The sequence below is a fragment of the Salipaludibacillus sp. CUR1 genome (genome assembly GCF_021028955.1).
Classification (GTDB): domain Bacteria; phylum Bacillota; class Bacilli; order Bacillales; family Salisediminibacteriaceae; genus Salipaludibacillus.
Genome location: NZ_JAIWPE010000030.1, coordinates 1 through 48,819, shown reverse-complemented (window position 1 = coordinate 48,819; position 48,819 = coordinate 1). Strand labels below are relative to the sequence as shown.

Genomic DNA, 48,819 nt, shown 5'->3' with positions numbered 1-48,819 from the left:
TCCTTGGGTATCAATTAAGGGTCCTTTTCGCTGATCAGCTTTGGACACCTCGTATCATACCAAGGGGGCTCTTTTTTGTTCAAACCCCAAATTTCTTTCTTACAGGAATGCTCCTTTTAAAACTAGCAGAGAAAGTGTCATCATAATTAACATTCAAAGAACGACCACTGAGCACAGTCTCAGTCTCAGGTGCTTTCTATAGTTACACTATTAATTTGATTTTTAACCTCTTAATTTTCTTATAAAGGTTAATAGGTTAAAGTTTAACTAATTATTATCAAAATTCGGCATGAAATAAAAAAAGACTGTTAAAATGAATTATTAACAGTCTAAAAAAGTTATAGTTTGATATAAATATTTCTAACAAATATTAATTTATATACTTAAAATTAAAAAAGAGCTAATTGTTCATTCACAATTTTTTTCTTTTCGATATCTTTACTAAACCGCCCACGTTTTTGTCTTCTTGACTTTTTTTCAATATCTTCAGGTGACATTTGGTTAGCAATTTCAATCAAAGTTTTTTCAAGTTCAGGATTCATACGCAAACTCCGCTCATTTTTGCGTCTTATCATACCAAAACATCCTACAGGGGATATATATATTTGTTCTGGAGCATCAGCAGACACAATATCTTTAATGCTCGATATCGTTACATTTTCAGGGACTTGCGTACAATTCAATACAGTATTGTTATCTGTCTTCACAAGTCCTTCCCCCAAATCCCAAAAATCTACGCCGTCACTAAAAGAGGGCCTATTAAATAATTTTTTAATCTGTCTTTTTGGGTTCTCAGTCTTTAATCTTTTTCCAATCCAGCTTATTACTGGCACTGCCCATGAATTACCAATTGCCTGATAACGCGGGGTTCTTTTAGCTTTATCAGAGTAAGTATAATTATCCGGAAAACCCATTAAACGTTCACATTCTAAAGGGGAGAACCTTCGAATACGTCCATTTTGCACAACAAACAATGAGCCATTATAAGCTGCAGCATTTCCATTCCACTTAGTACCATAAGCAGAATAAAGACAATCAGTATATTCCCTAAAAATCTTAAAGTGACTTCCATTTTTTTCAAACTCTAAAGGTGATTCAGGATAATCTTTAATTTCCTTCTCATTTATTTCAAATAGTACATCTTCGGGATGAAAGTCTTTACCTCCAGCCAATAAATATACCCTTCTGCGTTGTTGAGGTAGTCCAAAGTATTTAGCATCTAAAACACGCCATGCCACATTCCTTTTAGGTCCACTTATAAACCCAGCATTTGGCCATTTCTTATGTTCAATTGCTTCATCCAACCCTGCTAATGAAGAAACCAAACAACCAAAAGCGTTTGTTTTATCCTTTAATACCCCCTCAACATTTTCCCAAAATACTACACTCGGAGACAACCCTTTCTTTTCCCGGAGCATATCGTTTGAGTTTACAGTCTCAACAAATTGTAATGTTAAATTTCCTCGCTCATCTTCAAGCCCATTTTTCCATCCAGCCAATGAAAAAGCTTGGCAAGGTGTTCCCCCACATAATAAATCAGGAGCTGAAATTTTTTCATCTAATAATAATTTAGGGATATTAATCATATCTCCAACATTTTGCGTATTAGGATATTTTTCTTTTAAAATCAAGGATGGAAAATCCGCTATTTCAGAAAACCATTGGAATTTAAATCCTAAGGGTGACCACGCAACAGAAGCTGCTTCAATACCCGAGCAAATACTGCCTACAGTTTTTATGTTCATTAATTTCCTCTCCCCCTTTTCAATGTTTTATATTCTATAATACGGATGAGAAGAAATCAATAAAAACCTACTTCTTTTTGTAGCTCTTCTTTCCACTTTTCTAAATCATACCAAGGACAGCCAACACACCCTTTTTCATCGTATTTTGATTGCCCTTCCCATTTCTTATTTCCTACATAAAACCAGTTAATACCTAAAAAGTCTCCTCTTATTCCTTCCTTTACACATCTTTGACAGATTCGTTCTTTTAGTAAATTTGATTGATTAGTTAGAAGTTGAAATTTTTCTTTAATTTGTAAATCTGACATATCATTAAAATTATCAGATTCACCACTTTGCCATCTAGCACTTGGAAATTTATGATCTATTACTAATTCTTTCATTTCTCTTTTGGCATTGAAAAAAGAGTCTTTTTTTTCTAAAACATCATAAATTCTTGTCCTGAGCTGAGAAGAAATTGATATTCTATTAACTACACCAGCAGACATTCTTGGTATTCTAATTAGAATATCAAAGTATGTACTCTTATTGCACACTTCACAAAATCGATTTTCTGTTATAATTACATAGCCACGTTCTTTTAAAGCTTTTATTCTTGCTGCAGATTGATCATTTACTTTTCCGGTTACGTGGGTACGACACTTCCAAGTTGATACACGGTTATCATCATTTAATACGTCAAACACTTCTTTTGTTCTAGTTTTTTTTTCTCCAAAAAACTTTTCCTGTTCCACTTTCCACTCTTCTATATTATCCGGGGCTAAATTTTTATAACATAGTTCTACCCAACTCTTTACTTGATCTTCCTCTGAAGAGTCTACACTATTACCATAATACCTATAATCTAATGGAATTACTCCATTCCATTCTAGGTCATTCCATATATATTTAACCTTGATATATGTATCAGATGTTTTCGAAATTCTATTTTCAGTACTATTATAAGATATATACTTATTAATCACTTTATCCATAAATATTTTACTCCTTCAATAATTCTGTTATATCAGTGTTGAGAGCATCCGCAATTTTTTCTAAATTATTAACTGTAGGGTTCTTTACCTTCCTTTCAATTTGGCTAATATAAGTTCTGTGTAACCCTGATAACTCCGCTAATTTTTCTTGGGATATATTTTTTTCAAGGCGTATTTTTTTTATATTTACAGCAATTCTATCTAATGCTCTCAAATAAAACACCTCCAATAAAAAGTTATTATTATTAATTCAATTAATCTACAGACTATTAATCTCGATAATTAGTTCTAAGCTTCACAAGGCCAGCAGCTAGTAGAAGTAGTTATTACTGGCTTTTTTTTAAGTAGATTGTTTTATAGGTATAATATTTTTATGAATGAATTTATGAGAAAAGAGAGGAACACTCTCACACCTCATATAAAGATTTTTCAAACAAATAGATTATTGAAGACTACCAATTAATTTTTGGGTAAAGTGACCATATATTATTTGAATTAGCTATCGTCTCTGGAGGCTCCCCTACCTTGGAAAGTAAAATCTAATTACTTGGAAACAATTAACTATAATTCTTTATTAAGAAAGGGCTAACATTTTAATTATAAAACTGTCTTAAAAATAAGTATTGATTACACATTTTGGACATAAAAAACAGAACGTTGGCCAGACAAGATGAGATGAAAAAGGGGTAAGCGAGAGGTTTTTTAAGAGGCTAATAGGTAAGTGTTTATATAGTGCAAAAAGAAAACCGCACATTAAAGGAAGATACTATTTTTAACTTTGCTCTGAATTTTTGCAAATCGCCTATCATTGTCAAACTAAATGTTAAAATTTTTATTATATATAAGTGAATGTTTTCTCTTAAATCTTGTTCATAGAACATCATTTTAGTAATTTAATAAAGGACATATCCCCAACTGAAACCGTATATTATAAAAAGAGGCTAATTTACATAAGCTCAACAAAATTTCTATTTTATACAATGTATTTAAACATTTGTCAAAAATTTAATCTTCTGTTCGTTTATTCAATGCTTCTTCAATTTAGTAACTGATGTTAACGCTAGAATAAAGTTGACAGTTTTCGCTTGATAAGATTTTACACTTTTGCTCTATCAATCTACTACTTTAGTTAAAACTAGTTAGTAAAAAATACTAATTAATGAGAAAAAGTACAAGAAGTATAAACTTCATTTAAACTTCTAACGGAGTTATTCAGTTATTCATTATCGTCCATATTTACAAATAAACTATCTTTACGTTTAACAACGAAATTATAACAAGTTAACAGTAATTCGTGCTCCTTAGGAGTAATCACTTTCATATGAGCCACTTCGTTACGAATAAAACGTAAATTGTCTAGAGAAGTTAATTCTTCCTTAGAAAAATAGCTTTGTAAGTATTTATCTTGCTTATATACACGGATAATATCTTGATAAAACATTTTATCAAAGGATTTGTGAGACTTTAAGTAGGGTTCCCAACTCAGACCATAAATACTAGAATAGGTTGATTGAATCCTATATTTAAGCGCAGTTTCGATTTTATATAACATTTTATAGGCTGATGTCATATACTCAGTATCATTTTCAAACATTTTGTTTCTCCTCTCAAGGTGTTTATATCACACCCTTTTTAAACTTGTGAAAAATCTTGAAATTAATTATTATTTATCCCTATACTATTTCAACTCTTAAATATAAACAGGGAGGCGGTTAACTAAAAAAATATAGGATTAGTATTATAGAATAATCCATACTTCTTAAAGAATAGTAGACCCAACCTTCTTCTCTAAACTCTGTTTCCTAGTCTATCAGCGACAGCATAGGAAGCACCATACCATCAGTTTCATAAGCTATAGCGTATACCGCACAAGTGCAGGTAGTAAGCCTCTGTTTATAGTGCGGTGATTGACTGGAAAAATTTTCTTAAATGGGTATATACTTATTTAAACCGCTTTTCGTTCACCAAAGCTGGATATACCTTAATAATAATTTTGTTATCTCCGGCCGCAGATTCATCAAATGAGTAAGTTTTTTCGTGCTCTTCCTCCCAGAAATTCTTATGCATAATTGCAGCTGTGGTCTTATTGACAGTTGATAAGGCTTGATGCACAAATAATCCTCTGATCAAATTTTATATCAGCACCGCGTTCAGCAGCACGCTTTAAAGCAGGAGCAAGCAGATTAACGCCTGTTTTCATAGAGAACGAGACGAGGATGTAAATGGTATTTGCGTGTTCTATTTTCTGGACAAGGTCTTTAATTAACTGACTCGTTATCAGTTTGACATCACTCATCTGCCGCTCCTCCTCCGTTTAATACTTCTGTTTTTCCGGAATGACCCCGCACACCCCGCCCCGGGGATCCTCCATGTCTCCTTTATATCTTGGAATTACATGCATATGGACATGGAAAATGGTTTGCCCCGCTGCTTCCCCGCAGTTGATCCCAATGTTGAAACCATCTGGGAATAGCTTTTCTTTCTGAATGGCACGTATCTGCTCCGCAAGTTCCTGCATCGCCCGTTTTTCCTCATCAGTGGTATCGAAATAATCAGCAACGTGGCGCTTAAGAATTACCAAAGCGTGGCCTTCTGCAACAGGATATTTGTCATAGATGACGAAGGCCAGGTCGTTTTGTATGACTTTTTCTTTTATTAAACAAAATTGGCATCGTTCACTATTCATTTCTTACCTCCATTGTTACTTTCGAACGCTACTCTTGCCTCTTCAGTTCATCCAAGGTCTTTCCAGCTTTATTTTTCCACTCTGTCCACCCATTCGCTCGTCTCGCAAGTACACATACAGCTGCGGCACTTGGTGAATTAAAGATATGATTCTCTTTAAATTTAAGTATATTACCCTCTTCAAATAAAATATTATTTTCTATTAATTCTTTTCGCGCATTAATAACCCAAGTACCTGCAGAGGCTGCTTCTTCAAGATTGCATACAGAATCTTTAAACACAACAAATCCTTCATCTGTATATTCTCCTCTAGCAAGGGCATCTTTTCCCTTACAATAAAGTAGTTCCTCTGATGTTTCATTTGCGACTCTTTCAAAAATAGGATATCCAAGGGCAGATAATAAAGTTTTCATTGTATCAAAATTATCCATCAGATCAGCTACCATTGGTTCTGATAATCGTGACTGAGTTGGAGTATTCCCATTTACCACATTATACCGGTCAACCTTCTTTGCCTCTTGATAACAGAATGATTCTAAAAATTTAACATGTGACTTGGTAAAACTACTTGTTTTGGTAACAGCAAGTATAGCAACGTTCCAAAAATCCTTATTAGAATCTCGGTTGTGCTGTTTTAATCTCTCAAAACAATTTTCGGCTTCGCCAATATAAACACTTGCTTTATTATCTGTTTCTCCTCTTCCAAATAAAAAATACACACCCACATTATTAACCTCTTCACGGTTTCCCATCTCAGTCAATTTATTTCTAGGTATCAAAATTAATTGGACAATTCTGGTTGTAATTTCAGCTATCTTATAACTTGTAGGTGAACCATCTGGCATAAAAATTTGAATTGTTTTTCCAAATGTTCGGGGCATTATATTTCACCTCTACTCTTTTAAAAACCATTATTCAGCATTAATTTTATAATATGGACTCAAATTAATAAACAACTCCTGAAGTTTGTCCTCGTCAATGTCATTCTCGATTATATATTCCAGGAGTTCTTCCTGCCTGGCTTGTCCGAGGCTGAGCCGGTACAGGGAGAGAATCTTTATCAACCGCTCATATTTAGCATTATCCTTACTTAATGGATAAGCAAGAAGAATTCTTTCTATATTTACTGCATTGCTTTTAGTGAGGGACCAGAATGGAACGAGTTCACAGATTCCGTCTTTTTTCTCATCCATTTGTGCTTGCTCAAACATTTCATCCCAGATATTTTCCTTAAATTTCATTTTCCCATATTCATGAGCAATATTCTGCCTTATTGCCAGACTTTTATAACGATTAATTCTGCCTTCTCTCTGCTCAATATCCACAGGGTTGGAAGGAAGATTCCAATGGGCAATCTTTCTGCAGTAATAATGAAAGTCGAGTCCTTCCTGGCCAATCGAAGTAGACGCCAGTACAAACGGTCTGAATGGTGAATTAAAGCTCTGCCTTATATTATCTTTTCGCTGAACGCTTCTACCTTCATTTTTAGTATCATAAAAACCCACAGCGTAGCTTGAACGCATTTTAATATACTTTTCATTCTCTTCTTTCTGCTTTTTGTTGCTTTTCTTCCTCTCATCCATTACCCGACCCTTAAAAGACTGAAAGGTGTCCACATTATAACTTGCGGTATGGGTTTTTAGGGTCGTTACCATAATTTCCAGTAAGCGTTCATTACGCGCGTGCTCTGTTTTATTGTTCAGATTATTTCCTTCAAGAAGCATGTGTGAATATTCATCAAGCATCGCCTGGATGTTTCCGTCAACACAATAGCTAAGTACGTTCTGCCAATGGGCATCCTTGTCTTCTTTCCCTCTCCCATAATTTAATTCTACAATTGCAATAGCTTCCTGGATATTGAAGCGATCGACAATCCCTTTTGCCAGCTGAACTGCATACTTTGGCGAAGCTGAATTACTAATCCCAAACATACGTAACGCGCAAATAGCCGGAGAACCAAGTGCCATGTTTACCAAAGTTTCTTTCAGGTCTTTAGGCTTTTTTCCGAGAGCTATCTTATCCTCTGAAAAATAAATCTTCTTTAACTCCTCGAAATGCTGCCGGTATGCCCCCGTATCTTCTTTGCTTTGATTAGTTCCCTCTCCGCTCGCAATTGGTGTTAAATCCAGATTTTCCAGCCATCCGCTTATTTCTTCGTCAGCTTTATCAAAAAGCAGAGGGGCAATATAATACCATCTTTCATCTTGGCGCAAGCTTTCCTTACGGTCAGAAATATGTTCCTTAATATCTTCCATGAGGTGGTCGATTTTTTCACCAATACTCTCTTTAACCTCATTTAAGGTCAGACTTTCGTTTAAGCACTTTACAGGGTCAAACAATCCAGCTAGTTTTCTGGAAGGGTAAAGCAAACAAAGTCTATTCATGTTAGAAGGCTTATTCTCCCGTAACCTAAATGTCAATCTGGGCGAAGGAAACCGATTTTTTGCAAAATAACTGCGGTTTTCTTTTTTCTGTTTCGGAGTTTTAGAAATTAGCTTCCCTACTGTACGCCGTTCCGATTCGTAAGAAATCAGAGCTCCTATCGCCCTCGGTACCATTTCCCACGCTGAAAACACAAGAACTTTTGAAAAGTTCCGCTGACCTTTAAAGCACCCGCCATAATCATAATAAGGCTTCGATGGAGGAATCCACATTAGATGCTCTGCCCCTTTTGGCAAAGTTATTTCTTTTAGTTTTTCCATCCGGGCATTTGTTTTAGGTAACTCTTTATATTTTGATATACTGTTCCGGTTGATCCATAACCGCTGCTTTTTTGCCAGGTTTATCCCCTGGGGATTTATTGCAAAATGATTGAAAATCCTCTCCTTAAGCTTGTAATGCTGCATAAAGGAAAAAATATAAGGTGCTGATTTTATGTAATCAACAGGTACCGTTTCCTTTGGATTAATTTCTTTAAGCAGCTGGTCTGCTTCCATATAAGAGAGAATATCATCCTCACTGACTGTAAGCTGATTTTGTGGAGAATAAATCTGGACTAATTGTTCTGCTTCTTTTACTGACAGGCGTTCTGTGCGGCATATACCTTTAAATAAATACTCCTCTGCTTTTTGCTTTTCTGCTGATATAATGGCAAAATTTTCGTGTGTAACTTCGTTCAATGCTAAAGAAAAGCTGTTCCACACATTTCTAAACTCTTTTTTCAGCTGCCTATTATCCGAAAACAGAAAATCAATCACCTGCATGAATTCTTTATAATGGTCGTCACTCTTGCTCTCGTTAATTTCCTCAAGGGTTGAATAGAGCTTGTATGGGGTAGCAGAAAGAAGCAAAATTTTTAACGGATTGACTGAAGTATCATTATTAAAAAACTTCTTTGCGAGCATAGCCGTTTCACTACCTGAATCAGTATTTATCAGATCAGGGAACCTCTGGAATTCATCCATGATCACTAAGTCCGCATTTAACAGCTCAACGCTTATCTTTGCCATCATTATCCTTAATTGGTGGATGACTTTATTGGAACCTTTTACTCGCTGATAGCCTGCTTTTCTAATGGAATGAAATGTCTCTTCCAGGTCATTGGTTAAGCTTTCCTGAAAGGAAAAATGTTTGCTTATATTATGAAGCATCACATTTATATACTCTCCACCTGACTGCCGGTTGCACTCCAGCACACGCCCTTCGTATTCTACGGCACAATTCGGCCAGGATTTTTCTGCCTGATCAGTTAACAACACTTCAAGTTCTTCCAGATAGGGAGCAAGAGTTTTATGTCGTTTTAATACAGCGAATATTAATGCCCGTTCACTGGCATTACCTGGGCCGCCAGTCATGGAAAAGGAAGTTGCGGGGGTTAAGGGAATTAACTGAATAAAGTTCTCCTGTATATTTTCATCGTACTGCTGTTCAAAGATTTTCAAATGCTGCATGGAAAGCCTTGTATCAGATAAACCTTCGACAGTGACTTTCTGGTCTATCTTCAGCTTGGCCAGGTTTTGTCCTGCAATGCTCTGATTGGAACATACATAAACTACCTTGAAAATGGGCTTATTGAGATTTTCTTTGCTATGATACGCCGTTTTAGCTATCACACCTCTCGCAACAAGAGTTTTACCCAGCCCCACTTCGTCTGCCACCAGCACCTTCGAATATCCACCCTTATATAACTGATCAACACGTTCTACAGTCGCCTGCTGAAAGTCTTTCAGACCAGAAAGAATTTCTTTTTCAACAGATGCTAGGTTAATCATCTTTTCACCTTCTTTACAGCCTTGAGGAATGTATTATAAAGCTCATAAAATTCTTCAGGGACAATCTCGTCATCTTGAATCATTTTGACAATACTTTCTATATCCTTTAACTTCTCAGGTGAACTTGAAGCCGCTTTTAACATAGTCTCGTAAAGAACAGGCATAAAAAAAGAAGATTGCTCCCATTTCCCAGCCCCTTTATGAATTTCTCCATGCTCCAAAGCAGCCATGAGAGCATTATCAGAAAGGAGGAACGCAACATACTTAAAAAAAGTATGCTTGTCTTTAATAATCCTTTTATAGATATCGTTATCCCTTTCTTCCGGCATGTTCTCTGTGTTAATTTTTATCACTCTTTTGACTTCAGCTTCTTCTTTAATAGCTTTAACTATATAAAATTCCCCCAGCTCACTCAAACTGAGATCATTTATTACAGTATAAGGAGTAACTCTCCTTTCTTTACCGCTAAGTAATGGCATGATTATAAGCTGAGCTTCTTTAGGGACAGAATCAAACCGAATTTCAAGATCGTAGCCGGCGTTTAATTCCCTTACCTTACCTTTAGGGTTTGTCCGGCATAATTTTTTGATTGTTTTTTGCAGCATTTCCATGATATCTGACTCAGTTTCTTCTTCCTCAGGGATTGCTTCGATTTTTTCAAAAGGATTCTCACTATCTTCCTCTCCAAAAAGATCCTTGAGAATATCTATAAGCTTGAATCCCCTTTTCACATAGTCAAACTTCAAAAGAAACTCTACATTTCCATTAAAAGCATTATGAGAACAGTTGGCTGAACCGATGTAAAACTCGTGTTTATTATATTTAGTTCTGGCGTACATTTTTGCATGAATATCCTGTTTGTAGTAGTCCTCAATTATTTCTCCACCCTCACTAAGGTTCTCTTCTCCATCTACTATAATATCCTTTAAAGCATATACGTTTATGTCTCCCAGCAGCTTCTCATCAAGTTTTGAAATTTCTGATTTTCTTGTTATTAGTGTTCTATCAGAATTAATCAGTGCTTTCTCATTCAGCTTTTCAACCATTTCCTTACTCAAAAAAGGAGAAATAACTAGCAAATTATGGTATGTATTAAATAACTCGGTCTTAGCAATATTATATTCCTGTAGCCCAAGTGGCAGAAAATCTACGTTTTTAAAATGTTTGTCTTTACTCTCAAAATGTACAAAAGCGAGATCTGAAATCATAGCATTAATTTCTTTTTTCTGCCTGTTGTTATTGACATAGGAGAGAAGGAAAGCAAAAAAATCAGCAATAGGCCGGTTTTTTGACGTCTTTTCCTTATTCATTTTGCCATCCAGAGCTATGGCCATATCCCAGCTTCGGTCAAAAGTAAGGTTCCTCGTCAACACAATAAGTCGGTATAGTATCTCATTGCTCTCATTCTTAAATTTGATGAGCCAAATCTTTGGATGGAATGACTTCTCACTTTTTAAAGCTATTTCATTTACACTTGTTTCCAGCAAGGAAAAAACTAGATTACTGTTCTGAGGGACTTTGGTCTGGCCAGCCTCTGAAAAGAGAATAAATTTATCTGCACTTCTGCGAAGCCCTTCCAGAACAGCAATTGGATTTTCAAGAAAGCTGCTTTCCATTTCTTCAGAAAGAAACATAGACATAGGAATACCTACTAATGCTTCCAGATCTAAAGAGTAGGTTGTACCTGCAGCAAACTCTACAGTATAGCCTTCAGGAGGGGTAAGCAAATGGCTGTAATTCAGTCTATCTTCTGCTGGTTTAAACATTGTCTCCCTTCAACCCCTTCACAATATCTTCAATAAGCCGACTCGTATTTTTAAAACGATACTGAAGCTTCCCGCCTAGCCATTCTTTTCCTTTCCAGTCATACACCTGGCTGTTATTCAGCTTCGCCCGCTCCTTTGATTTAAGCTCGATTTCCCTGGCGATAATTAAGCTGTCTATTTCATCGAGACTGCCGTTAAGAACAGCTTCGTACCAGTTTCGTAAAAAGCTGATTAACCTTAAATTTTTGAGTTCCAGCCGCTGGTTTACTTCCATATAATTAAAATCCTGAAAGTTGTTTCTCACAAAGTTACTGTTGTACCATTCTTCCCATGCTGACTCAGCCTCTCTATTTTCTCCTTTTGATAAAATGACGTTGTAACGTATGTTTGCTCCGTATATAAAATTACTGAATTTCCTTGCTAATTCATAATCTTCTTTTATAGTAAGCGGTAAATCAATAGTTTTCCCAATGGCATCAAAATCAGCAATTTCAATTACCTTATCAGCACAGTTTTTTAATACATACGAAAAGAGACTGTCCTTAGATAAAGGGGATTTGATTATCCGTTCTTTTAAATATTGTGCTTCATTATATGTAAGATCCATTGTGAGTGTATTTTTCCAGTTTTCTTCAGGCAGAAGACATCTCCAAAAGCTCCCTGTACCCGTACCCATTGTGACATCTGAGTCATCGCTATCCTTCTCACTATCTTGAAACCCACTGTTTATTAAGGAAAGTTCCTCTCGTTTCAACGTAGTAACAGCTTTTGCATAGCCTTCAATCGATAATGAAGGATGTTTAAATATACCGTACATTCGCAGACCGTTCCAATAAATACTGGAGGGTTTTCTTTTTAGCTTTTTGCCTGCCCGCTTCCCAATTACCCCATCCTTGCTCTGCTGTGCCAATACTTCTATAAGATCAATTTCAATATCTACCAGCTTGCTTAACAGTTTTTCAGGGTTAAGGTTTTTTTCTTTTTCCAATTCCATCAAAATATATGGCACAATGAAGAAATACTTTGCCCTCGTCTGGATCGTTGAAGTTCCGGGGAAAAGTATATTAGCAAAACCATCTCTGACTATCCCGATCCCCAGCTCGTCAACTGCTTCTGGTGCTGAGAGTGCATCAAGCACAGTTAAAACTTTCTTTTTATGCTCATTGGAATAATCAATCCAACCGAGTTGTATTCCCAGCGACTGAGGCATGATATTTCCTCCTTCAACTATCAATTAAACTGATTACTAAAACCCTCTATCCATCGTTCTGGCCACTGGCTGTGAACACCTGGTATCATTACCACTGCTCCTGTTTTATATTCCAGTAAATAATCTTCCTTGAAAAACTTCTACTCTTCGTTTCTTTTCTGCAGAGAGTCATTATATAGACTTATTTCACTGATTTTTCTCCTGTTTTGCAGCTGAGAATACTTACACGGTATTTATGGATTTCTCCTAAGGTAGTGGAAAGATTGGATGGCACCCAGTATTTGGGATCGAAAATGTTTAAGGAGTCTTCCCCTTCGATGACAAGGTCAAAACTCATGCGGTAGTATTTGAAAAAATCTGGATAGTTCACCTGCTTACCATACTAATCTAATCATCTCAGGGTATATATACCTAAATAATAACAGATACTGTGTCGTTTTTTCAGTATATTTGCAAATTTCCAGGGAAATATGTTGAAAGAAGGTACATGCCGGATAGTCCTGTAGTACCTTCTGTTTATTTAGCCAAGACTTCTATTTCGGGATGTTCTGATGGTTTCAGCTTTAATTTTGTTTAAAGTTCTTCTTAGGTCCTTGCTTTGGGCGAAGACGGCTTCTACGAGTTTCAATGTCTGGTAGGTGGCATCAACATCCAGTACTTCATCATCGGTGTGTTCGTTCTCATAGCCTGCCGAGAGGTTGACGCTCTGGATACCTTGTTCTACCCAGATGCGTGTATCACTGCTTCCTCCCGATACGGTCTGCCATCCTTCGAAACCGCTCTTCATAGCAATTTTTCGGATGAAATCGCCGTAAGCATTATGACAAAATGAAATAAATAGTCCGCACGATGTAACTATATCACGCGTATTACGGCGGTCGATGACGATGGCTGCATCAACATCCCACAGGAAATATTCGGCTACTCTTCACGCCCCCACGAGTCCCGCTTCTTCGCCGACAGTGAAGATAAACTTTACTCTGCCGCTGAAATCAGACTGCTCGAGGTAATTTGCAAGTTCCAAGACAACCGCTGTGCCTGCTCTGTCGTCCGCTCCAAGAATCCCTTCGCTACTGGACCAGTGAGATCCATCCTTTATAATTTTACGCTCCGGCGCGAAGCCCTCAACCGTATCGAGGTGGGCATTCAGAAGAATAACAGGGCCGTGGCCGGAGTTATATGTTTTCTGCGCTAGGACGTTTCCTGCATTATCGACTGTCATATGGTCAACATGCTGCCCGAGCTTCTCCATTACGTGACGGCGGACATGTTCTTCATTTCCGCTCGCCCCATCTATGTGTAGAAGCTGTTCAATTTTGTGAAAGAATAACTGTTTGCGGATAAATTCACTGTCCTGTGCTGTTCATTCCTGTTTTACGATTGAAAGATTTTCGGCAATATCGAGTAAATGGGTACGGTCAATTGTCCTGAAACTGATTCGTTTGGCTCTGATATCCAGCCTTGAGGCCCCTGCCCCTGTGAGCACTTTCTTCGCTAGAGGTATATCGCTTTCGTTCACGATCCTTATCGCCGGATTTCTGCGGCCGTGACCATCACAGCTCATCCCTGTTTGGAGACCGAGCCTGTTCAGATGGCGGACGATCCCACTGATATACACATCCAGTTTACAGAGCCTGACACCTCGGTAGTCTTCCCAGTTGAAAAGCTCCTCTGTCCGTGTGCACGCCATTCTCTCATAAGCTTCGATCCAGTCCTGCTCTGATACGGGTTCACTTTGAAACATGACAGTCATACAATCAGTTGTATAAACCACTTCAAGTTTTTCCAGTAGGTCAATTAAAAATTGCATATTCTCTAATGATTCGTGCATGCAAAATACCTCACTGCTGCCATGCTGCTCTGCTAGAAATCCGTTTCGAGTAAGTAACTGCCCCCATGTTTTCATAAGCATCAGCTCCCTTTCTTTGATACTTATATTATTCCATAATTTAGTTGACACCCCTGTCAACGCTATATATACCATGAAGTTGCGTGGTTAGGCGTTATCTTCTGCGACCCGCTCCATGATAATATAAGGCACTTGTCCATTGTAATAATAGCGTCTTCTCTGTCCATTATTACGTTCGGCACTGTCAATCAGCTTCGGTACCTCAATCTGGGAGAGTTTACGGTTTAAACGCCGCACACGTTGTGAATAGGTATCCTCCTTCATCTCATCCCCGGGTATGCCGGTCGGTGAGTCAAAAGCAGAGGCCTCCACCGGCCTGTCAACTGAACTCCCTAACAGAAATGTCTTTAAATCTTTTGCCTGGCTGATTGGAATCGTATCACTTTCGTCTGAAAACTTCACCTTGCATTCATGGTCCGATATATACAGAATAAGGGTCAGATCGTTATCAAAACTATCGAATGTTTTCTCACAGTGGTCCTTTGAACACGCTGTTTTGCCATCAGGGGTATGTTTTACAAATGCGTGTGCCTGCAGGTAGGCATCGTTATTGGCCACGAGATCGTATAGCTGCGACATCTTGTAGGCAGCCAGCGGTTCATAATCCATGGCTTCCTCGTCCGCTATCTTTATCATCTGTTTTCGTGCCGCTTCGGCTTGGAGAAGAAAGGCATTCACTAAGTACATATTAGTCTGGAAACGCTGCTGGCTGTTCAGGTTGTATTTCCCGAAATCGCCCGTCGATACGAGCGCTGTGTCAAAATGAAGGCTGGCGCGTTTGTAATTTTGTTGTTTATATGCCAGAAAACCGAGCCGGTAATGCGCCATTGGGTGAGATGGTTCATACTTCAGTACTTTCCTCAGCGTCCTTTCTGCATCTGTCTCCCTCTTTGTCGTGCTTTTTTCAAATAAGTCCCGTAATCGATCCACTCGGAAATAAGCTTCTTTTTAGAATATTGGACAATATTCTGATCTGTTTCATCTCCTGTCCGTTTAGCCTGCAAGACATATTTATTATGAAGTACTTCATGTATAAAAATGATATACCAGTATCCTGAATTTAAGTCCCCCGGCTCTTCTTCCCCCGCCTCATACAACATTGCCTCCAGTTCTTCTATTGTCTTATCTCTCAAACTCATTCTCCTCGTCCTCCCCTTCATTTATATCCTTATTTTACCATGAGGCATAACAGATATTATCACGGGTCTGGCTGTTTGGTTTTAAAAGGTAAGATAATTATCGGAACGTTTGTTATAGTCACAAACCTCCCTTTCTCATGTAGCATCGATTATTTATTTCAACTCATTGTAAGTCCTTTGTATGCTATAGCCTTTGATTCTAAAAAATGACGACCCTTTTACACCTGCTCGCTGAGCATAAGCAAAAGAAACCGTCATTACATAAGGAAAGAGCTATCTGCAGTCCAAGTCATTTCAACCTATATACATATAAAATTAAGAATATGAAAAAGCGGGAGCTTTCGGTGGTGGAGTAATAGTAAAAACTCTAAAGAAACGGAAAAGTGACGTTAAACCGGTACAGGTGTGATCACGTATAAACCACCAGCAAACTAATACCTGTAAGTGCCAGAGCAACGCCTGCGATTTGGAGGCGGTTCAGGCGTTCACTGATGAACAGTCTGGCGCAGATGAGAGTGAACAGTGGTGACAGGGCACCGGCAAGGGCCACGATGGACATGAGTCCGATACTGACTCCCAGAACGTACGTTACGGCACCGAATGTCTGCAGGAAACCGTTCCCCAGTATAAAGATCCAGGCTTTTTTGTTGATATCAAATATATTTGCTCTCCGGAAAATCAGTAAGGCCGCCACGGCTGTGAAAGCACCTGTCATCGTGAAAAATACCGTCCACATGCTCTCGTCGTTTGCCGGTATGTGAAGAAAGACGAAGAGCAGACCGATCAGGACGCCAGCCAGTGCCGCCTGTATGAGCACCGCTGAACCGGCTTGACTGGCCGATTGTTTTTCCGGTTCTTTTTTTGAAATCAGGATGATGGCCAGTGCAATTAAAACGACGGCGATGAGCGCCCCGGCTCCGGGACGTTCGCCTATAGCCAGACCCGTGGCGACCGGAACAAGGGCTGACAGAATCCCCGCAACGGAAGAGACGACCCCCATTTTTCCTCGTGACAAGGCGCTGAAATAAAATAGAAAGCCGATTCCGAGTGACAAGCCGCCCAGTGATCCCCACATGAACGCATCGACACTGGCCGCCTGGCCGCTCATTAACCCAACCGGCAGCATCATCATTACGCCGACGAGCTGGGCGTAAAGGACGACGAGCAGTGTAGGGACGCGTTTGGTCACCTGCCCTGCGAGAAAATCACCCACTCCGAATGCCATTGCTGTAACTAGTCCGTATACTAATGCCATGTTCATAACCTCCTGTGCAGCATCCGCCTGACAAATAAAAAACCGGGAGAACACTATGTGAAATAGTTTCTCCCGGGCTTTTGTCCCTCCGTGTCACAGCTTTGCTGCGGGTTTTCTCTCGGACCTGGCCGGCCCTATATGCCGCGGAACCCTAGAAAACCTTTAAGTAGTCGTTTCCCGTAAGTTTAATATACTTAAAATCGTGGTGTCAAAGGAAATGCCGGCCCCGTTGCGGTCAAACAGCGGGATCCGGCACGTTATGACTCTATTTTTCCCATAAAGGGTTAAGTATTTTACAGGTTGGCTACCGGAAGCAGTGTGACGAACCAGAAGCCTAGTACGACTAGTGATGAGACGCCGAACATAAAGAGCATCCATGTGACGCCTTTGCGGTCGAAGGCAGCGGGTGCGTTGCGGATCAGCTGGCGCAGTGACGGCAGGCTGCTTTTCTTGAGCATGATTAATTCGAGTGTAAAGAGGATCGTTGTTGCTCCAGCGGATACCATACAGAATGGGCAGATAGCTTCGATAACAAATAATTGCAGATAAACAAAGACTGCTGAAGCGATGACTCCGATCGCGGTCATTGGCGTTAATACTTTAAGGACTAATGGGTGGCGTGAGTGAAACCACATGGCTGACAGGACTAATACAGTCAGGTAATAAAATGCGCCGAATAGAGCTAATGGAATGCCGAGTACATAGGCGAATTCACTGGTCATGACGGCCCATGGTGTTCCTGCGACTTCGAAGCCTGCTGGTAGTGGCAGTACCCAGAAATGGACGCCGCTCAGGAATATGCTTACCAGCCAGCCGATGGCAGCCACGGCTGTGAATCCTGCGAACAGTTTAGGTACGGCGGCTCCGTACTCATAAGTTATTTCACTGGTTGTTTCTTCTTTGACTTCTTTTCCAAAAGGAAATGTTTTTTCTTGTAACATTTCATTCATCGTTACCCCTCCAAAAATGTTTGTGTTTTTATTTTTATATACCCTAATGGGTATAATGGAATTATAAAATACCATAAGGGGTATGTCAAGCAGATTTAAATAAATTTGTTGTTTGCTTGTTATTCGGGGAAATTTGAGATAAATGAGTAAATGAGGGCATGGAAAAAGACGGCTTCCTTTTAAGCCGTCTTAGGTTGTTGAGAAAATATTCTCAACAGCCTTTTTTAAAGAAAAGTAAGATATCTCACGATCTCATCACTACCGGCGGTCGCTTTCCCCCCTAAACGGGGACAAGCGCGGGGCTTGTCTTCAACTAATTCTGACTCAGCGAAGCATCGTCAGAATGGATTTTCAGACTGCGCTTATCCCATCGGAGTCGCCGCCTTTCGTTCTTCAATCAAATAAAAGGATGCGATAAAAACAGGTAAAAAAATTACTATTATCCCTTAGTAGGAAACGATGGATGTTCCAGGTTGAACCTTAGCAGGAGGGCAGCCCTGCCGGTACCCTTATTTAGCGTATTGCCCTTCTTGTAAGTCTTTAATGAAGGTAAGTAATTCGTCTCTGTTGCAGGTTGAGATGCGTTCGTTGCTATCGTTGTAGCATAAACAGACATCGTCCTGGTATAGCACATGCAAGGACGTGTTTGTCGTCCCTTTCCACTCATAATCGACGTCGATCGTTTCCCTTATACTCACGGCAATCACCTTCTTTTCTATCGCATTCATATTTAATTTCTATTTTACCATCAAAATAGTAAACTTGAATGTGTTAGCAGGTGTATCTGGGCCAGTGGAGTAAAGGATGAGAGGATTTATTTCTGATCAACAGAAAAACCCCGGTGCCGGGTTGTTTTAGCATCGGGGTCTCGTCCTGCATCAATTTAATTCTGTTTCGTGTTCTCCTTCAAAAAAGCCCGGATTTCCTCTGGTGAAAGTCCCATCTCCCGCGCACGATTAATTAACTGTACCCACTCTTCTTCAATTAAAGGTTCATTAACCTTCAGCATCCCAGCTTCCCCCTTTCAAACCTAACCCTGCCAGGCAGTCCGGCTGTCATCGAATTATTTCTTTAAAAAACAATTCATTAGACCCGTAACTTTGCGCCCCTGCTTTTCAGCAGGTTTGCCTTTATCGAGGAGGATAAAACGCGTCGTATATATTGTTTTTTTATAATGGCTGTTTTCTAAAGGACCGCTGCTGCGGCGGCTCTGTTAGAATTCATTTTGCTTCTCTGCCCCGAAGCTGACCTTGTGGAAGAGACATCCGTTTATATCGTTAAATCATCTGCAGAGTGAGTCTGGCAAATAACAGTCCCCCCTTCTTCTAAAATAACAACTTATGCAAAAAGAGCCTTTGTACTCTCTTTCAGCCAATTGCCAACTAACTATGGAAAATAATGACACTAAAATAAGTTTACAATAAAAGTACTACTATGTACAGACTGTTTACCCCATTTAGTAGTTATATAATCCTAATTCTTTAGGCTTAAATGATTTTTTTATGTATCGTTTTCTGCATTTAATAAAATATATTTAGCCGCATTAGATAAATGAGTGCCAGCCTAAATAGTCACCTCCCCCCCTGTTTCACCCTCGCTTTTATACCCCCGCCCCCATTAACCGGCTTTAAATAACTTCATTCTAAATTTTAAAAGGAGTGGAAGTGAAGAAAGTATCCTTCCACATCCGTGCATGCTTTAAAATAGACCGCCTTCCTGTTTTTGTATATAGTAGCGTTAGGACATATGACATTGAACATTAACTATATTTTTTATAAAAAGGCTTTAAAAAAGGGGGGCGCCTCCTGACGCTTTAAGCCTTAGTCACATAAAAGGAGCCAGCTTATGACGAACGAACAGCAGACATCACTTAAACCGTTTTTCTCTCTTATTTTATCGGCCAACATTCCGAAACTGGCGTTGGCGATCGGGCTTGTTGGGAGTCTCGTTACGACACTGGTGGGTCTGACGATCCCGCTTCTGACACGGGAGATGGTCGACGGGTTTTCGGTTGATGCGTTAAATCCGGTTCTTATTGCTATTATTATCGGAGTTTTTATTTTGCAGGCCGTCACTGACGGGATATCTACCTATGCGCTTGTTTACACCGGGCAAAAAATTGTCGCCAGCCTGCGTGAAAGAATGTGGTTCAAACTGCTGCGGCTGCCTGTCCATTTTTACGATAAACAGACGAGCGGCGAGACGGTCAGCCGTGTCGTGAATGATACGGGGATTGTTAAAAACTTAATTTCACAGCATTTCCCACAGTTCATCAGCGGGATTATTACGATTATCGGGGCTGTCACGATTCTCCTGGTGATGGACTGGAGAATGACGCTGTTAATGCTCATTTCAGTGCCCATTACTGTGCTGTTTATGATCCCTCTTGGCCGGCGGATGTCCAAAATCTCCCGCGGCCTGCAGGATGAAACAGCTAAGTTTACCGGAAGCGTACAGCAAACACTGAGTGAAATCCGCTTAATGAAAGCCTCCAACGCTGAAGAAGCGGAACAGGATAAAGGGTTATCCGGAATTGGCAGCCTGCTTTCCTACGGGTTAAGAGAAGGACGCATTTTTGCGTTGATTGCACCGCTCATGTATCTCGTGGTGATGGCCGTGATCGTCGTCATTATTGGGTACGGCGGGATACGGGTGGCCGAAGGCACGATGACGACCGGGTCGCTCGTCGCGTTTTTACTTTATCTGTTCCAAATCGTTTTTCCAATTACATCGTTTACGATGTTTTTCACGCAGCTTCAAAAGGCGAAAGGTGCCACGGAACGGATTATCAGCATCCTGGACGTGACAGAGGAACCCGGTCAGGAAGGCAAAGACATGGACATCTCAAACCAGCCTGTGCATGTGCGCGATGTGTCGTTTGGCTACAGTCATGAAGAGCCGGTGTTAAAGGATGTGACCTTTGATGTGGAGCCGGGAACGATGGTGGCCTTTGCGGGACCGAGCGGAGGCGGCAAAACAACGATGTTCGGCTTGCTCGAACGCTTTTATGAGCCGACTTCCGGCGAGATTTTTATCGGAAACACACCGATTAAAGACCTGTCGATCGCGTCGTGGCGAAAACAAATCGGCTACGTGTCGCAGGACAGTCCGATGATGGCAGGGACGATACGGGAAAACTTATGCTACGGGATGGAAGATGAGGCGATCGATGACGAGCGTCTGTGGGAAGTGGCGAGAATGGCTTATGCGGAACAATTTATTAAGTCCTTTCCGAAAGGCCTCGATACAGAGGTTGGTGAGCGCGGCGTCAAGCTTTCCGGAGGACAGAAGCAGCGGATCGCCATTGCCCGGGCCTTTCTGAGAGACCCGAAACTGCTCATGATGGACGAAGCGACAGCGAGCCTCGACAGCCAGTCGGAAGCCATCGTCCAGCAAGCCTTAACTCGGCTCATGGAAGGCCGAACCACCTTTGTTATTGCCCATCGGCTATCGACGATTGTGAATGCCGATAAGATTATGTTCATAGAGAAAGGGCGCATTACTGGAATGGGCTCTCACAAAGAACTCGTCCAGTCGCATGCGCTATACCGGGAATTCGCCGAACAGCAGTTGACGTGATGGGGGGGGGGGTTAACACAGGAGGACTAACCCCGCTGCCTTCTTCATTTGTATCTTTGATTACCTCTTTAACCATGTCTTAATTAAAAATTAAAAACCGTCATTCTGCATAGATAATCAGAATGACGGTTTTACGGTCTCCTCTAAAAATACTTCTAGGTGCTGAAACTGATATCCGCTGTTTTAATCATTACTTTTTAAAATTTTTTTGTTCCAAATCCTTTGGCATACCTTTAGCAATAGTATCATTAACTGGCTGAAACCCCTCTTGGTTAAAGTGTAAACTTTCTTTTGTCTCATATGTTTGACCTGTGTGCAGAGATTGAATAAAAGGCTTCACGTCGCTTTCAGACAGATCTTTGTACCAGGTGCCCTCGGGGTAAACAGTGACCACACAGGCATCTTGACAACGTCCATTACAATAGCTCTTTGTTGTGTGTATATCTGTATTTAGCTGGCGTCTGCTAATCTCTTCTCTTAGGGAATTGGTTAGTTCCTCTGCACCTTGCCGTTTACACGAGCCTCCATTACAAATTAGAATATGACTTTTTGTTTGTGATAAATCCCATGTTGTCATTCGTCAACATCTCCTTTTTGGCAAATGAAAATGGTTCTTGGAGTATTCTCCTCATGAAAAGGACAGGCGGTATAGTCACCGAAAGTATGCAAAATAACAAGTCCGCTTCTCTCAACCATCTTTTTAAGTGCTGCCATATTGTAAAGTTTCACCTTCTCCTCATACCGTTTTTCCATACCTGTACGCAGGTTAGATATAATAATGGTTTTGTGTACACTGCCATCTTCAATTTTCCGGTACTGGGTGATTTCCTTGTCTTCGTCCTTTATCTTGCTAAAGGGCACAAGGGTATTTCTTACAAATCCGGGGTTCAAATAGTCAAACAGAAAGAAGCCCCCTGGTTTCAGTGCTTTAAACGCACTTTTAAATACAGCCTCGTTTTCCCTTTCTGTATTGAAGTAACCAAAACTTGTAAATAAGTTGACCACCAGATCCATTTCACGCTGCATAGGGACTTTTCTGACATCACATCTCATGTATTGAACTGGTACATTTACGGTCCGAACAAGAGCTTCTTTAAGAAGAGCCGCACTTAAATCAACTCCCGTAACCCTGGCCCCAAGTTCTGCCAGGAATCTCGAATGACGGCCATAACCGCAGCAAAGATCAAGGACGCGCTTCCCCCTAACATCTGGCAGGTAGGTAAGAAGCGTACTTAACTCTTGTTGTGCCTGCTCGTCTCTTTGTTTATATATAGTCAGATAATCTTCCTGGAAATGTCTCTCATACCATGCACTCATGTCATTGAGTCCATTTGTGATGACATCCCCGGCTTCCATGTAATAAGTGCGCCGTAAAATGGCTGCTCGTACACATACTTTTGCCCGGTCTTTTTAAGGTAAGGCTTCAATGACTGGATCACATGATCAGGGTCTACCTCCTGTGACAAAAGCTTACTGCTTTCTTCCTGAGCGGCATCCTTCAGTGAATCATAGCTCGCTGTTCTCATTAACGGGACTAATTTGCAGTCTGCATAAATACCGCATTCATAAAGAAGGTGAAGAAAGTGGATATAGTCACGCCTCGGGTGTTTAATCTTATAGCCATATTGGTTTTCTAAAACATAGTAATGCGGCGCGAGGGGGCCGGTTGTCATTCCTGCAATACACAGTCTGCTTGAATGCCTGTCCATATTTAAAATAGTTTTCTTAATTTCAAACATCCGGTAAAAGCAGTTAATACCGATCACCACATCAAATGAATCGTTGCTTTTAAAGTTCTCCCATTTTACGTGTGCCGTCTGAAGGGACTTGTCTCCTGCCATATTAGAAATAAATTGAAGAACGGATTCTGAGGAATCTACCACCGTCAGCTCGCTGACCTTATTCAGCAGTGAAAAGGTATAATTCCCCCAGCCTGGTCCGATTTCAAGCACGCGATCTTTTTCCTTGATTAGAGACAGAATCACTTCACGCAGCGGTGCAGAATAAGGATCTATTTCTCCAACAGTCTTCTTTTCCAGAAATTCTGCCCAGAACGCCTCCTCCGAGTGATCATCGGTCATTCGTTTCGGAATGTTGCCATTCCAGTCTTTAATCCCTTCCTGCCACCTTTTTTCAAAATTTAAATCAGCTGTTATCGATGACTGTCTCATTAATTTCACCACCTCGTTTTACAGGAGAAGTTACGGTTACCTTCATTCCTGCTGTTCCTTGTTCAATGACTGTGTTTACTTCATACACTTTTCTTAAATGCTCTTGTGTCATGACTTCATCAGGCTTCCCCCGGCAAAAGATCCTTCCATTATCAACGAGAACGATTCGATCTGAAAATCGGGCTGCGAGTTCCAGGTCATGGAGCACCATAATCACCGTACGTCCTTCCTTCTTTGCCAAGTCCCTGCCGATCTGAAGAACTTCATACTCATAACGGATATCAAGTGCAGACGTCGGCTCGTCAAGGAGGATCACTTCGGTTTGCTGAGCCAATGCTCTTGCAATGGCGGCCTTCTGCTTCTGTCCCCCGCTGATTTCATCTAAAAAACACCCTGAAAGCTCTTCAATATGAAGCTTTTTCAAAAGATTAGTTACAATGCGACGGTCTTTCTTTCCGATGCCCCAATTTACATAGGGCCGGCGTCCATGCATTACCATTTCAAATACGGTTAAAGGAAAAGCCGGGCTGGTCGCTTGAGGGACAAAACTGATTTTCCGTGCCCTGTCTTTAAGAGAGATGGATGACAGGGGCTTGCCGTTTAACATCACTTCCCCCCGGGAGGGCTTTAAGAATCCCGCCAGACACTTTAGCAACGTCGTTTTCCCTGCTCCATTAGGACCGATGATGGCTGTGACCTCTCCTTCATAAAAAGTAGCGGACGCATTTAAAAGAATATCTTTGCCGCTTCGTCTGCAAGAAAGATCTTTAACTTCAAACAACTGTTTTTCTCCTTCCTATGACCAATAATCTTTTTGTTTCCGCAATAACAGATAGATGAAAAACGGAGCACCAAGAAGCGACGTAATGATGCCTACCGGAATTTCCACAGGAGACAGGACTGTACGAGCCACTGTGTCTGATAGCAGCAGGAGAATCGCACCAATGAGGCAGGAGCACGGAAGAAGAAAGCGATTGTCAGTGCCAATGATCATTCGGCTGATGTGCGGCGCTACCAAACCGATAAATCCGATTATGCCGGTAAATGCAATAGTAGAAGAGGCAAGCAATGTTGATAGAACCAGGGCTGTAAGCCTGAGCCTCCTGACGTTAACACCAAGTGAAGAAGCCACTTCTTCTCCGGAAGACAGCGTGTTTAAATCCCATGACAGCTTCCATAAGAACAGGAAAACAATAACTGTCAGTGGAAGGAGAAACTGAATAACCTGCCATTCCGCTCCCCAAAATCCCCCCATAAGCCATACAATGAGATCCTTTAGAGCAGCATTTGATGAGAAATACTGAATCGCACTCACCCCGGCTGAGAATAACTGGCCAATAGCGACACCAGCAAGAAGAAGCACGGTTGTAGAGCCCTTCCTGATTTGAGCGATGCCATAAACCGCAAATACAGCCAGGCAGCCGAATATAAAAGCATTTGCTGCAATAAGCCACTGTCCGCCAGTGACAACATTTATGCCAAATACACCAGCGCCCAGGACGATGGCAAGTGCTGCGCCAAATGCAGCCCCACTTGAAACTCCCAATGTGAATGGGCTGGCAAGTGGATTACGTAAAAGAGCCTGCATAATGACACCGGCACAGGCCAGCGCCATTCCAGTTATAATGGCCATTACAATTCTCGGAAGCCGGATATGGAAAACAATATAACTGTTTGTGCTGAAGGCCTCACCAGTGAGCAGCTGCAAAACCATTGAAGCCTGTTCCGCCACTGTCATAGATACTGTTCCAAGCCTGACAGAAAGAACAATTGTACCGATCAGACAAAGGAAAAGCACCGTCAGCTGGAAAATCTTTTTCTTTGTTTCAAAAAAGTAATGGTCTCCCCGTTCCACCGGCGGGGATTCCTTTGCGTACGTTAACTTCACTTCTTATTCATCCTTTGGGGAAAACATCCATGTTCCGCTGTAGTCTATACCAAGCCAGTCTTCAAAGTATTCTCTTGCGTAATCTTCCGGTTCCACATCGGAAAATCGGTCTGGATAAAGATCTTTAGCAAGCTGAAGAACGCCGATATAACGTTTATCCGATCCTATGAAATTAGTATGGTAAATAAAAATGTCCTTCTGTTCAAAAGCTTTCAGACGAGACACAGACGTGTTTTCTATGATGTTTTCATAAACTTCCCAAAATTCTTTATCACTCTGAGTGTCGTATCCTCCAAGCCATGTGCCATGCAGAGTAAGTACTTCGGGATTTCGCTCCAGTACATATTCTTCATCTACAAGAACTGTCGTTGATTCTTCACTGTCATCCCACTTAACATCAGCAGCATCCTTGCCGCCAGCCATAATGGTGGCATATCCTTCTCCAACCCCTGGATCCCCCTCTGTCGTTTCACTTGGGAAAATTCGATAGCCGCCTTCTGAATTTAAAAAACCAACGGAAAGCGCCATGACTTCTCGCTTTTCTTCTTTCGGAATATCAGAAACCCTTTGATCGAGTTGGTCCTCAATATTTTGTTTCCATTCAAGAAACTCTTCAGCACGTTCTTCAGCATCAAAGAGGGTGCCTAACAACCTCATCTCCTCGTCCATTTGTTCAGGGAGATAATGATTAAGTCTGATAACTGGAATTCCTGCAGGTTCAAGTGCTTTTTCGAGTGCATCATCCGGACGGTTCGTATATGTAATCACCGCATCTGGTTCTAAACTTATAATTTTTTCCAGGTTAACTTCTGATGTCCGTCCCACATCCGGGCGGTCATCGTAACCAAGGTAGGCATTATTTTCCAAAGTAGTGTCTCCAGTTGCTGCTACTCTGTCATCAACACCGAGAACACTCAAAGCCTCAGCCACGTTACGGTTAATCACCACCACTTCTTCAAGAGGCTGCGAGAGTGTAAACTCTGATCCTGCTGTATCTTCAAAAGTCATTGGTTGGTTTTGCTCTTCTTCAGGCTGACTTTCAGCTGGCTCCTCACTGCTGCAGGCGACGAATATAACAGCTAGAAGAAAGAGCACAACTATGATTAGAAATTTCTTCAAAATAACCCTCCTCAATTTAAATTTATATAAATCGTAATAATTACGATTTGAATTGTATTATACTTTTCTTTGTTTGTAAACTGCCTATTATAGTTTCCTTGTCTTTAACTATCTTGATATTAATGAATAAATGGCAAAAAAAATCAAATTAAAAACGAAACAGAATGAACATTCTCATATAAAATGAAAAGGGCCTCTGTTTCGTTTTTGTTCATACTTTTTTATGAAACTACAACTAATGCGACTGTTATTATGGGGATTATTTAAGAGATACAAGGCTTATGTATTAACTTCATCAAACAGAACTCTCCAAATATAAAAATGACCCAACCCTCCGTCAAGACGAAGAATTGGGTCTTTCATTCAATATAGTGCTTTCTGCAAACCATTCCGATCACCAGGGCTAAAACCTTTCAGCTTTCACTCTGATTATCTTTCATTATATTGAACGGAGTGAACCAGTTTTTTATTAACAGATTTTGGCCGTGCAGTCTGTTCCTGTGTCTCCTCTTTTTCCTTCTCGATTTTTTTGATATCTAATTGAAGGAAAATAGAGAGCAGGAAAGCGACTGTAATTAGTCCTGTAAAGACATAGAACACGGGAATGTAACTGTTAGTTACTTCTCTAATTTGCGAGACTAATAACGGGCCTAAAATTCCCCCCAACGACCAGGTTGTTAAAAGATAGCCGTGAATGGCTCCGAGCTGTTTCGTTCCAAACAAATCGCCAATGAACGCTGGCAAGTTGGAAAATCCGCCGCCGTAACAGCTGACGACAATAAAAACGAGCGCTTGAAACAGTAAAATATTTGTGATGTTTGGAATGGTAATAAAAGCGATTAATTGAAGCACAAAGAACGTGATGAAGACGGCTGGTCTCCCGACATAATCAGATATGGCTGCCCAGCCAAGCCTTCCGCCTCCGTTAAAGATCCCCATAATCCCTACCATTGTCGCTGCTCCGGCTGCTGACAGGCCAACCACTTCCTGTGCCATAGGGGAGGCGACAGAAATCATCATGATCCCAGCAGTCACGTTAATGAGCATCATACTCCATAACATCCAAAAACGTCTTGTTCTGACCGCTTCTCTAGCTGTTAATTGTGATAAATCTTTTTTCACTGTTTTTTTACCGGAAGCAATATCCTTTTCCATTCCTTCAGGCATCCAGCCTTCAGGAGGCCTGGCGATGTAGGAAGCCCCTATGACCATAAGAATAAAGTAACTAATCCCTAAAATATAAAAGGTCATTGAAATACCAATGGACCCCATTAAGCTCGCTGCAATAGGTGCAGTAATCAGGGCACCTGCACCAAATCCTAATACAGCCATCCCTGTTGCCAATCCTCTGCGGTCGGGAAACCATTTCACGAGGGTGGAAACAGGCGCGATGTAGCCGATCCCCATGCCTAATCCGCTGGCAAAGCCGTATGTGAGCAGAAAAAGAAGCAACGAATCCACCGCAACGGCCACACCCGCTCCAGCTTGTCCTAATCCAAACAGAATAGCTGCAATCATCGCTGATTTTCTCGGCCCGTTTCTCTCAACGAACGGGCCGAAAAATGCGGCAGCTATCCCGGCGAGTGCCATCATAATTGTAAAGGATAAGGTAATTCCTGTCGTAGACCAGCCTACTGCGTCGCGAATAGGGTTCGTATAGACGCTGTAGGCATATGCAGCTCCTATTGAAAGGTGAATAGAGATCGCTGATAACGCGATGAGCCATCTGTTTTTAGTTACCTTCATTCTGTTTCCTCCCTCGGGTGTTTTTTTATATCTATAGTCCCAGGTCTTGAAACAAGGTCATGCGCTTTTTAACCATAAGATCACCGAGCTTAACTCTTTCGCTGGTGATCCCTGCATTTTTGTCAGAACAAGCTTACTTTTCCATCGTAGATAAATCACCTGTCGGCAAATCAAGCTCCCATGCTTTTAACACTCTTCTCATAATCTTTCCGCTTCGCGTTTTCGGCAGGGAATCTTTAAATTCAATATCCTTTGGTGCCGCGTGTGCAGACAGCCCTTTTTTCACAAAAGTACGGATTTCTTCTTCCAGTTCCTCGCTGTATTCATAGCCCTCCCGTAAAGCAATAAAGGCTTTGATAATTTCCCCCCGGACCGGATCCGGTGTGCCGATAACCCCAGCTTCAGCTACAGCCGGATGTTCAACAAGTTTGCTTTCAACTTCGAAAGGACCCACTCGTTCACCAGATGTCATGATGACATCGTCCACACGCCCCTGGAACCAGAAGTAGCCTTCTTCATCCATGTAGGCGGAGTCACCTGACACGTACCAGTCCCCGGCAAGGAAGTACGATTCGAATTTTTCCGGACGGTTCCAAATGGCTCTCATCATCGATGGCCAGCCCTTTTTAATGGCGAGATTTCCCATGCTGTTAGGTGGAAGGACATTGCCGTCGTCATCAACTATGGCCGCTTCTGTTCCAGGAACCGGTTTCCCCATGGAACCTGGTTTGATTTCCATCGAAGGGTAATTACAAATCACCTGGGCGCCCGTTTCCGTCATCCACCACGTATCGTGGATTCTCAAATTCAGCGCCTGCATTCCCCACCGAATGACTTCAGGGTTTAACGGCTCACCCACACTCAGCACATGTCTTAATGAAGACAAATCGTATTTGGCAAGGGCTTTATCGCCGTAACCCATGAGCATCCGGAAGGCGGTCGGAGCACTATACCAAACGGTTACTTTATGATTTTCGAGAGTCTGATACCAGTCTTCAGGGCTGAAGCGCCCTCCCCTGATCACATTTGACACCCCTGCCAGCCATGGGGCAAAAATACCGTAAGATGTGCCTGTTACCCAGCCCGGGTCTGCCGTACACCAGTACACATCGTCATCTTTTAAATCGAGCACCCACTTAGCAGTTTGATAATGTTGAATCATGGCGTTATGAACGTGTAAAACGCCTTTTGGTTTGCCCGTAGAGCCAGATGTATAATGAAGAATCATCCCGTCTTCACGGTCAACCCATTCGATATCCAGCGTGCTGCTCGCTTGTTCGAATTGACGGTGGAAATCTATTGTTTTGTCATCTTCTTTGACGTCGTCACCAACAATGACCAGTTTTTCAAGCTCCGGCAGTTCATCAACCGGAACGCGTCCGAGCAGTTCAGGTGTTGTCACAAGCACTTTGGCCCCGCTGTCTTCTAAGCGGTCCTTTACAGCTCCTTCCATAAAGGCTTCAAATAACGGCCCGGCAATTCCACCCAGCTTAATAGTTCCGAGAAGCAGAAAATAAAGTTCCGGAGAGCGAGGCATGAAAATAAATACCCTGTCCCCTTTTGTAACCCCGCTGTCCTTTAAGACATTTCCAGCCTTGTTGGAGTAATCTCTCATATCTTTGAACGTATATTCTTCTTTTCTATGTTGATCTGAATAATATAAAGCCACTTTATTCCCTTTATCAGAATCAGCATGCCGATCAATTGCTTCATGTGCCATATTCACAAGGCCTGTATCAGACCAGGAAAATGCTTTCTCCGCTTGTGACCATTCAAATGAGTCGCAGACCTCGTCATAATTCCTTAAGTTCCCGTTTGAATTTGTTGAGGTTAATACGTTTGACTCCATTAATATTGCCTCCTCTTTGAATAATTAGTGGACTTCCAAAATAAGTGAAGCGCTTACATTTCGCGTAAAATAAAAATGAATCACGAATGATTCAAATACGGATACTAGTTTTCTCTCATTTCCACTATTGGTATGTTGATTATTCTATACAAGATTCGTGAAGATGTCATAATAAATTGACAGAGCACAATAATGGAAGATAGAATGTAAATAATTGAGACTAATCAAAAAATTCATAATAATTAGTTTAAGAAAAGGGTGAGAAAAATTGAAAGATAGCCTTTATCATCAATTTTCTACATTCATTGAAGATTGGGTGCCTGAAGAGGCTTCTATTGCCATAGCGGACGAGAATAAATATGTCACGTATATCCCGGGCAAACACGACATTAACATCAATCAAGGACAGCCCATTCCTTCGGGAAGTATTACCGAGCGGGTGTACTTACAGAAAAGCCGTGTGGAGTCTTTAGTTGATAAATCAGTGTTTGGCCTCCCTTACTATGGCGTCGGGTACCCTCTTGAAAACAAAGAGGCAGGACTGAGCGGGGCATTAACGGTGATATTACCGCCTGACTACTATTCATCTCCTGTGTCTTTTATCGTTGGAAGACAAGAAGACGTGTGGATCCCTATCGCTGTGCATCAGATTATTTATATCGAAAGCCATCAAAAGAAGACACTTATTGTGACTGAGGAAGGCTGCTTCCAGTCTAAATATCCTCTTAAAACACTGGAGTTTCGCTTGTCAAATTCATTTATCCGTATTCATCGCTCTTATATCGTTAATATTTCTTATATTAAGCAAATCTCGCGGGATGTCGCTTCCAATTTAGAAATAGCCTTACGAAAACCAGAAGACACCCGCCTTTCCATTAGCCAAAGTTATGTGCAAAAAGTGCGGGATACGTTAGGGTTTTAGGAGAGTTATTGAAAGGAGTTAGCGGGAGTATTAAAAGGGCGGGTTTAAAAACCTGCCCTTTTAATTTTGCCTCTGTGTATTGGTTAAGCTAGACATTCAACAGATTAAGCCGCTTCCAACAAAGGAACAATACAAATATTACTTTGCTGTCGTGCCTCGGTATACGATGAGATTGATCGTATTGAAAAATAAGGTGCCGGCAATCAGGACAGCTGCGGCAATCGCCACGGCACCGGCCGTGTCCATAAGAGCCGCCCAATCCTCTATTTTTACCAAATGATAATTATAAAAAATCTGGAAACTCAGCGCGATCACACACGCGCTGAGGCTCATAACTGATAAAGCCGCCCAATTTTTATTGTCCTGCTTATTCACATACGGGAGGTTCACAAGAGGAAGTATCCAAGCTATTAGTCCAAGCACAAGACTGCCCACATTAAGCCAACCCATCATATCTCATCCCCTTTTATTTAATAATCATTGATTACATGCTGCTTACTAACAGAATAAATTTATACCCTAATATTTTTTGTAAAAAATGGAAATTAATTTCTCTAAATAAGATTATATTACTCTAAAACAGGGAAGTAAACGATGAAAAGTCCTAACTTTAGCAGCCTTTCTTTCTAAGATTCATAATTTGGACAGTAAAAGAAAAGTAACTATGTTTTTCCCTAAGTTTAAACATAAGGTGGGATGTTATGAGTGAACGCTTGAGAGATGGTCTGATTAGTGCGGCCACATTTGCAATTACAGCTATCCTCGTTGGTTACTTCCTTTTCGGGGAAATAAGATGGCAAAACGTCATAGGATTATCGATAGGCGGTTTTATTTCCTGGTACTATATTGTTCCCCGAATTCATAAACGCCGAGAGGAAAAAAACAGGAAGTAAAAAACTTCTTAAATATAATGCCGCTTCAGTATCCGCTATCTGTATTTGCAAGTTAAGTCGGATGGTCATAGGATGCTAATCTGCTTAAACAGGAGGGAGAAAAATGAATGAGTACAGCAGAGTATTAGGTGTAGAAAAAGAAAAAGACAGACGTATGGTTTTCAGGATCATAGATTACTTGTGTTATGCCCTTTTCGTTTTAACATTGACGGCTTTTTTTCTGCCGGTAAATGTTTTTCCTGAGATAGTTACAGGAACTATTTTCATTTGGACTCTTGCTATATACCTTGGGTCAAAGGCAATTGAAGGCCTCGTGGATAAAAAGATGAGGATGGCCTTGTTTTTTGGACCCACCGCTATTTTATGTCTGGGTTTAGGGATCTTCCTCTTAGTTTTGTTATAAATATGCTTGCGAGGAGTGCAGCTGCTTGCTTTTGGCGGGCCTTATGCGCGGAAAAATTGTAACCTTGATGTTCACAGGAGGTTCTACATGTTAAATATGAAATTTAAAATACCTATATATAAACATAGCGTTAAAGAAGTGGACGTTTTTAAGGAAGATGAAAAACTGGGCACCATGCAAAGGTATAATAAAAACCCCTTTATTCACCGTTTCGGGAGGCATATTTCACACAAATTAATTGCTAATATTCGTGTGACAGAACCTAAAGGAAATACTGTTAAATATGATATTTCTGCTGACAACCCGTGGCAGCGAATGATAAAGATGGGCACTTTCTCCATATACGACAGTCATTCATTAATTGGACATGCTGGAGAAAACAGAAAGTTAGGTGTGATTCTGAATTTTTCAATTGGTGATAAAAAATACCGGGCTTTTTCTAAAATTAAAGAACTAAGGAAAATAAATTTTTATAATATAACAGGTGATTCAGAAATTCATATAGGTGCAGCCGAACGCACCCTGAATCCTGCTGTCAACGAAATGAACATCTGTTTAAATGAAGATAATGACTTGGCTCCTTTATTAGTGGCAGGGTTGTGTTACTTACATACAATGATCTAAGCCTGTTTAAATCATGCGCCCTTACTGGAGGACGCTTGTTTTTTATTTTATTTCACCATTTCAGCTGTTTTTCACCCTCTTCGGGCATAAGATGGCTCCTCTTTTCACCATTCCAGCTGCTCCACCCGCTCTTCGGGCAGAAGGCCGCTCTTCTTTTTACCTTTCCAGTTCTTTATCAAGGTTAACGGGTACCTAAGAAGCGGTTCACAGCAAGTGTTTTAACCGGCGAACCCTAACCGAATGGTTTCAGCTCAGTTTTCCAAGCTATAAGGTTCAGGTATATGGCGTAGCCTCCTGCTATAATTAAAAAGAACTGACCTAACCCAAAATCAAGATTCAGTCCATATTCAAAAGCAATTAAAAAGATACTGACAATAAGAATAATAGAAAATATGTTCCGTTTGTACTTTTCCATAGCCGCCTCCCTCTCAAATAATATTCTTCCCCAGAATTCGTCGACCTGTGCCCTCGCTCCTCTTGATCATTATGATAACTATGTAACTATTCCACTATTTTTCGTTTTTCTCTTGCATCATTGACTTAATTTCTTCCAGTAATTCAATTTGTTTATCCTGCCTTTTAATCACCTTTTCGAAAACCTTGGCTGCCACCACTAAAATCAGAATAAAAATTACAAGTATAATCATATCCATTAAGCTCATCACCTCATTCATTATTACTCTCTTAATAAGATCAGCTTTATAACCAGGTATTTAAGTGCCTTACACTGCTCATTTGTTGAACAAGATCCACATCCGTGTTCAAAAGATGATTAAAATGGATTGTAGCCTTTGTCAAAGGGTATAAAAACAATATAAATCGCTACTATAAAACAGAGCCAGAAAATTATAGATGTGAGACGCTGCCTGAAGTATTTATTCTTTTTCATTATGAGCCCTACCGCTAAAGAGTAGAGAACAAAAAGTAAATATGATAGCCCAAACCAGTTAACCCATATATTTCCGATATATTCAATTCCAAAATGCTCATAAGTATTTTTTAAAATCATTCCTGAAAGAAAAAAACCAATAATTAGAAAGAAAAGTGCCTCAAAAAATCTGATAATGTCCTTTTGCCACCACTCCAATATTCCCCCTCCTCTTTAACACCCCGGTTGTAAAACATTATCCATACACTTCTATGAACCCTTATAGCGTCTCAATATTGTTTACTCCCCGTTATATTCTCCATTGGACCCATTCATTCTTTAGGTAAGTTTTCCTTTTTAGCTTTCAATGCGTCGTATTCTCCCCAAATGATATACCCTATCCCGATTACCAGTGCCAATAAACTGAAGTTACTAAGAAGATTTCCTACATACTCTAACATGTTATTAAATAACTGCTCATTCCAACTGGCAACACCAGAACCAAAAACAGCAGCACTAATATATTTAGTTGAAATTAAAAAAGCAGATATAGCAATAAAGGCGACCCCAGTTCCACGTCTAGTCATTTCCTATTTATCCTCTCTAAATAAATTTTTTTGCTTTTTTGATCTATCCCCCTTCAGCTTAACATCATTTTCCAGTTAAAAGTCAACCTGAAAAAGCCGCATCAGCAGCTTTTTAGACCTTCAATATTGCTCAACCAGACGGTTTATTCATAAGATTTCATGCCCACAGTTACCTTTTTTACGCTGATCCCCTCATTCTTCTGCCAGAGGACTTGTTGGAGTAGAGCGGAAGTTAATCCTATTAATGAAAGGGAAAGACCAACGCCCAGGTACACGAGGCGGACATCAAACAGCCCAACGAGCATACCGCCTAACAGAGGTGCGCCAAGGACAACCATCCCGCTTAATGAATTATAGATTCCTGAAACCCGGCCTATGTTCTCCCTGCCAGTTTCTTTTTGGAGAATATAGCTGATAACAATTGTATATATTCCGATTCCAATGCCTGCAGCAAATCCTAATCCTGTAAGAACAAAGCTTTGGACGCCTGTTTCCAGGGTCCCCAGCATCCCGAACGGAACTCCGATGAGAAGAAAGCTGCTTCCAATCAGCACACCGTAATAAGTTATTTTTTTAAAACGGTTCATAACCATCATTACCGCAAGGGCGCCTGCTCCTGAAGATGCCATTACCCAGCCAATCATTTCAGGCCGTTCCGGTGCGACTTCCCTGAGTAAAACGGTTATCTGCACATCTGTCATTTGAATCGCTGTCATCCCAAGGAGTGAAAAAGTAACGGCCACGACCAGGATTTTGCTGGAGAGCACCATTGACCAGCCGTCTTTCCAGGACTGCCAGAAGGACACTTTGTTCCCTGCTTCTACTTCAGCTAATCTGCTCGTTTCCACTTCCTTTTTCTTAATAATGGATAAAAGAATTAGCGCAGAAATAAAATAGGCGGCAGCATTAATCAGGATACATAGACGTGGAGAGAAAATCGCCGCCAGAGATCCTCCTAAAATTGGGCCCATAATTTTAGTAAACTCATTTACCGTGCCATTAAGCGTGACAGCTTTTACAATGAGATTTTCCTCTACTACGTGTTTTATAAGCGCCTGCTGGGCTGGAAAATGAATCACTGTAAGGGTGGCCCGGAGCAGGAGTATCGGCAGGGCGAGCCACGGGCCGGGCGCCATCGCCAGCACAATTGTTAAAACAGCCGTCCCCACATCAGCAATCATCATTAATTTTCCTTTGTTAAAACGGTCTGCCAGTATACCTGCAAACTGGCTCAATAAAGCATGAGGAAGAGCATACATTACTGGTATTAAAGCGATCGTCAGAGGATCCGTTTCCCACACATAACCGAATAATATCATGATCGCCACCATATCAAACCAGCGCCCCAGCATCGATATAGAATAGGAGCTGAACATTCTCATAAAAACAGCATTCTTCCAGATTGAAGAGTTATTCGCCATATCAATCACTCATTTCTGTTTGGTCTTACAAACACTTTATACGGCGAATGTCAGAGGAGTATCAGACATAAAAAAATACCATAATCCCCTATGAGAAATTATGATAAGTCTGCTTGGATTGAAAAACGTAAGGCGGAGACTCCTGCGGGAATAGCAAGCGCTGAAGATCCATCGCGGCATTTTTCGCGATTAGCTGAAGCCTTGCCCGCGGAAAGCGACCGCCTGCAGATGCAATCATCAGATGTATGCTTTCTTATCTTTTAAAAAAACTGCAGCTGCAGGCTTCAGAGATGTTGTTTAAACTGTCTTTCAACTTCTGTTTTAAAGGCGGAAAAGTTAAATTTTTCCGAGAAAAAAGCTTTTTCTTTTAACATTTCTTTATAAAGCTGCTCATCAGAAACTATTTTTTCCAGGAAGAACAAGCATATATCATTGGCGAAATAAACATGGGACATAAACCTGGTGTTTACTGTCACCCTCATTCCTTCAGCTATAAATTCGCGGCCCTTCACCCGGTCGCCCGACTGCAGGGCGAAGACCCCTTTTAATACAACAAATATACCGAGTTCCCGCTGGTACTCTCTCTCTTTAAAAAAGCATTCCATCTTATTTATCACACTATTCACCTTTTCCTGCTCTTTCAGGCAGATAAAAAGCATCATCCTGCTTAATTGTAAAAATGGGTAAAAACCGTGATCTTCAGAGGTTACTAGTCTGTCTGCCTTTTCTAAGTGAACGGCTGCTTCGGAAAAGTCCTCTGCAAACAAGTAAAAGAAGACCGGCGCCAGAATAGTCGCTTCTGCATAGGAGGCTTCAGAAAATAAATTCTTTTGTAGAGCTTTTTCATAGTATGGGAGGACATCTTTCCGCTCGTCAGCAACAAGCATATAAGAATAAAGCATAAAAAGCAGTTTTTCAGAAAAGGCAACTTCCCTTGATTGTGCCAGCTTTAACAAGTCGCCCTCAATTAATGAATAAATAATCTTTGTATTCCTGCCAGGCTCAATCCCGAGAGATTTCTGATCCAAAATTGTTTTAAAGGCTTCGCCGTGGCCATACAGGTGGTACTTATTCAGGAGATGAGTTGTAATTTCTTTAAATTCACGATCATTTTTTAAGGGTGAGGGAGTTTCCTCAGTCTTAGCCACATTTAAGGAATAGCCGTAACCCTTAACCGTTTTGATTGTCATATGAGTGTTCCAGCTCTTCAATTTTCTCCTCAGCCGGTAGATATGGTCGTCCACCGTCCGGTCCCCGGGCGCTTCCAGTTTCCATACGGCATCAAGGAGTTCATCCCGGGAAAATGCCCTGTCCGGATTTTTATATAAAAAACTTAAAAGCTCGTACTCTCTCCTCAGCAGTGAGACCGATTCGCCATTAAAGCTTACCTTGTACTCACTGTGGTCAAAATGCAGCGCCATCTCAAAGCACTCCTTGTTTTTTGCCATCTATGTATATGACTTGCAGTAGCTCCTTATGAACGGCTCTTATTTTTCTCCTTAGCCTCCATTTTTCGTAAAGCCGTCCATCCAGGCAGGCGGGTGCTGCTCAGGTGGTACTCCAGCTCTTTACGATTGAAGCCCTGACACTCCCCGTGTGGCAAGCTTAATGATGAGCTCGGCTATTTCTTCGGGTGATTCCTTCAGCCCGTTTTTCAGCCAGTTTTGCACGACATGAATACTTCCGTTGGCTATAAACAGGCTTAAATACTCGGAATTGTACGGGGCGGCTACTTGATCTTCCTTAAGAGAATTTAATAAATGAGTGTGGGCAAGCATGATCACCTTTTTTTGAAAATCCGGGTCGCCGTGTTCACTGAATAAGGTCTGGCAGCTCTCATGGTTTTCCGCAATATATTCCATGAGCTTCTCTGTCATCTGAATAGCCTCTTCGTCTTCCGAATAGTTGTAAGAGGTTAAGGTCTCATTCAGATCCTCAATAATTTCATCCTCTATTTGTGTAAGCAGATCATACAGGTCCTTATAATGAGAGTAAAAAGTAGACCGGTTAATATCTGCAAGCTCGCAAACTTCTTTTATTGTGATCGTTGATAACGGCTTTTCCTGCATTCGTTTTATAAAACTGTTCTTTAATACTAAACGGGTGTATTTTTTACGTCTGTCCAATTTTGAACTCACCATTTTCCCGCCTTTTGTCAGTTGTCCAACTAATTCACATCATGTGTTGGATAACTAATATTTTTAACCAAACTGTTTGTTGATTAGACAACACAGTGTCATTATAATTATTCCTTAGTGAAGATTCAAGGAGTGGTGGAATGCGGGATTTTGCAGCAAAAATTATTAAGCACAAACTGCCTATCGTTATTATATTTTTCATCTTAACTGTCCTTAGTGCTGTAGCGCAGTTTTTCGTTCCGATCAATTACAATATGAATGATTATGTCCCGGAAGATTCCACTTCAACCGTTGCCGTTGAGGTGATGGAAACAGAGTTTGGCAGCTCCATGCCGAATGCCGAGGTGATGATCACCGATGTAACCGTTCTGGAAGCCCTTTTATATAAGGAAAGACTTGAGGCAATTGACGGCGTTGAAGAGGTCTCGTGGCTTGACGACATGCTCGATTTAACCATCCCCCTGGAGATGGCAGAACAGGATGTAACAGAGTCTTATTATTACGACGAACATGCCCTCTTTTCCGTTACGATCCGTGAAGGAGAAGAAGTAGAAGCAACAGATGAAATTTATGAGCTTATCGGCGAGGAAAACGCCCTTGCTGGAGAAGCCGCAGATACAGCCGTTTCGCAGAAAATGGCGTTTACAGAAACATTATACGCTGCGATGCTTTTAGTTCCGATCATCATTATTATTCTCGTGTTGTCCACCAATTCATGGGTTGAACCCGTCTTTTTTCTGACAGCCATTGGTGTGTCAGTCATTATAAATTTAGGCACTAATATTTTTATAGGAGAAATCTCCTTTATTACGCAATCTGTCGCCCCTATTTTACAGCTCGCTGTTTCTCTCGATTATGCGATATTCCTGCTTCATAGTTTTTCAGAACACCGCAAAAAGACAGCTTCGCCTGAGGAAGCGATGCAGCTTGCGATCAGGAAATCCTTCCCTGCCATTGCAGCGAGTGCGGCGACAACTTTCTTTGGTTTTATGGCTCTCACGTTCATGCAGTTCGAAATTGGTGCTGATCTGGGAATCAATCTCGTCAAAGGGATCGTCCTGAGTTTTATCAGTGTCGTCGTATTCCTTCCTGCACTGACGATCATGTTTTATAAATGGATCGACAAAACAGAGCACAAGCCTATCATTCCTCCTTTTAAAAACATCGGCAATGTCGTTCTTAAATTCAGGTATATCAGCGTGATCGCTGTTTTCCTGATGATTGTCCCTGCCTACCTGGCACAGCAGGAAACGACGTTTATCTACGGCATTGGCGAACAGCCGGAGGATACCCGCCTCGGAAGTGATGAGGCCGCAATCGATGAGGTTTTCGGGATGTCCACTCCTATTGCTCTTCTCGTTCGACGAGGCGATGTGGCCCGGGAAGTTGAGCTGGAACAGGAGCTGGAGGACATCGCACACGTATCCAGCATCTTTTCCTATAACCAGTCGGTCAGCCCGGCCATTCCGCCGGAGTATCTCGATGACGCGGTAAGAGAACAGTTCTATTCGGAAAACTACAGTCAGATTATCGTTTATACAGAGACCGATTCTGAAGGTGATACGGCCTTTAGCGCAGTGGAAAACGTGCTTGATACGGCCGAATCCTACTATGGGGATGATTTCCATGCCCTCGGGGAAAGCGTCTCTCTTTATGACATTAAAACGATCGTTCAGAAAGATAACACGGTCGTAAACTACCTTACCGTGATTGCCATCGCGATTGTCCTGTTAGTTACATTCCGGTCTCTGTCGCTTCCGGTCGTCCTTCTGCTGACGATTCAGTCGGCTGTCTGGATAAACCTTGCTGTTCCTTATTTCACGGAGGCGCCTTTAGTTTTTGTTGGCTATCTCGTGGTTGGGACCGTACAGCTTGCGGCGACAGTTGATTATGCCATTCTCTTTTCGGAAAATTATCTTCATAACCGAAAACAGATGCCTGCCAGACAAGCGATGATGAAAACGATTGATGATAAGACGTTCTCCATTTCCATTTCAGCCGCTATTCTGGCAAGTGTGGGGATTATTCTCTGGATGACCTCGTCAAATCCAATCGTTTCATCCATTGGCCTGCTTCTCGGAAGAGGGGCGACCCTGGCATTTATTATGGTCCTTTTCTTCCTGCCAGCCGTCATGCTCTTGTTTGATAAAGTGATTAGCAAAACAACACTGAAAGCGAATTTTTACAGGGAGGATGACTAACCATGAAAAAGAAACTATCACTCGTGTTAGCTGCTTCACTTCTCGCCCTTCCTTTGTATTCAGGGTCGGCAAATGAAAATGAACCAGCTCATTCGGCCGCCCCGGAAGCAGAAGACGGTCCGGCTGCCGATTCAACCGGCCAAGCGGATTCAAAGGAGGAAGTGGTCTACGGGACCCTCAAATCTGACGGAAGCCTGAATGAACTCTATGTGGTGAACATGCTTCAGGTCACTGAGCCAGGCTTACTCATTGATTACGGGGACTACGAGTCTGTGAAAAATTTAACCGACCTCACAGACATAGAGCTTACGGATGACGCTGTGCACATTGAAGCGTCCGAAGAAGGTATGTTTTATTATCAGGGGAACATGCAGGAGGCAGAACTGCCATGGGATATTGAAATCTCTTACCTTCTCGACGGAGAGGCAGTGACTCCTGATGAACTTGCAGGAGAAAACGGCCATTTAGAATTGTCGATCAATACAACTGCAAACGAAAACAAAGATCTGTCTTTTTATGAAAATTACACGTTACAGATTTCTCTCACAGCGGACACTGACCTCATCAGCATTATTGAAGCCGAAGACGCGAATATCGCTAATGCAGGGAAAAAGAGGCAGATTACGTATACTGTCATGCCTGAGACTGACGCAGATTTTACGCTTACAGCGGATGTGGAAGACTTTGAAATGGAAGGAATCGATATAAATGCCATTCCACTGTCTATGGCAATCGAGGATCCTGATACAGAAGAAATGACAGAAGATATGCGTTCGTTAAGCGACGCTATTAAAGAGATTAATGATGGTGTTTTTGAATTACTGTCCGGTGTAACTGAATTGAAAGACGGCGCACAGAGCCTTAACGACGGCTCCGGTGACTATCACAGCGGGATCAGGGAGATCAGGGATTCCTCCTCTGAGCTGATTGAGGGTTCAGAAGACATCCAGTCGGCGCTCTGGCAAATGCATGCCGAAGTCGGCGGTTCATCCGGTGACATGGATCTCGGTGAACTTTCGGAACTGCCTGACGGTTTATCCCAGATGGCTGCCGGCCTTGAAGAAGCCGGCGATGGGCTGATCGAGCTTCACGGCAGCTTTTCGGAAGCGTTTGGGAGTCTTGACGGAGCCATGCAGGGAATTCCCGGGTATGACATCTCCGAAGAAGACATCGAGCAGCTGTATGCTAGCGGCGCAAATCAGGAGACCATCGACCAGCTCGTTGAAACTTACACTGCTGCACAGACAGCTAAAGGAACGTACGACCAGGTAAGAGATGCTTTTACCGCTACAGAAGGGGCACTGCTCGAGACCGGCAATGCCATCAATGAAATAAGCGGCCAGTTATACGGCATCTCCAGCGACCTGTCTGCAAGTATGGAAAATATGGACGGTCTTGACGGCTTAGCTGAGCTGGAAGACGGGCTTGGACAGCTTGCCGGGAACTACGGTGAATTCCATGAGGGTCTGACAGACTATACAGACGGAGTCAGCGAGCTTGCTAATTCCTACAGCGAAATTGATGGCGGCATCGACGAACTCGCTGACGGATCTGCGGATCTGGAAAACGGTGTGAGCGAGCTTTCTGAAGGAACGGCAGAATTAGCGGAAGAAACGAGTGACCTGCCGGAACAGTTCCAGCAGGAAATTGACGACAGACTCGACGAGTTTGACCGTTCCGATTTCGATCCTGTTTCCTTCGTCTCAGCCGATAACTCAAACGTCGAATCAGTCCAGTTCATCCTTACAACAGAAGCCATTGAAATCGAAGAACAAGAAACAGCAGCTGCTGAAGAGGAAGAAGAAAGCCCAGGATTCTGGGAAGGGCTGATGAATTTGTTTTTTTTGATGGTTTTGAAGTTTAGATAGATGAATAATTGTAGTGATTGCAGTCCGCCAGGTGGACGCTTGCCCAGGGCTTGTCTTCAACTAACTTTCCTGAAGGCCGCTTCGGGAAAGTGGATTTTCAGACTGCGCAGATCCTCCGGGTGTCCTCGCCTTCGTTCACCGGAAGGATTTATTTTTCAAATTTTTGCAATCACTAAGCGAGGCATTTAGGACATCCTCTCGCATTATTTTAGTTTGGACCAAGCCTCTTGCAGGTTAAATTTATTTGTTAAAGAGAACGTCACTGTATCTCAACTGCAAAAAAAGCCGCCTTTGCAGATTCCAAAGGGTTACTTATGAGGTGCAAAATTATAAATCTCACAAAAAATCACAAGTTAAATCACAGTGAAAAGGCACGAAGAACACCTATTCTTCGTGCTATTAAATATCATATTTGCTTGTTAGACTAACGCTTCCCGTTAGTTGAATATCAACGTTTTATCTGCAACTTTATAATATCTTGTTTATCTTTGAAGTTAATAGTGATTTTATATTCATCTTCTTCATATGTTTCAAAATTCACAGTACCAACTAAAAAAGATATAGCATTACCCTCAATTTTCGTTTCCATATCTCCAACATTACCTGTACTCAAACCATCTCTACCTTCAAATTCAATGTCAATATTCTCAATTTCTTCCTGTGTTAGCTCAAAACCTTTAGTTTCGATTTCAACCCAATTTATCTTTTTCTCTTCATACAATCCTGAATTGTATATGTAACTAACATTCCAGTATTCTCCTTCCCCATAAAAGATTACTTCATCGGAAATAACCGTTTGTGTCGTTGCAGAACAAGCCGTCAAAATAACAATAAGTAAAATACCAAACAATACTCTCAACTTCATTTTTAAACCACCCTTTTCTTAATAGCTTCCTCCATAATAAAAACAACCATTCTTGCACTAAACTCCCCGTTAGCACCACAACAGCAGCATTAGCTTCTTGTGCTATCGCTCTCCTTTAGTACAATAAATAAATTTATTAAATAATGACTATTCCAAAAGTTATAAAGGAAACGCCAATCAATATAATAAAGCCTTTAACCATGCCTAATGGAAGCCTATTTAAGAACTTAAACAAGAATTCTAATTCAATGTAGCCACTAACACCAATAACACCTTTATCTTTATAGTCTTCCTTTTTCATTCTAAATAAAGAAGAGTAAAGAACAATTACCCCCCACAATATTAGTAAAGCCCCTATGGCTATGTTCACTTTACTCACATCCCCTTCTTATTGGATTTTACCATGAAAATCAGTTTACTTTTATACAACGAACCTCCCCGTTAGCTGAATATCTCAACCACACTGAAAAATATAATAGTTCCACCAAAAAGAAAATATATAATAGCATGTACTTTACGTTTATCATGAGTTTCTGTAATTCCGCTAACTAAAAACAGTAACCCAAAGAGTAATGTTCCGTAGGTCATCGTCAATCTATAGTCACCTGTTATTAGACTATATCCGTCCAAAGGAAAGCTCCATAACCGCTACAATTACTCTTAATATTTTCATCATCACCATCCACTCCCATGAAGATTATCTTTGCTGAAACCTGCCTCGTTAGTGTAATAGAAATTAAATTTGCTTATTGTAGGATTCTCCCCGTTAGCACCATAAAAGTCCAGGCAGCTTCTTGAAGTATTGTATAGCGTTAGTTCAACAAGGTTTTATTTGATTTCATATTTTAGGTCTCAAAAATAATGATTGATCTATAACTGAGGATAAATCTATTTGAGGATGTTCTTGTTTTATTAGTTCATATACTTCTTGAATTATTATTTCTAATTCTCTTATTGAAAGTGTAGGGTTATGCATAAAAATGGAATCTAAACGATTTACTATATTTTCTGGGGTAATTGCCATTGATTCTAGTGTCTGTTTTTGCCACTTAAAAGCAGGGTGATGAACATATAGACGGTTTAAACCAAACAGCATGCCCATAATATTCGTTTGGACAGCTACCATTACTTTATAAAGCATTAACCAATCTTTACGATTGAGCAAAGCCTCACGATTATTCCATCTGTTACCTAAATGAATATTTTCTTTTATCATTGCTATACTTAAATCATTCGGGTAGTTACTAACTTTTTCTTTCATAGTTTTAATAAGTTTATCACCACTGAGTGGCACCCCATAATAAACCGTAGCTACTATACATTGTTTATCTAAATCTGTATCGAAAGATAATATAACATCTTTTATCATTTTGTTAATTGTATCGGTTAGAAAATTACTTATTTCTAGCTTTACACCTTTAGTTATATATGTTTCCGACCATTCCTCATCTTCATAAGGGTGAAAATCGAGGAGATCACCTTTTAATTTCTTGATTGGTGTTAACCTATCCTCATCTGTTGGAGACTCCTTCCAAAGAACAAAAATTTCAATATCTGAGTATTTATCATCCCAATTCCTTGACACGGAACCACCTAATAAGACACCTTCAACATTTGGATTTTTTTCATAAATTTTTGCTATATCTGAGGCAAATATTTTTAAATCCATAGCACTGCTCCTTTTAATAAAATGATATTTAATTAATACACTTAACTCCCCTATAGTTTAACATCATTTTCCAGTAATTGATCAATAAAAAAAGCTGCATTTGCAGCTTCCTGGATCTTCAACTATTGCACCCGTTTGTTTAAGTACATTCATTCACGAACTTGCTTTTTTTACATAATTCACCTTGTTACTTCCAATTGCTTTATCAACCAATGATAAATCTATTTTAGGAAGTTAAGCACAACGTTCTTGAATTTTTCTGGTTCTTCGAAGTGAGGAAAGTGTCCACTATCTTGTAGTGTGATACTCTCACCATGTTTTACATCTGACAGAAAGGTTCTTTTCTGTTCATCACATGTTACTGGGTCATATTTTCCATTAATTAAAAGAGCGGGCTGTGTAACTTCATTAAGTCTTGGAAGTAACGAATTAAATATTTCATTCTCCTCAAACAATCGGTCATTATGAACATTATTTTTTTCGAAAAACTGCTTCCATTCATCCTCTGTATATAATGAATAATCAGTTGGGTGTTCAAAATTATGAACGTGTATTTCTATTCCCTTTTCCCCTAATTCTGGACGTATGTCCATAAACTCCAACATTAAATCCTTGGCTGGCTTATCTGACTTGGATAATTCTAGGCATTTCTCTGCCAGGGTCTCTTTTCGCACTTCACTAAACAATTTCGAGGCTTTTATTAATGAATTTCTCGCCGAAAGTTCCGAATCAAAAGTGGGACATTCAAAAATGATATGACTAACTGACTTTGGAAAAGTGGTCGCATATAAAAGACTAAAATAACCACCGAAAGAATGCCCTAACAGTGCCCATTTTTCAATTCCTAATTCTTTCCTAAGTTCCTCAAAATCCAGAATAATATCATTTAAAGAAAAGCCTTCTTCTTTTTTTATTCCTTCAGAGCGAGAAACCCCTCTCTGGTCAACCGCAATAAGTCTAACATCTTCCTGTAATCTTTCTGCTTGATGATAACAAAAATCATAACACCCTTGACCAGGACCACCATGAATATAAAGTAAAGGCGTGTTATTTTCCGAACCATAACTTTCTACATACATATCTTTTCCTCGAATATTAATCAATTTTCCGTTTGAAGTTTTTTCCATTTTTTCTTCCCCCTTGTCTATTTGCTTACAATACTTCTATATAGCACTATGTAAACGCCTTTCTTCTTTCTTATTCAACAAACCTCCCCGTTAGTTTAACATCATTTTCCAATTATGAACTAGCTGCATATGCAGCTTCGTGGGTCTTCAACTATTGCTCGCCGTTACTCACAGTTACTCCTCTATGTCAATTAAGTCTGTATAGGTTTTAACAAAATACCTTTCTAGTATCTCCACTAACTTTCCATTTAGATTTTCATACTTACGATCTGATTCCTCTATAACATCATAAAATTCATCCTCTTCAATTTCATCGCTTTCTAACGCCTGAAATAATCTCCAGAGTTCTTCGCCATACTTCTTTTCAATTTCTGCGTAGTCTTCAGCACCAATTTTTTCAAGAATAAACGTGAGTTCTTTTATGTAATTTAATATTCCAACTTCTTCTATATACGAAGAGAACCAATTAAGTAAACTCTCATGCCCCCCACTTTCAAGTGCAGAATAGTAGTTGAAGACAACGTATGTTTCGTTGGCAACTTTATTTTCAGTAGGAAAATCATACTCCGACATAACTTGAATAACTGCGTTCCATATATCATCATCAGTAAGTAAGTCTTCCTTTTTCATTTTGTATTTCATATAATAATTCCCCATCCAAATAGTTATTTTAATCCATTAGCTTATGATCATTCGAACCAACTGCAGATAGTCTATTTTTATAATATTCGATGAAATTAAAGTATCCCCTTCTTTCAAATGGAGAAGAATCACCTCAACCAGGCAGAGAAAAACCACGGTCATGTCAGAGCATAATCGCGGTTGTGTATATGTTATTCGTTTCCTTTTTTCTTTCCAAGAGCCAGTGCTCCAAGAACAAGTGGGATCTGCAACGGCAGCCGCAGCCACAGAATCCATGGGCTGGCGGGTTTTCCTGGTATGAAGGAAATTTTCTTTACTGCCATATAAATGTTTGCAGGAAACACGATGACCAGGAAAATGGCCAACAGTTTCGAAGTCAGCAGCTGGGCTTTTTTGACCCAGAGCAGAATCGAAAACAGCATTTCAATAGCGCCGGAAACGAGAACGATGGCACGCCTGAAGGGCAGGTGCTTTGGCACGATTCTGCGAAAGCCCCGTTCATGGACGAAGTGTAAAATACCTGCAACAAAAAGAAGTACGGAATAAAAAACTCTTACTGCCTTCATCACGACCCTCCCTCCTTTCATACAGTTGCCTACTTCCCTGTTTATGAGGAAACAAATCAGCTTTTAATAAGGTACGGGATACGCTTCTACAGGACAGGTTACTTCCATCTCGTCACCCTTCCTGGCAATGGTCAGTGTAACAGGGGTATCGAGAGAAGTTTGATTGAGCATTTTTTCAAACGATTCATGCCCTGTCTACGCCATTGATTGTCTTAATCGTATCTTCAGGATGAATGCCGGCAGCGGTAGCAGCCGAACCTTCCTTTACTTTTACCACTTTCGTCCCGTTCCCATGCTCCTCTGATAAACGTAACTAATACAAACTCCTCCTCTATAAATACCACTGTGACTCTTAAATATTGTCATCCGCTTCTTCTGCTATCCTCCCCTTAGTTTAACATCATTTTCCAGTATATAGATGCAAAAAAAAGAGCTGCAAAAACTGCAACTCGTAATTTTACTAACGCTTACCCATTTGTTGAAGATTACTTTACTTTGCTGTCTAAATCATCTATCTTCTTTTCAATTCTTCTCAACTGTTCGCTTCTTTTTTTTGTTAAACGTACTATGTAGAAAATTAAAATAATTATAGACACAGGAACTAATAATGCAACTATCTGATAAAAAATATTAATAAAATCTGTCGCCACTATACTTCCCCCTTAATTAAAAGCTCTTACCTGTTAGTTAATATCCTTTACTTCTAATGTTTGTCATTTAACTTCTTTAACAACTCAATTATTTCTGCGATTTTTTATAATAGAATTCCTTATAATCTCTCTATATCTTTCACCAATACAGGTAAGCCATTATGAAACAAATGTTGATTGCCTTCAAGTTCCCGTAAGGATGCTTGTGGAAGGTTTTCTGAATAGGTTTTATGATGTTTAATAGGGACGATCACTTCGTCGCGGCTGTGGTAAAGAAACAGGTTGGGTATTGCGGGCAAATTTTTCTGGAAATTATCTTGGAGCATGAAATCATTTAACTGCCAATCTTCATCTAACCCCCAGTATGGTGAAGCAATGATAAACAAACCACAGAAAGTCTGATTAGATGATTACTCGGAAAGGTACTTTAATAAAACAGATCCTCCCAATGAATGACCCACTAAAATCACGTCTCCGTTAAGCTTATCCAGTTCTTTTTCAAGCTGTTTCTTCCATAGAATATATTCGGGGTTCTCCGGGTTAGGCATCTTTGGACAAACAAAGTTATATTGATTCCTGAGTTCTCTTTCCAAATACGCTGACAGATTGCTGCTTCCTTCTCCTCCGCCTTGCGGACCAGCACTGTGAATAAATAAAACTGTTTTTTGCACCTTGGCTTCCTCCCCTTCCTAATTAAAGCCCCCTGTTTCTTGAACAACCTATCTCATACCCAGTAAATTTAGTAAGATATAAATCGTTTTCTCCACGTCAATTCGTAAGAGGAGTGGCAGCTTGTTTCACGAACTCCCCCTTTAGTTGAAGAACTCTACTTTTGCTTATGGATATAGTTTCCAATTCTTATCATACTACTGCACATATAAATAACTCAAAATTATTATTGCCTCACTTCGAGGGAGCACAACAGAAACCTACTCATTGAAGAGCTCTAGAAACCATCCGAAAATGCCTGCACCTGTTACTTCGGCGACTATAAAGCCTGAAACAACACCCAATACACCAAGCGCAATATAGTATTTCTTTTTATTATTCATAACTTCAAATAACCTCCCTCTATAAAGTTTAATTTTCTTCTAAATACTAACGGATACTTACAATTTCACAAACACCAGATAAGATTCTCACGCATAAATATGGATATATATTGAAACTGGAATATAT

The 48,819-nt window shown here is 40.7% G+C and carries 52 protein-coding genes, 1 pseudogene and 2 riboswitches; of the genes and pseudogenes, 7 read left to right on the top strand and 46 right to left on the bottom strand.

What is annotated here, in order from left to right; translation table 11 throughout:
* Positions 1-389: 389 nt before the first annotated feature.
* The 19 genes from K8O68_RS07210 to K8O68_RS07120 form a co-directional block, all read right to left on the bottom strand.
* Positions 390-1,745 carry a DNA cytosine methyltransferase gene (locus K8O68_RS07210; RefSeq protein WP_230896252.1) on the bottom strand — a complete coding sequence of 452 codons (1,356 nt, stop codon included), beginning with the start codon at positions 1,743-1,745 and terminating at the stop codon, positions 390-392.
* Between the two features lie 56 nt (positions 1,746-1,801).
* A complete protein-coding gene (locus K8O68_RS07205; protein ID WP_230896251.1) occupies positions 1,802-2,719 on the bottom strand; it encodes a hypothetical protein in 918 nt (305 codons plus the stop codon).
* A gap of 7 nt (positions 2,720-2,726) precedes the next feature.
* The gene (locus K8O68_RS07200; protein WP_230896250.1) at positions 2,727-2,933 is read right to left on the bottom strand and encodes a helix-turn-helix domain-containing protein; all 207 of its coding nucleotides are present in this window, start codon (positions 2,931-2,933) and stop codon (positions 2,727-2,729) included.
* A gap of 1,002 nt (positions 2,934-3,935) precedes the next feature.
* On the bottom strand, positions 3,936-4,313 hold the full coding sequence (locus tag K8O68_RS07195; protein ID WP_230896249.1) for a hypothetical protein: 378 nt from the start codon (positions 4,311-4,313) through the stop codon (positions 3,936-3,938).
* A 489-nt stretch (positions 4,314-4,802) separates the two neighbouring features.
* Positions 4,803-5,015, bottom strand: a complete 213-nt coding sequence (locus K8O68_RS07190; RefSeq protein WP_230896248.1) for a phospholipase D-like domain-containing protein — start codon at positions 5,013-5,015, stop codon at positions 4,803-4,805.
* A gap of 18 nt (positions 5,016-5,033) precedes the next feature.
* A complete protein-coding gene (locus K8O68_RS07185; RefSeq protein WP_230896247.1) occupies positions 5,034-5,405 on the bottom strand; it encodes an HIT family protein in 372 nt (123 codons plus the stop codon).
* A 28-nt stretch (positions 5,406-5,433) separates the two neighbouring features.
* Positions 5,434-6,285, bottom strand: coding sequence for a GIY-YIG nuclease family protein (locus K8O68_RS07180; RefSeq protein ID WP_230896246.1), 852 nt, complete (start codon positions 6,283-6,285; stop codon positions 5,434-5,436).
* Between the two features lie 30 nt (positions 6,286-6,315).
* The gene (locus K8O68_RS07175) at positions 6,316-9,615 is read right to left on the bottom strand and encodes a DEAD/DEAH box helicase (protein ID WP_230896245.1); all 3,300 of its coding nucleotides are present in this window, start codon (positions 9,613-9,615) and stop codon (positions 6,316-6,318) included.
* Positions 9,612-11,381 carry a phospholipase D family protein gene (locus K8O68_RS07170; protein WP_230896244.1) on the bottom strand — a complete coding sequence of 590 codons (1,770 nt, stop codon included), beginning with the start codon at positions 11,379-11,381 and terminating at the stop codon, positions 9,612-9,614. The genes K8O68_RS07175 and K8O68_RS07170 overlap by 4 nt, the downstream gene beginning before the upstream one ends.
* Positions 11,374-12,591, bottom strand: coding sequence for a DUF6361 family protein (locus K8O68_RS07165; protein WP_230896243.1), 1,218 nt, complete (start codon positions 12,589-12,591; stop codon positions 11,374-11,376). The genes K8O68_RS07170 and K8O68_RS07165 overlap by 8 nt, the downstream gene beginning before the upstream one ends.
* Before the next feature lie 520 nt (positions 12,592-13,111).
* A complete protein-coding gene (locus K8O68_RS07160) occupies positions 13,112-13,378 on the bottom strand; it encodes a hypothetical protein (RefSeq protein ID WP_230896242.1) in 267 nt (88 codons plus the stop codon).
* Positions 13,379-13,519: 141 nt separating this feature from the next.
* Positions 13,520-13,813 (bottom strand): M20/M25/M40 family metallo-hydrolase, encoded by a 294-nt coding sequence (locus tag K8O68_RS07155; protein WP_230896241.1) that lies wholly within the window; start codon positions 13,811-13,813, stop codon positions 13,520-13,522.
* 141 nt (positions 13,814-13,954) lie between these two features.
* A complete protein-coding gene (locus K8O68_RS07150) occupies positions 13,955-14,497 on the bottom strand; it encodes a hypothetical protein (protein WP_230896240.1) in 543 nt (180 codons plus the stop codon).
* A gap of 90 nt (positions 14,498-14,587) precedes the next feature.
* Positions 14,588-15,430, bottom strand: coding sequence for a tetratricopeptide repeat protein (locus K8O68_RS07145; protein WP_230896239.1), 843 nt, complete (start codon positions 15,428-15,430; stop codon positions 14,588-14,590).
* On the bottom strand, positions 15,361-15,639 hold the full coding sequence (locus K8O68_RS07140) for a hypothetical protein (RefSeq protein ID WP_230896238.1): 279 nt from the start codon (positions 15,637-15,639) through the stop codon (positions 15,361-15,363). Before K8O68_RS07140 ends, K8O68_RS07145 begins: the two co-directional genes overlap by 70 nt.
* A gap of 409 nt (positions 15,640-16,048) precedes the next feature.
* The gene (locus K8O68_RS07135; protein WP_230896237.1) at positions 16,049-16,894 is read right to left on the bottom strand and encodes a DMT family transporter; all 846 of its coding nucleotides are present in this window, start codon (positions 16,892-16,894) and stop codon (positions 16,049-16,051) included.
* Positions 16,895-16,961: 67 nt separating this feature from the next.
* Positions 16,962-17,060, bottom strand: a riboswitch (guanidine-I (ykkC/yxkD leader).
* 127 nt (positions 17,061-17,187) lie between these two features.
* Positions 17,188-17,844 carry a vitamin K epoxide reductase family protein gene (locus K8O68_RS07130; RefSeq protein WP_230896236.1) on the bottom strand — a complete coding sequence of 219 codons (657 nt, stop codon included), beginning with the start codon at positions 17,842-17,844 and terminating at the stop codon, positions 17,188-17,190.
* A gap of 509 nt (positions 17,845-18,353) precedes the next feature.
* Positions 18,354-18,542, bottom strand: a complete 189-nt coding sequence (locus tag K8O68_RS07125; protein ID WP_230896235.1) for a hypothetical protein — start codon at positions 18,540-18,542, stop codon at positions 18,354-18,356.
* Between the two features lie 185 nt (positions 18,543-18,727).
* A complete protein-coding gene (locus K8O68_RS07120; RefSeq protein WP_230896234.1) occupies positions 18,728-18,853 on the bottom strand; it encodes an anti-repressor SinI family protein in 126 nt (41 codons plus the stop codon).
* 30 nt (positions 18,854-18,883) lie between these two features.
* Positions 18,884-18,983, bottom strand: a riboswitch (cyclic di-GMP riboswitch).
* 706 nt (positions 18,984-19,689) lie between these two features.
* On the opposite strand from K8O68_RS07120, the gene K8O68_RS07115 reads away from it, so the two are divergent.
* A complete protein-coding gene (locus K8O68_RS07115) occupies positions 19,690-21,423 on the top strand; it encodes an ABC transporter ATP-binding protein (RefSeq protein WP_230896233.1) in 1,734 nt (577 codons plus the stop codon).
* 190 nt (positions 21,424-21,613) lie between these two features.
* Here the strand turns inward: K8O68_RS07115 and K8O68_RS07110 are convergent, their stop codons facing one another.
* The 8 genes from K8O68_RS07110 to acsA all read right to left on the bottom strand — a co-directional run bounded on the left by K8O68_RS07110 (position 21,614) and on the right by acsA (position 30,196).
* Entirely contained in the window at positions 21,614-22,000 is a 387-nt protein-coding gene (locus K8O68_RS07110) for a (2Fe-2S) ferredoxin domain-containing protein (protein WP_230896232.1), read from the bottom strand.
* Entirely contained in the window at positions 21,997-22,740 is a 744-nt protein-coding gene (locus K8O68_RS07105; RefSeq protein WP_230896231.1) for a class I SAM-dependent methyltransferase, read from the bottom strand. Before K8O68_RS07105 ends, K8O68_RS07110 begins: the two co-directional genes overlap by 4 nt.
* The gene (locus tag K8O68_RS07100) at positions 22,737-23,594 is read right to left on the bottom strand and encodes a class I SAM-dependent methyltransferase (protein ID WP_230896230.1); all 858 of its coding nucleotides are present in this window, start codon (positions 23,592-23,594) and stop codon (positions 22,737-22,739) included. The genes K8O68_RS07105 and K8O68_RS07100 overlap by 4 nt, the downstream gene beginning before the upstream one ends.
* Positions 23,569-24,375: an ABC transporter ATP-binding protein gene (locus K8O68_RS07095; RefSeq protein WP_230896229.1), complete on the bottom strand. Its 807-nt coding sequence runs from the start codon at positions 24,373-24,375 to the stop codon at positions 23,569-23,571. The genes K8O68_RS07100 and K8O68_RS07095 overlap by 26 nt, the downstream gene beginning before the upstream one ends.
* 15 nt (positions 24,376-24,390) lie before the next feature.
* Complete coding sequence (locus K8O68_RS07090; protein ID WP_230896228.1) at positions 24,391-25,482, bottom strand: FecCD family ABC transporter permease; 1,092 nt, start codon at positions 25,480-25,482, stop codon at positions 24,391-24,393.
* A gap of 3 nt (positions 25,483-25,485) precedes the next feature.
* The gene (locus tag K8O68_RS07085) at positions 25,486-26,601 is read right to left on the bottom strand and encodes an ABC transporter substrate-binding protein (RefSeq protein ID WP_230896227.1); all 1,116 of its coding nucleotides are present in this window, start codon (positions 26,599-26,601) and stop codon (positions 25,486-25,488) included.
* 429 nt (positions 26,602-27,030) lie between these two features.
* Entirely contained in the window at positions 27,031-28,347 is a 1,317-nt protein-coding gene (locus K8O68_RS07080) for an L-lactate MFS transporter (protein WP_230896226.1), read from the bottom strand.
* A 133-nt stretch (positions 28,348-28,480) separates the two neighbouring features.
* Positions 28,481-30,196 carry an acetate--CoA ligase gene (gene acsA, locus K8O68_RS07075; protein ID WP_230896225.1) on the bottom strand — a complete coding sequence of 572 codons (1,716 nt, stop codon included), beginning with the start codon at positions 30,194-30,196 and terminating at the stop codon, positions 28,481-28,483.
* A 268-nt stretch (positions 30,197-30,464) separates the two neighbouring features.
* Here acsA and K8O68_RS07070 point away from each other — a divergent pair, with 268 nt between their 5' ends.
* Positions 30,465-31,118: a LytR/AlgR family response regulator transcription factor gene (locus tag K8O68_RS07070; RefSeq protein WP_230896224.1), complete on the top strand. Its 654-nt coding sequence runs from the start codon at positions 30,465-30,467 to the stop codon at positions 31,116-31,118.
* Positions 31,119-31,256: 138 nt separating this feature from the next.
* On the opposite strand, the gene K8O68_RS07065 is transcribed toward K8O68_RS07070, so the two are convergent.
* Positions 31,257-31,571, bottom strand: coding sequence for a hypothetical protein (locus tag K8O68_RS07065; RefSeq protein ID WP_230896223.1), 315 nt, complete (start codon positions 31,569-31,571; stop codon positions 31,257-31,259).
* Positions 31,572-31,819: 248 nt separating this feature from the next.
* On the opposite strand from K8O68_RS07065, the gene K8O68_RS07060 reads away from it, so the two are divergent.
* The 3 genes from K8O68_RS07060 (at position 31,820) to K8O68_RS07050 (ending at position 33,038) form a co-directional block, all read left to right on the top strand.
* Complete coding sequence (locus tag K8O68_RS07060; protein WP_230896222.1) at positions 31,820-32,011, top strand: hypothetical protein; 192 nt, start codon at positions 31,820-31,822, stop codon at positions 32,009-32,011.
* A gap of 103 nt (positions 32,012-32,114) precedes the next feature.
* Positions 32,115-32,414, top strand: a complete 300-nt coding sequence (locus tag K8O68_RS07055; RefSeq protein ID WP_230896221.1) for a hypothetical protein — start codon at positions 32,115-32,117, stop codon at positions 32,412-32,414.
* Between the two features lie 87 nt (positions 32,415-32,501).
* Positions 32,502-33,038, top strand: coding sequence for a tubby C-terminal domain-like protein (locus K8O68_RS07050; RefSeq protein WP_230896220.1), 537 nt, complete (start codon positions 32,502-32,504; stop codon positions 33,036-33,038).
* A 232-nt stretch (positions 33,039-33,270) separates the two neighbouring features.
* Here the strand turns inward: K8O68_RS07050 and K8O68_RS07045 are convergent, their stop codons facing one another.
* From K8O68_RS07045 to K8O68_RS07015, 7 genes are all read right to left on the bottom strand, one after another.
* On the bottom strand, positions 33,271-33,453 hold the full coding sequence (locus tag K8O68_RS07045; RefSeq protein WP_230896219.1) for a hypothetical protein: 183 nt from the start codon (positions 33,451-33,453) through the stop codon (positions 33,271-33,273).
* Positions 33,454-33,547: 94 nt separating this feature from the next.
* Positions 33,548-33,712, bottom strand: coding sequence for a hypothetical protein (locus tag K8O68_RS07040; RefSeq protein WP_230896218.1), 165 nt, complete (start codon positions 33,710-33,712; stop codon positions 33,548-33,550).
* Between the two features lie 98 nt (positions 33,713-33,810).
* The gene (locus K8O68_RS07035; protein ID WP_230896217.1) at positions 33,811-34,125 is read right to left on the bottom strand and encodes a hypothetical protein; all 315 of its coding nucleotides are present in this window, start codon (positions 34,123-34,125) and stop codon (positions 33,811-33,813) included.
* 113 nt (positions 34,126-34,238) lie between these two features.
* Positions 34,239-34,493, bottom strand: coding sequence for a hypothetical protein (locus K8O68_RS07030; RefSeq protein WP_230896216.1), 255 nt, complete (start codon positions 34,491-34,493; stop codon positions 34,239-34,241).
* Positions 34,494-34,636: 143 nt separating this feature from the next.
* Positions 34,637-35,914: an MFS transporter gene (locus tag K8O68_RS07025; RefSeq protein WP_230896215.1), complete on the bottom strand. Its 1,278-nt coding sequence runs from the start codon at positions 35,912-35,914 to the stop codon at positions 34,637-34,639.
* Positions 35,915-36,198: 284 nt separating this feature from the next.
* Positions 36,199-37,335 (bottom strand): winged helix-turn-helix domain-containing protein, encoded by a 1,137-nt coding sequence (locus K8O68_RS07020; RefSeq protein WP_230896214.1) that lies wholly within the window; start codon positions 37,333-37,335, stop codon positions 36,199-36,201.
* A 147-nt stretch (positions 37,336-37,482) separates the two neighbouring features.
* A complete protein-coding gene (locus K8O68_RS07015) occupies positions 37,483-38,040 on the bottom strand; it encodes a TetR/AcrR family transcriptional regulator (RefSeq protein ID WP_235788440.1) in 558 nt (185 codons plus the stop codon).
* Between the two features lie 152 nt (positions 38,041-38,192).
* Between K8O68_RS07015 and K8O68_RS07010 the strand changes: the two genes are divergently transcribed.
* Entirely contained in the window at positions 38,193-40,253 is a 2,061-nt protein-coding gene (locus tag K8O68_RS07010; protein ID WP_230896212.1) for an efflux RND transporter permease subunit, read from the top strand.
* 2 nt (positions 40,254-40,255) lie between these two features.
* Positions 40,256-42,121 (top strand): YhgE/Pip domain-containing protein, encoded by a 1,866-nt coding sequence (locus tag K8O68_RS07005; protein ID WP_230896211.1) that lies wholly within the window; start codon positions 40,256-40,258, stop codon positions 42,119-42,121.
* Between the two features lie 448 nt (positions 42,122-42,569).
* Here K8O68_RS07005 and K8O68_RS07000 read toward each other — a convergent pair whose 3' ends face one another.
* From K8O68_RS07000 to K8O68_RS21410, 11 genes and pseudogenes are all read right to left on the bottom strand, one after another.
* The gene (locus K8O68_RS07000; RefSeq protein WP_230896210.1) at positions 42,570-42,986 is read right to left on the bottom strand and encodes a hypothetical protein; all 417 of its coding nucleotides are present in this window, start codon (positions 42,984-42,986) and stop codon (positions 42,570-42,572) included.
* A 136-nt stretch (positions 42,987-43,122) separates the two neighbouring features.
* Positions 43,123-43,356 (bottom strand): hypothetical protein, encoded by a 234-nt coding sequence (locus tag K8O68_RS06995; RefSeq protein WP_230896209.1) that lies wholly within the window; start codon positions 43,354-43,356, stop codon positions 43,123-43,125.
* Positions 43,357-43,427: 71 nt separating this feature from the next.
* Positions 43,428-43,574: an inner membrane CreD family protein gene (locus K8O68_RS21580; protein ID WP_370640497.1), complete on the bottom strand. Its 147-nt coding sequence runs from the start codon at positions 43,572-43,574 to the stop codon at positions 43,428-43,430.
* Between the two features lie 250 nt (positions 43,575-43,824).
* Positions 43,825-44,655: a DUF4037 domain-containing protein gene (locus tag K8O68_RS06990; protein ID WP_230896208.1), complete on the bottom strand. Its 831-nt coding sequence runs from the start codon at positions 44,653-44,655 to the stop codon at positions 43,825-43,827.
* A 221-nt stretch (positions 44,656-44,876) separates the two neighbouring features.
* Positions 44,877-45,782 carry an alpha/beta fold hydrolase gene (locus K8O68_RS06985; RefSeq protein ID WP_230896207.1) on the bottom strand — a complete coding sequence of 302 codons (906 nt, stop codon included), beginning with the start codon at positions 45,780-45,782 and terminating at the stop codon, positions 44,877-44,879.
* Between the two features lie 174 nt (positions 45,783-45,956).
* Positions 45,957-46,424 (bottom strand): hypothetical protein, encoded by a 468-nt coding sequence (locus K8O68_RS06980; protein ID WP_230896206.1) that lies wholly within the window; start codon positions 46,422-46,424, stop codon positions 45,957-45,959.
* Between the two features lie 191 nt (positions 46,425-46,615).
* The gene (locus tag K8O68_RS06975; RefSeq protein WP_230896253.1) at positions 46,616-46,990 is read right to left on the bottom strand and encodes a DoxX family protein; all 375 of its coding nucleotides are present in this window, start codon (positions 46,988-46,990) and stop codon (positions 46,616-46,618) included.
* A gap of 184 nt (positions 46,991-47,174) precedes the next feature.
* Positions 47,175-47,282: pseudogene (locus K8O68_RS21415) on the bottom strand (PDZ domain-containing protein); the annotation flags it as partial.
* Positions 47,283-47,475: 193 nt separating this feature from the next.
* Positions 47,476-47,640 (bottom strand): hypothetical protein, encoded by a 165-nt coding sequence (locus K8O68_RS06965; protein ID WP_230896204.1) that lies wholly within the window; start codon positions 47,638-47,640, stop codon positions 47,476-47,478.
* 410 nt (positions 47,641-48,050) lie between these two features.
* Positions 48,051-48,311: an alpha/beta hydrolase gene (locus K8O68_RS21575; protein WP_230896203.1), complete on the bottom strand. Its 261-nt coding sequence runs from the start codon at positions 48,309-48,311 to the stop codon at positions 48,051-48,053.
* A gap of 258 nt (positions 48,312-48,569) precedes the next feature.
* Positions 48,570-48,692, bottom strand: a complete 123-nt coding sequence (locus tag K8O68_RS21410) for a hypothetical protein (protein ID WP_255717065.1) — start codon at positions 48,690-48,692, stop codon at positions 48,570-48,572.
* Between the last annotated feature and the right edge of the window lie 127 nt (positions 48,693-48,819).

Excerpts from the sequence above, each read along its gene's own strand:
- K8O68_RS07135 (WP_230896237.1), bottom strand. The coding sequence starts at position 16,894 with ATGGCATTAGTATACGGACTAGTTACAGCAATGGCATTCGGAGTGGGT.
- acsA (WP_230896225.1), bottom strand. The coding sequence starts at position 30,196 with ATGGAGTCAAACGTATTAACCTCAACAAATTCAAACGGGAACTTAAGG.
- K8O68_RS07080 (WP_230896226.1), bottom strand. The coding sequence starts at position 28,347 with ATGAAGGTAACTAAAAACAGATGGCTCATCGCGTTATCAGCGATCTCT.
- K8O68_RS06980 (WP_230896206.1), bottom strand. The coding sequence starts at position 46,424 with ATGAAATACAAAATGAAAAAGGAAGACTTACTTACTGATGATGATATA.
- K8O68_RS07155 (WP_230896241.1), bottom strand. The coding sequence starts at position 13,813 with ATGACAGTCGATAATGCAGGAAACGTCCTAGCGCAGAAAACATATAAC.
- K8O68_RS07000 (WP_230896210.1), bottom strand. The coding sequence starts at position 42,986 with ATGAAGTTGAGAGTATTGTTTGGTATTTTACTTATTGTTATTTTGACG.
- K8O68_RS21410 (WP_255717065.1), bottom strand. The coding sequence starts at position 48,692 with ATGAATAATAAAAAGAAATACTATATTGCGCTTGGTGTATTGGGTGTT.
- K8O68_RS21580 (WP_370640497.1), bottom strand. The coding sequence starts at position 43,574 with ATGACCTACGGAACATTACTCTTTGGGTTACTGTTTTTAGTTAGCGGA.
- K8O68_RS07045 (WP_230896219.1), bottom strand. The coding sequence starts at position 33,453 with ATGGAAAAGTACAAACGGAACATATTTTCTATTATTCTTATTGTCAGT.
- K8O68_RS07105 (WP_230896231.1), bottom strand. The coding sequence starts at position 22,740 with ATGAGTGCATGGTATGAGAGACATTTCCAGGAAGATTATCTGACTATA.
- K8O68_RS07210 (WP_230896252.1), bottom strand. The coding sequence starts at position 1,745 with ATGAACATAAAAACTGTAGGCAGTATTTGCTCGGGTATTGAAGCAGCT.
- K8O68_RS07040 (WP_230896218.1), bottom strand. The coding sequence starts at position 33,712 with ATGAATGAGGTGATGAGCTTAATGGATATGATTATACTTGTAATTTTT.
- K8O68_RS07130 (WP_230896236.1), bottom strand. The coding sequence starts at position 17,844 with ATGAATGAAATGTTACAAGAAAAAACATTTCCTTTTGGAAAAGAAGTC.
- K8O68_RS07100 (WP_230896230.1), bottom strand. The coding sequence starts at position 23,594 with ATGAGACAGTCATCGATAACAGCTGATTTAAATTTTGAAAAAAGGTGG.
- K8O68_RS07060 (WP_230896222.1), top strand. The coding sequence starts at position 31,820 with ATGAGTGAACGCTTGAGAGATGGTCTGATTAGTGCGGCCACATTTGCA.
- K8O68_RS07190 (WP_230896248.1), bottom strand. The coding sequence starts at position 5,015 with ATGAGTGATGTCAAACTGATAACGAGTCAGTTAATTAAAGACCTTGTC.
- K8O68_RS07065 (WP_230896223.1), bottom strand. The coding sequence starts at position 31,571 with ATGATGGGTTGGCTTAATGTGGGCAGTCTTGTGCTTGGACTAATAGCT.
- K8O68_RS07175 (WP_230896245.1), bottom strand. The coding sequence starts at position 9,615 with ATGATTAACCTAGCATCTGTTGAAAAAGAAATTCTTTCTGGTCTGAAA.
- K8O68_RS07110 (WP_230896232.1), bottom strand. The coding sequence starts at position 22,000 with ATGACAACATGGGATTTATCACAAACAAAAAGTCATATTCTAATTTGT.
- K8O68_RS07055 (WP_230896221.1), top strand. The coding sequence starts at position 32,115 with ATGAATGAGTACAGCAGAGTATTAGGTGTAGAAAAAGAAAAAGACAGA.
- K8O68_RS07120 (WP_230896234.1), bottom strand. The coding sequence starts at position 18,853 with ATGCTGAAGGTTAATGAACCTTTAATTGAAGAAGAGTGGGTACAGTTA.
- K8O68_RS07165 (WP_230896243.1), bottom strand. The coding sequence starts at position 12,591 with ATGCCTCAGTCGCTGGGAATACAACTCGGTTGGATTGATTATTCCAAT.
- K8O68_RS07185 (WP_230896247.1), bottom strand. The coding sequence starts at position 5,405 with ATGAATAGTGAACGATGCCAATTTTGTTTAATAAAAGAAAAAGTCATA.
- K8O68_RS07020 (WP_230896214.1), bottom strand. The coding sequence starts at position 37,335 with ATGGCGCTGCATTTTGACCACAGTGAGTACAAGGTAAGCTTTAATGGC.
- K8O68_RS07160 (WP_230896242.1), bottom strand. The coding sequence starts at position 13,378 with ATGAAGAGCGGTTTCGAAGGATGGCAGACCGTATCGGGAGGAAGCAGT.
- K8O68_RS07115 (WP_230896233.1), top strand. The coding sequence starts at position 19,690 with ATGACGAACGAACAGCAGACATCACTTAAACCGTTTTTCTCTCTTATT.
- K8O68_RS07150 (WP_230896240.1), bottom strand. The coding sequence starts at position 14,497 with ATGAAAACATGGGGGCAGTTACTTACTCGAAACGGATTTCTAGCAGAG.
- K8O68_RS07005 (WP_230896211.1), top strand. The coding sequence starts at position 40,256 with ATGAAAAAGAAACTATCACTCGTGTTAGCTGCTTCACTTCTCGCCCTT.
- K8O68_RS07050 (WP_230896220.1), top strand. The coding sequence starts at position 32,502 with ATGTTAAATATGAAATTTAAAATACCTATATATAAACATAGCGTTAAA.
- K8O68_RS07140 (WP_230896238.1), bottom strand. The coding sequence starts at position 15,639 with ATGAGTTTGAGAGATAAGACAATAGAAGAACTGGAGGCAATGTTGTAT.
- K8O68_RS07195 (WP_230896249.1), bottom strand. The coding sequence starts at position 4,313 with ATGTTTGAAAATGATACTGAGTATATGACATCAGCCTATAAAATGTTA.
- K8O68_RS07170 (WP_230896244.1), bottom strand. The coding sequence starts at position 11,381 with ATGTTTAAACCAGCAGAAGATAGACTGAATTACAGCCATTTGCTTACC.
- K8O68_RS06985 (WP_230896207.1), bottom strand. The coding sequence starts at position 45,782 with ATGGAAAAAACTTCAAACGGAAAATTGATTAATATTCGAGGAAAAGAT.
- K8O68_RS07180 (WP_230896246.1), bottom strand. The coding sequence starts at position 6,285 with ATGCCCCGAACATTTGGAAAAACAATTCAAATTTTTATGCCAGATGGT.
- K8O68_RS07030 (WP_230896216.1), bottom strand. The coding sequence starts at position 34,493 with ATGACTAGACGTGGAACTGGGGTCGCCTTTATTGCTATATCTGCTTTT.
- K8O68_RS07010 (WP_230896212.1), top strand. The coding sequence starts at position 38,193 with ATGCGGGATTTTGCAGCAAAAATTATTAAGCACAAACTGCCTATCGTT.
- K8O68_RS07205 (WP_230896251.1), bottom strand. The coding sequence starts at position 2,719 with ATGGATAAAGTGATTAATAAGTATATATCTTATAATAGTACTGAAAAT.
- K8O68_RS06975 (WP_230896253.1), bottom strand. The coding sequence starts at position 46,990 with ATGAAGGCAGTAAGAGTTTTTTATTCCGTACTTCTTTTTGTTGCAGGT.
- K8O68_RS06990 (WP_230896208.1), bottom strand. The coding sequence starts at position 44,655 with ATGGATTTAAAAATATTTGCCTCAGATATAGCAAAAATTTATGAAAAA.
- K8O68_RS07025 (WP_230896215.1), bottom strand. The coding sequence starts at position 35,914 with ATGGCGAATAACTCTTCAATCTGGAAGAATGCTGTTTTTATGAGAATG.